Source organism: Ruegeria sp. CG11 (assembly GCF_056537245.1).
This window is the reverse complement of record NZ_JBQFRE010000011.1, coordinates 53,891-110,661: the sequence shown is the minus strand read 5'-3', so window position 1 is coordinate 110,661 and position 56,771 is coordinate 53,891. Positions and strand designations below refer to the sequence as shown.

The 56,771-nt window shown below is 59.6% G+C and carries 54 protein-coding genes, 1 other RNA gene and 1 riboswitch; of the genes, 35 read left to right on the top strand and 20 right to left on the bottom strand.

Annotated elements, in window-relative coordinates; translation table 11 throughout:
• Both ACR0KW_RS18545 and pdxR read right to left on the bottom strand, forming a co-directional pair.
• Positions 1–157 (bottom strand): thiamine pyrophosphate-binding protein (locus ACR0KW_RS18545; protein WP_480806301.1); only part of this gene is annotated, 157 nt, incomplete at its 3' end.
• Between the two features lie 124 nt (positions 158–281).
• Positions 282–1,742, bottom strand: a complete 1,461-nt coding sequence (pdxR, locus tag ACR0KW_RS18540) for a MocR-like pyridoxine biosynthesis transcription factor PdxR (protein ID WP_480806297.1) — start codon at positions 1,740–1,742, stop codon at positions 282–284.
• 135 nt (positions 1,743–1,877) lie between these two features.
• Between pdxR and ACR0KW_RS18535 the strand changes: the two genes are divergently transcribed.
• On the top strand, positions 1,878–2,186 hold the full coding sequence (locus ACR0KW_RS18535; protein WP_170328866.1) for an ArsR/SmtB family transcription factor: 309 nt from the start codon (positions 1,878–1,880) through the stop codon (positions 2,184–2,186).
• Positions 2,179–3,210 (top strand): permease, encoded by a 1,032-nt coding sequence (locus ACR0KW_RS18530; protein ID WP_480806296.1) that lies wholly within the window; start codon positions 2,179–2,181, stop codon positions 3,208–3,210. The genes ACR0KW_RS18535 and ACR0KW_RS18530 overlap by 8 nt, the downstream gene beginning before the upstream one ends.
• Positions 3,211–3,248: 38 nt before the next feature.
• Here ACR0KW_RS18530 and ACR0KW_RS18525 read toward each other — a convergent pair whose 3' ends face one another.
• On the bottom strand, positions 3,249–3,641 hold the full coding sequence (locus tag ACR0KW_RS18525; RefSeq protein WP_480806295.1) for a hypothetical protein: 393 nt from the start codon (positions 3,639–3,641) through the stop codon (positions 3,249–3,251).
• 51 nt (positions 3,642–3,692) lie between these two features.
• Positions 3,693–4,454, bottom strand: coding sequence for a DUF1013 domain-containing protein (locus ACR0KW_RS18520; protein ID WP_170328860.1), 762 nt, complete (start codon positions 4,452–4,454; stop codon positions 3,693–3,695).
• 130 nt (positions 4,455–4,584) lie between these two features.
• Here ACR0KW_RS18520 and ACR0KW_RS18515 point away from each other — a divergent pair, with 130 nt between their 5' ends.
• Positions 4,585–5,226: a ribonuclease T2 family protein gene (locus tag ACR0KW_RS18515; RefSeq protein WP_480806294.1), complete on the top strand. Its 642-nt coding sequence runs from the start codon at positions 4,585–4,587 to the stop codon at positions 5,224–5,226.
• On the opposite strand, the gene ACR0KW_RS18510 is transcribed toward ACR0KW_RS18515, so the two are convergent.
• The 5 genes from ACR0KW_RS18510 to ACR0KW_RS18490 form a co-directional block, all read right to left on the bottom strand.
• On the bottom strand, positions 5,223–5,711 hold the full coding sequence (locus ACR0KW_RS18510; protein ID WP_480806293.1) for a hypothetical protein: 489 nt from the start codon (positions 5,709–5,711) through the stop codon (positions 5,223–5,225). The two genes, ACR0KW_RS18515 and ACR0KW_RS18510, sit on opposite strands and share 4 nt — an antisense overlap.
• 89 nt (positions 5,712–5,800) lie before the next feature.
• Entirely contained in the window at positions 5,801–6,349 is a 549-nt protein-coding gene (locus tag ACR0KW_RS18505; protein ID WP_480806292.1) for a hypothetical protein, read from the bottom strand.
• Between the two features lie 261 nt (positions 6,350–6,610).
• Positions 6,611–7,204 (bottom strand): recombination mediator RecR, encoded by a 594-nt coding sequence (gene recR / locus ACR0KW_RS18500; protein WP_421596848.1) that lies wholly within the window; start codon positions 7,202–7,204, stop codon positions 6,611–6,613.
• A gap of 64 nt (positions 7,205–7,268) precedes the next feature.
• Entirely contained in the window at positions 7,269–7,613 is a 345-nt protein-coding gene (locus ACR0KW_RS18495) for a YbaB/EbfC family nucleoid-associated protein (RefSeq protein ID WP_480806291.1), read from the bottom strand.
• A 155-nt stretch (positions 7,614–7,768) separates the two neighbouring features.
• Positions 7,769–9,520 carry a DNA polymerase III subunit gamma/tau gene (locus tag ACR0KW_RS18490; protein ID WP_480806300.1) on the bottom strand — a complete coding sequence of 584 codons (1,752 nt, stop codon included), beginning with the start codon at positions 9,518–9,520 and terminating at the stop codon, positions 7,769–7,771.
• Positions 9,521–9,651: 131 nt separating this feature from the next.
• On the opposite strand from ACR0KW_RS18490, the gene ACR0KW_RS18485 reads away from it, so the two are divergent.
• Positions 9,652–10,155, top strand: a complete 504-nt coding sequence (locus tag ACR0KW_RS18485) for a protein-tyrosine phosphatase family protein (protein WP_480806290.1) — start codon at positions 9,652–9,654, stop codon at positions 10,153–10,155.
• Between the two features lies 1 nt (position 10,156).
• Here ACR0KW_RS18485 and ACR0KW_RS18480 read toward each other — a convergent pair whose 3' ends face one another.
• Positions 10,157–10,564, bottom strand: a complete 408-nt coding sequence (locus tag ACR0KW_RS18480) for a hypothetical protein (RefSeq protein WP_480806289.1) — start codon at positions 10,562–10,564, stop codon at positions 10,157–10,159.
• Positions 10,561–10,689 carry a hypothetical protein gene (locus ACR0KW_RS18475; RefSeq protein ID WP_302479303.1) on the bottom strand — a complete coding sequence of 43 codons (129 nt, stop codon included), beginning with the start codon at positions 10,687–10,689 and terminating at the stop codon, positions 10,561–10,563. The genes ACR0KW_RS18480 and ACR0KW_RS18475 overlap by 4 nt, the downstream gene beginning before the upstream one ends.
• Positions 10,647–10,867: riboswitch (cobalamin riboswitch) on the bottom strand. Its footprint overlaps the gene before it by 43 nt.
• 142 nt (positions 10,868–11,009) lie before the next feature.
• On the opposite strand from ACR0KW_RS18475, the gene ACR0KW_RS18470 reads away from it, so the two are divergent.
• Positions 11,010–11,867 (top strand): alpha/beta hydrolase family protein, encoded by an 858-nt coding sequence (locus tag ACR0KW_RS18470; RefSeq protein WP_480806288.1) that lies wholly within the window; start codon positions 11,010–11,012, stop codon positions 11,865–11,867.
• 39 nt (positions 11,868–11,906) lie between these two features.
• Here the strand turns inward: ACR0KW_RS18470 and ffs are convergent.
• Both ffs and ACR0KW_RS18460 read right to left on the bottom strand, forming a co-directional pair.
• Positions 11,907–12,005, bottom strand: an RNA gene (ffs, locus tag ACR0KW_RS18465) — signal recognition particle sRNA small type.
• A 39-nt stretch (positions 12,006–12,044) separates the two neighbouring features.
• Positions 12,045–13,925, bottom strand: a complete 1,881-nt coding sequence (locus ACR0KW_RS18460; RefSeq protein ID WP_480806287.1) for a bifunctional 2',3'-cyclic-nucleotide 2'-phosphodiesterase/3'-nucleotidase — start codon at positions 13,923–13,925, stop codon at positions 12,045–12,047.
• A 175-nt stretch (positions 13,926–14,100) separates the two neighbouring features.
• Between ACR0KW_RS18460 and nudC the strand changes: the two genes are divergently transcribed.
• Genes nudC through ACR0KW_RS18445 form a run of 3 tightly spaced genes read left to right on the top strand, consistent with a single transcriptional unit; the run spans position 14,101 to position 16,086 of the window.
• Positions 14,101–15,081 (top strand): NAD(+) diphosphatase, encoded by a 981-nt coding sequence (gene nudC, locus ACR0KW_RS18455; RefSeq protein ID WP_480806286.1) that lies wholly within the window; start codon positions 14,101–14,103, stop codon positions 15,079–15,081.
• A 40-nt stretch (positions 15,082–15,121) separates the two neighbouring features.
• A complete protein-coding gene (locus tag ACR0KW_RS18450; protein ID WP_480806285.1) occupies positions 15,122–15,589 on the top strand; it encodes an SRPBCC family protein in 468 nt (155 codons plus the stop codon).
• Positions 15,590–15,621: 32 nt separating this feature from the next.
• Positions 15,622–16,086, top strand: a complete 465-nt coding sequence (locus tag ACR0KW_RS18445) for an N-acetyltransferase family protein (RefSeq protein WP_480806284.1) — start codon at positions 15,622–15,624, stop codon at positions 16,084–16,086.
• 12 nt (positions 16,087–16,098) lie between these two features.
• On the opposite strand, the gene ACR0KW_RS18440 is transcribed toward ACR0KW_RS18445, so the two are convergent.
• Positions 16,099–16,932, bottom strand: coding sequence for a prephenate dehydratase (locus tag ACR0KW_RS18440; protein ID WP_480806283.1), 834 nt, complete (start codon positions 16,930–16,932; stop codon positions 16,099–16,101).
• A 119-nt stretch (positions 16,933–17,051) separates the two neighbouring features.
• On the opposite strand from ACR0KW_RS18440, the gene ACR0KW_RS18435 reads away from it, so the two are divergent.
• The 5 genes from ACR0KW_RS18435 to ACR0KW_RS18415 all read left to right on the top strand — a co-directional run bounded on the left by ACR0KW_RS18435 (position 17,052) and on the right by ACR0KW_RS18415 (position 23,416).
• Positions 17,052–17,561 (top strand): c-type cytochrome, encoded by a 510-nt coding sequence (locus tag ACR0KW_RS18435; protein WP_170328882.1) that lies wholly within the window; start codon positions 17,052–17,054, stop codon positions 17,559–17,561.
• A 165-nt stretch (positions 17,562–17,726) separates the two neighbouring features.
• Positions 17,727–19,640, top strand: coding sequence for an extracellular solute-binding protein (locus ACR0KW_RS18430; protein WP_480806282.1), 1,914 nt, complete (start codon positions 17,727–17,729; stop codon positions 19,638–19,640).
• Positions 19,641–19,649: 9 nt separating this feature from the next.
• A complete protein-coding gene (locus ACR0KW_RS18425; RefSeq protein WP_170328834.1) occupies positions 19,650–20,735 on the top strand; it encodes a microcin C ABC transporter permease YejB in 1,086 nt (361 codons plus the stop codon).
• On the top strand, positions 20,736–21,842 hold the full coding sequence (locus tag ACR0KW_RS18420) for an ABC transporter permease (RefSeq protein WP_480560920.1): 1,107 nt from the start codon (positions 20,736–20,738) through the stop codon (positions 21,840–21,842).
• Complete coding sequence (locus ACR0KW_RS18415) at positions 21,839–23,416, top strand: ABC transporter ATP-binding protein (RefSeq protein ID WP_480806281.1); 1,578 nt, start codon at positions 21,839–21,841, stop codon at positions 23,414–23,416. The genes ACR0KW_RS18420 and ACR0KW_RS18415 overlap by 4 nt, the downstream gene beginning before the upstream one ends.
• Positions 23,417–23,436: 20 nt before the next feature.
• On the opposite strand, the gene ACR0KW_RS18410 is transcribed toward ACR0KW_RS18415, so the two are convergent.
• Positions 23,437–25,365 (bottom strand): elongation factor G, encoded by a 1,929-nt coding sequence (locus ACR0KW_RS18410; RefSeq protein ID WP_480806280.1) that lies wholly within the window; start codon positions 25,363–25,365, stop codon positions 23,437–23,439.
• Between the two features lie 176 nt (positions 25,366–25,541).
• Positions 25,542–26,897: an oxygen-independent coproporphyrinogen III oxidase gene (gene hemN / locus ACR0KW_RS18405; protein WP_480806299.1), complete on the bottom strand. Its 1,356-nt coding sequence runs from the start codon at positions 26,895–26,897 to the stop codon at positions 25,542–25,544.
• A gap of 61 nt (positions 26,898–26,958) precedes the next feature.
• On the opposite strand from hemN, the gene fnrL reads away from it, so the two are divergent.
• Both fnrL and ACR0KW_RS18395 read left to right on the top strand, forming a co-directional pair.
• Complete coding sequence (gene fnrL, locus ACR0KW_RS18400) at positions 26,959–27,702, top strand: transcriptional regulator FnrL (protein WP_480806279.1); 744 nt, start codon at positions 26,959–26,961, stop codon at positions 27,700–27,702.
• 74 nt (positions 27,703–27,776) lie between these two features.
• On the top strand, positions 27,777–28,028 hold the full coding sequence (locus ACR0KW_RS18395) for a GlsB/YeaQ/YmgE family stress response membrane protein (protein ID WP_480806278.1): 252 nt from the start codon (positions 27,777–27,779) through the stop codon (positions 28,026–28,028).
• Positions 28,029–28,069: 41 nt separating this feature from the next.
• Here the strand turns inward: ACR0KW_RS18395 and ACR0KW_RS18390 are convergent, their stop codons facing one another.
• Positions 28,070–28,909, bottom strand: a complete 840-nt coding sequence (locus ACR0KW_RS18390; RefSeq protein WP_170328818.1) for a universal stress protein — start codon at positions 28,907–28,909, stop codon at positions 28,070–28,072.
• 194 nt (positions 28,910–29,103) lie between these two features.
• On the opposite strand from ACR0KW_RS18390, the gene ccoN reads away from it, so the two are divergent.
• The 11 genes from ccoN (at position 29,104) to nusG (ending at position 39,094) form a co-directional block, all read left to right on the top strand.
• Positions 29,104–30,711 carry a cytochrome-c oxidase, cbb3-type subunit I gene (gene ccoN / locus ACR0KW_RS18385; RefSeq protein WP_170328816.1) on the top strand — a complete coding sequence of 536 codons (1,608 nt, stop codon included), beginning with the start codon at positions 29,104–29,106 and terminating at the stop codon, positions 30,709–30,711.
• Positions 30,712–30,725: 14 nt separating this feature from the next.
• Complete coding sequence (ccoO, locus tag ACR0KW_RS18380; RefSeq protein ID WP_170328814.1) at positions 30,726–31,454, top strand: cytochrome-c oxidase, cbb3-type subunit II; 729 nt, start codon at positions 30,726–30,728, stop codon at positions 31,452–31,454.
• A gap of 10 nt (positions 31,455–31,464) precedes the next feature.
• Positions 31,465–31,650, top strand: coding sequence for a cbb3-type cytochrome c oxidase subunit 3 (locus ACR0KW_RS18375; protein WP_170328812.1), 186 nt, complete (start codon positions 31,465–31,467; stop codon positions 31,648–31,650).
• On the top strand, positions 31,647–32,510 hold the full coding sequence (gene ccoP / locus ACR0KW_RS18370; RefSeq protein WP_480806277.1) for a cytochrome-c oxidase, cbb3-type subunit III: 864 nt from the start codon (positions 31,647–31,649) through the stop codon (positions 32,508–32,510). The genes ACR0KW_RS18375 and ccoP overlap by 4 nt, the downstream gene beginning before the upstream one ends.
• A 375-nt stretch (positions 32,511–32,885) precedes the next feature.
• A complete protein-coding gene (locus ACR0KW_RS18365; RefSeq protein WP_480806276.1) occupies positions 32,886–33,761 on the top strand; it encodes a LysR family transcriptional regulator in 876 nt (291 codons plus the stop codon).
• Between the two features lie 101 nt (positions 33,762–33,862).
• Positions 33,863–35,290 (top strand): cytochrome c oxidase accessory protein CcoG, encoded by a 1,428-nt coding sequence (ccoG, locus tag ACR0KW_RS18360; RefSeq protein WP_480806275.1) that lies wholly within the window; start codon positions 33,863–33,865, stop codon positions 35,288–35,290.
• A gap of 1 nt (position 35,291) precedes the next feature.
• Positions 35,292–35,750 carry a FixH family protein gene (locus ACR0KW_RS18355; protein ID WP_480806274.1) on the top strand — a complete coding sequence of 153 codons (459 nt, stop codon included), beginning with the start codon at positions 35,292–35,294 and terminating at the stop codon, positions 35,748–35,750.
• A gap of 4 nt (positions 35,751–35,754) precedes the next feature.
• Positions 35,755–37,932: a heavy metal translocating P-type ATPase gene (locus ACR0KW_RS18350; RefSeq protein WP_480806273.1), complete on the top strand. Its 2,178-nt coding sequence runs from the start codon at positions 35,755–35,757 to the stop codon at positions 37,930–37,932.
• A gap of 5 nt (positions 37,933–37,937) precedes the next feature.
• On the top strand, positions 37,938–38,096 hold the full coding sequence (gene ccoS / locus ACR0KW_RS18345) for a cbb3-type cytochrome oxidase assembly protein CcoS (protein ID WP_170328799.1): 159 nt from the start codon (positions 37,938–37,940) through the stop codon (positions 38,094–38,096).
• Positions 38,097–38,164: 68 nt separating this feature from the next.
• Positions 38,165–38,362, top strand: coding sequence for a preprotein translocase subunit SecE (secE, locus tag ACR0KW_RS18340; RefSeq protein WP_480806272.1), 198 nt, complete (start codon positions 38,165–38,167; stop codon positions 38,360–38,362).
• Positions 38,363–38,560: 198 nt separating this feature from the next.
• Entirely contained in the window at positions 38,561–39,094 is a 534-nt protein-coding gene (gene nusG, locus ACR0KW_RS18335; RefSeq protein ID WP_170328796.1) for a transcription termination/antitermination protein NusG, read from the top strand.
• An 89-nt stretch (positions 39,095–39,183) separates the two neighbouring features.
• Here nusG and ACR0KW_RS18330 read toward each other — a convergent pair whose 3' ends face one another.
• Positions 39,184–40,449 (bottom strand): peptidoglycan-binding domain-containing protein, encoded by a 1,266-nt coding sequence (locus tag ACR0KW_RS18330; RefSeq protein ID WP_480806271.1) that lies wholly within the window; start codon positions 40,447–40,449, stop codon positions 39,184–39,186.
• Between the two features lie 381 nt (positions 40,450–40,830).
• On the opposite strand from ACR0KW_RS18330, the gene rplK reads away from it, so the two are divergent.
• A complete protein-coding gene (gene rplK / locus ACR0KW_RS18325; RefSeq protein WP_010440985.1) occupies positions 40,831–41,280 on the top strand; it encodes a 50S ribosomal protein L11 in 450 nt (149 codons plus the stop codon).
• A 1-nt stretch (position 41,281) separates the two neighbouring features.
• A complete protein-coding gene (gene rplA / locus ACR0KW_RS18320; protein WP_475211555.1) occupies positions 41,282–41,980 on the top strand; it encodes a 50S ribosomal protein L1 in 699 nt (232 codons plus the stop codon).
• An 89-nt stretch (positions 41,981–42,069) separates the two neighbouring features.
• Here rplA and ACR0KW_RS18315 read toward each other — a convergent pair whose 3' ends face one another.
• Positions 42,070–43,035, bottom strand: a complete 966-nt coding sequence (locus ACR0KW_RS18315; RefSeq protein ID WP_480806270.1) for an aminoglycoside phosphotransferase family protein — start codon at positions 43,033–43,035, stop codon at positions 42,070–42,072.
• A 401-nt stretch (positions 43,036–43,436) separates the two neighbouring features.
• On the opposite strand from ACR0KW_RS18315, the gene rplJ reads away from it, so the two are divergent.
• The 6 genes from rplJ (at position 43,437) to ACR0KW_RS18285 (ending at position 55,199) form a co-directional block, all read left to right on the top strand.
• Positions 43,437–43,955, top strand: coding sequence for a 50S ribosomal protein L10 (rplJ, locus tag ACR0KW_RS18310; protein WP_170335589.1), 519 nt, complete (start codon positions 43,437–43,439; stop codon positions 43,953–43,955).
• Positions 43,956–44,034: 79 nt separating this feature from the next.
• Positions 44,035–44,409, top strand: coding sequence for a 50S ribosomal protein L7/L12 (gene rplL, locus ACR0KW_RS18305; protein WP_037314964.1), 375 nt, complete (start codon positions 44,035–44,037; stop codon positions 44,407–44,409).
• Positions 44,410–44,659: 250 nt separating this feature from the next.
• Positions 44,660–48,796, top strand: a complete 4,137-nt coding sequence (gene rpoB / locus ACR0KW_RS18300) for a DNA-directed RNA polymerase subunit beta (protein ID WP_480806269.1) — start codon at positions 44,660–44,662, stop codon at positions 48,794–48,796.
• A gap of 51 nt (positions 48,797–48,847) precedes the next feature.
• On the top strand, positions 48,848–53,089 hold the full coding sequence (rpoC, locus tag ACR0KW_RS18295) for a DNA-directed RNA polymerase subunit beta' (protein ID WP_480806268.1): 4,242 nt from the start codon (positions 48,848–48,850) through the stop codon (positions 53,087–53,089).
• Between the two features lie 358 nt (positions 53,090–53,447).
• On the top strand, positions 53,448–54,035 hold the full coding sequence (locus ACR0KW_RS18290; RefSeq protein ID WP_480806267.1) for a hypothetical protein: 588 nt from the start codon (positions 53,448–53,450) through the stop codon (positions 54,033–54,035).
• Positions 54,036–54,329: 294 nt separating this feature from the next.
• Positions 54,330–55,199, top strand: a complete 870-nt coding sequence (locus ACR0KW_RS18285; RefSeq protein WP_480806266.1) for a DMT family transporter — start codon at positions 54,330–54,332, stop codon at positions 55,197–55,199.
• On the opposite strand, the gene ACR0KW_RS18280 is transcribed toward ACR0KW_RS18285, so the two are convergent.
• Complete coding sequence (locus tag ACR0KW_RS18280; protein WP_480806265.1) at positions 55,184–55,990, bottom strand: putative rhamnosyl transferase; 807 nt, start codon at positions 55,988–55,990, stop codon at positions 55,184–55,186. The genes ACR0KW_RS18285 and ACR0KW_RS18280 overlap by 16 nt on opposite strands.
• A gap of 397 nt (positions 55,991–56,387) precedes the next feature.
• Between ACR0KW_RS18280 and rpsL the strand changes: the two genes are divergently transcribed.
• The gene (gene rpsL / locus ACR0KW_RS18275) at positions 56,388–56,759 is read left to right on the top strand and encodes a 30S ribosomal protein S12 (RefSeq protein WP_005621086.1); all 372 of its coding nucleotides are present in this window, start codon (positions 56,388–56,390) and stop codon (positions 56,757–56,759) included.
• Positions 56,760–56,771: the final 12 nt, after the last annotated feature.

The window sequence follows — 56,771 nt, the reverse complement described above, 5'->3', positions numbered from 1 at the left end:
CGCCCGAGCCTTCATGCGCGCAATCCCAGAAGGTGATGCCGGCTTTCCCAAAAATATCCGAGATCGGCATCATCGCCGAACCGATGATGCCGAAAGCATGTTCAATACCGTGAAGCTGCAGAACCTTAACAAAGGCCTCTTCCGTGGTCATTTTCATCTGAGTGTTCTCCGCGCATAGGTGGGTGGAACCGGGCTCAGCCCAGCCTTTGAATACGGTTTAGGCGCAAGGGACCGGGCGGCGTTAGGGCCAGAATATGCGGCGGAATAGGTCCAGAGGCGCGTCAGACGGCGCGAATAGCATCAGCGATCAGTTTCACACCCGGCGCGATGCGGTCCTGCCGGATCGATGAATAGCCGAGACGATAGAAATTCTGCGGCCGATCCGGCCCCGAAAAGAATGGCGCGCCGGGCTCGATGTGGACGCTCTGGTCCTGCAACGTGCGGGCCAGTCGGGTTGTGTCGACATGTTCGGGGGCCGACATCCACAAAGAAGACCCGCCCAGAATGCCGCGCCCGGCCACGGTCAGCCCGTGTTCCTCGACAGCTTTGTCCAGCGCTTCGCGCCGCTGTGCCAGAACCTTGGACATGCGCCTGATCTGCGCGTCGTAATGGCCCAGCGACAGGAAATAGGCCGCCGTGCGCTGAATATGACCCGGCGGATGACGCAGCACCAGCGACCGCAGCGCTCGTGCTTCGCGGATGAACGGCTCGGACCCGACCATGTAGCCAAGCCGCAACCCCGGAAACAGAGATTTCGAGAAGCTGCCCACATAGATCACCCGCCCATCCCGGTCCATCGACTTCAGCGCCGGGGAGGGTGCGCCCAGAAAGGCCATTTCAAATTCATAGTCGTCCTCGACCACCATCGCGTCCAGTTCCCGCGCGCGCTCCAGCAGTTTGGTTCGGCGATCCACCGGCATGGTCGAGGTTGTGGGGCTTTGGTGGCTGGGTGTGGTGAAGATGACGTCGGTCTCGTCGGGCAGCGCATCTGGTGGCAAGCCGTCGCGATCAACCGGCAGCGGGGTGATGTCGCAATCCCAATGCTCCAACAGGCTGCGCAGAGCGTAATAGCAGGGGTCCTCGATCACCGCCGTCCGGTTGTGGGTCAGCAAGATGCGCGAGGCCAGCCACAGCGCGTTCTGCGCACCCATGGTGATCAGAATCTCTTCGGGCCGCGCGGCGATACCGCGGCGGGGCAGGGTGTGGCGGGCGATGAACTCGACCAGCAACGGATCGTCCTGATCGACGTAGTCGGCGGTCAGGGAATCGAAATCCTTGTGGCCTAACGCCCGCACGGCGCACAGGCGCCAGTTGGCGTGGTCGAACAGGGTTCGGTCGGCCTGCCCATAGATGAACGGATAGCGATAGTCGCGCCAGTCGGCCGGTTTCGACAACACATCACGCCCCGAAAATCGCCGAGCCAGTGCCGCGTCCCAATCCACGATCTCGGTGCCGCGCTGAACGGGCGTGTATTTCGGCGGCACCGGCGCGTTTTGCGAGACATAATAACCTGACCGACCTTTGGCGGTGAGGTAGTCATTGGCCAGCAGCTCGGTATAGGCCAGCGTCACCGTGATCCGGCTGACGCCCAGATGCGCGGCCAGTTTGCGGGACGAGGGCAGCTTTTCCCCGACATGGAACCTGCCGGATAGAATGCCTTCGGCAATCATCTGCTGGATTTGCGCCTGCAGCGTACCTTGCCCGTTCAGCTCAAGAAAGAATGTGTCGACCGATATTACCATAGGGTCTTATAGATTGGACTTATGGGGTGAGCAATCTGGACTTAAGCATTTCTCGAGATTTCGTGATGCGGGTGGTTGACTGGAGATCGTCATTAAACTAAATAACCAGAAATCTAGTTTAATGGAGTAAGCGAGATGTGGGAAACCGCTGCAGCAGGATTTTCGGCCATGGGGTCCGAGGCCCGGCTGAAGGTTCTGAAGACTTTGGTTCGGGCCGGGCAGGCCGGTCTGACGGTTGGCGAAATACAGGAGCGGACCGGGATCGCGCCATCGACCCTGGCACATCACCTGCGGTTTCTGGCCGCCGGCGGTGTGGTCGAGCAAGAGAAAGTCGGGCGCAGCACGATCAACCGCGCCTGCTATGACGAATTGAGAAATCTGGCGCAGTTCATCCTTGCTGAATGTTGCGCCGACGAAGTGGGAAAGGCTGCGAACGATGGCTGATCTGACACAAAACCCCAAGGTCCCGGCCAAGGCCGCCCTTGATCTGATCAAGACCCCATGGGCGTTGGTCGTGGCGATCCTGGCGGCTGTCGCCGTTCTGGACCCCGGCAACTGGGTTGAGGTCGTCACCTTTGCCGGCAAGGCGCTGGCCCATACCGGTCAATATATCCTGTTCGCTGTTCTGCTGCTGTCTTATCTCAAGGCGACCGGGGCCGAGGTGATGGTCGCGCGGGCGTTTGAAGGCCGCGAGACGCGGATGATCTTCCTTGCCGCGGTGTTCGGTGGGTTGGCTCCGTTCTGTTCCTGTGAAGTCATTCCGTTCATCGCCGGTTTGCTGGCACTGGGCGCGCCTCTGTCGGCAGTAATGGCCTTCTGGCTCAGCTCGCCGCTGATTGATCCGCCGACTTTGCTGATTACGGCAGGTGCATTGGGGTGGCCGTTTGCCATCGGTAAAGCCGTCGCAGCCGTCGCGTTGGGTCTGTTCGGAGGGTTCGTCGTGCGTGGCCTGATGCGTTCGGGGGCATTCGCGCAGCCTCTGCGTGAATACAAACCGGCCGGGTGCTGCGGGTGTGGTCCGAAACAGGATGACAAACCGGTCTGGCGGTTCTGGCAAGAACCCGAGCGCCGTCAGCGGTTTCGCTCTGAGTTCGTTCACAACGGGTTGTTCCTGCTGAAATGGCTGGCACTGGCCTATGTGCTCGAGGCGCTGCTGGTCAGCTATGTACCTGCGGACCTGATCGCCCGCGTGGTTGGCGGTGAAGGCATCGTGCCCATCGTGATCGCTGCGCTTGTTGGGATGCCTGCCTATCTGAACTCCTACGTTGCACCGCCTTTGTTGGCGGGGCTGACGGAACAGGGGATGAGCGCGGGGGCGGCGATGTCGTTCATGGTCGCAGGTGCGGTCAGCTCGATCCCGGCGATGGCGGCAGTCTGGTCGCTGGTCAAGCCACGTGTCTTTGCAACCTATCTGGGGCTGGGGATCACAGGCGCGATCATCGCGGGGATCATCTTTCAGATGATCTGAAGGAAAAACCGCCCGGTGTTGCCACCGGGCGGTTTTGCTTATTGGTTGGCCTCGCACAGGCTCGGCAGTTTGAACCTGTATCGGGGTTCGCCACTTTCCACGTAGACACGTTTTTCCACGCAGGCTGTTGTGCCGACAGTACGGGCAATATGCTCTTTGGGTTCGTTTATGGAGGTGGCCGAGCCATCGGGTAGCCGGACCGAGGCAACGACGCCGTATTTCAGATCCCCATTCACAGGGGTTGCCGTCAGAACTGAAACGGTCAGATACGAGTCATGTTCGTGCGTGCCATCGTCATTGAACACCAGCAGCGCAGTGGCGACCGTGATGATGCCGACGATACCCACCACAAGCAGGCCCCAGGTTTTCAGGAAAGCATAGATCGACACGGCGCGGTGCGGGCCGAAGAGATTGGACAGAATGGTCAGCATGGTTTGCCTGCAAAAAAGCCCCGGTCTGATTGAACCGGGGCTGTCTGTGCGTTACGGGCGCAGATCGTCTTCGTCTTCATCCTCGGCCCCGCCTTTGGGCAGGTTGAAGAAGCTGTCGGCGTCGATGATCGGCTCGTCGTCTTTCTCGGCTTCCGGTTCGTCGGACAGCGAGAAAGTCTCGAGCCCTTCGATGGCGGTCGGGATCTTCGGCGCGGCGTCCATTTCCAGCGATTGCTCGGTGGAAACCAGCTTGCGGCGTTCATCATCGCTCATGACACCACCTTCGGCGGCTTTCTTGGCGGCGGCTTTCTGAACAATCGCATCCAGTTCTGACTGTTTGCACAGACCCAGCGCGACCGGATCGATCGGCTGCATGTTGGCGATGTTCCAGTGGGTACGCTCGCGGATCGACTGGATGGTGGGTTTGGTGGTGCCAACCAGCTTGGCGATCTGACCATCGCTGAGCTCGGGGTGGAACTTGACCAGCCACAGGATCGAGTTCGGACGGTCCTGGCGTTTGGACAGCGGGGTATAGCGCGGGCCACGGCGTTTTTCTTCACCAGCGGCCGCGGCGTTGAACTTGAGCTTCAGCTTGTGCAGCGGGTTGTTCTGCGCCGAGTCGATCTCTTCCTGAGTCAGCTGGTTGTTGGCGATGGGATCGAACCCTTTGACGCCAGCGGCCACATCGCCATCGGCGATGCCTTGCACCTCAAGCTCGTGCATACCTACGAAATCCGCGATCTGCTTGAAGCTGATCGTGGTGTTGTCCACCAGCCATACGGCTGTTGCCTTGGCCATAAGCGGTTTTGCCATCAGCCCGTCTCCTATAAATACATCTGTCCCGTCGCCGGAATTCGGCGGCCCCTTGGTCTTGGGGCAGGTTTCCGTTGTCGGGGAACTTGGCCCGTATATAGTCGCGCCAAGGCAAGAAGGGAAGAGGCGAATGCGCCAGGGCATTTTAGGGCTGGTTTTGTGGGTGTTCAGCGCGATGGCGGCACTGGCCGATGGCGAAAAGGCGGGGGAGTTCGACTATTACGTCCTGTCGCTCAGCTGGTCACCGAACTGGTGCGCCCGTGAAGGCGATGCACGCGGGTCGGACCAATGCGATGCGCGGCATGACCACGGTTGGGTTCTGCACGGGCTTTGGCCGCAATACCATCAGGGCTGGCCTGCCTATTGCCGCACCCCCGAGGCACCACCGTCGCGCGCCATGACCCGCGACATGGCTGATATTCAGGGCTCACCGGGCCTCGCATGGCACCAGTGGAAGAAACACGGCACCTGTTCCGGCCTCAGCGCGCCTGACTATTTTGCACTGTCACGGCGGGCTTTTGAGGGCGTTCGGCGGCCGCCTGTGTTCCGCAAGTTGGACTCGACGGTCAAACTGCCCGCTTCGGTGGTGGAAGAGGCCTTTTTGAAAGCCAATCCGGCGCTGGAGCGGGACATGATCACCATCACCTGCAAACAAGGCTATATCGAAGAGGTCCGCCTCTGTTTGTCCCGCGATCTTGAACCGGTGCCCTGTGGCCGCGACGTGATCCGCGACTGTACGGCCAAGGATGCGCTGTTCGATCCGATTCGTTAAAGCTCTCGGTTCTGGCATTCGCGGGCGTATTCCAACGCCTTGGCGGTGCCATTGAGATCAATGGCCATCACCACTTCGCCCGCCGTGTTGTAAACGGTCATCGTCTTGTTCTGAGCAATGGCGTTGACGAAGTTCCGGTCGGTGAAGAAGACTGTCGCCCCCGGAACGCGGCCTTGATTGAAGCCGATGGCGGTGGCGTCAAAGCTTTTGCCGTCCAACTCGAAGCGGATCGGATAGCTTTCGCCTTGTTTAATGTCGCCCCACGCCTTGTTGTAGACGGCGAAATACCCGCGATTGTCCAGCGCGTCATAACCGATGCGCACCACCGAGAGGTCCTGATACACCGTCTGGATCAGGCACCCGTTGCCGAGCGCCGGGTCCATCATGATGTTCCAGCCCTCGACAAAGCCCTTGTCGATGAGTTCCTGAGACAGGGCAGCGGTTGCGGTGAAGGCGGCGAAGGTGAGGGCGAGGAGGCGGGTCATGGTCATTTCCTGAAAATAGTAATCTGTAATTCCGGTTGGCTTTCACCTAGCTTCCAGAGTTGGCAAAAAACAATTTCGCAGATTTTAACTTAGGTTCTAGCTGATAGCTGCAGTTTTTTACCTTCTTCTACCCACGTATACGCCATTGAAAAGATGGAGGCAGTAAGGGCAGTGTTGAAGATTCCTAGAAACCCAGCCACCGTATGGTAAGTGGCATTTGAAAATGTGATCCCTGTGAATGTTTCTGGAACAGTTGAGTCAAGGCCATTTTGAGTCATCGTAAAGGCAACGCCCACAAAAACCAAAGTAAAAACCGTGGGGCCAGTAATTAGCCTCCAAAGAATAAACCAGAAGCTTCGCCGCGCTCGCTTCAATGCAGGGCGAACACCCGTGGAAGCCTGGATCGCTGCAGCTGGTATCATTGTTCCGATTGCGGCGAGTAACAGGCCAAACAACGGAAGTGAAACGAGCATGGCAAACCCCAGTGCCGCGTCTCCAGGAAGCGCCTCAGCTGGCAGTTTGGCTTTGACGATGAAAAAGGCGATTCCCATCGCCAAAAGCAAGATAAAAATCGGAAGAGTAAATGCGACCCAGAAGCTCCAATTCGGAGAAGGAGTTTGGCTCGATGTTTTAAACACCGAAGTAGTGGCTCCGGTGAGCAGTGTGTAATGAAATGCGAACGCTAAGTAGCCATATACCATTAGTGTTGGCACAAGAGATCGACCGACACTTCCTTGCCCCCAAATATCCAACAAAAACAAGATTACTGACGCAAACAATACTGGCAGCCAGTACATACGAAAGACGTGGAATGCTAGTTTGTACAAAGATAGTGCCTTAGTTCTTGGTGGTATTAAATCAGGGCGGGGCTAATTGAAAAAAAATAAATTAGTAAAGGCTTACAACTCCTTACGCGCCTGCAACGCCGCCGTAATCGTCCCGTCATCCAGATAATCCAGCTCACCGCCGATCGGCACGCCCTGCGCAAGTGAGGTCAGGCGGACTTGCCCCTCCAGTTGATCGGCGATGTAATGGGCAGTGGTCTGGCCATCGACGGTGGCGTTCAGGGCAAGGATGACTTCGGTGATCCCCTCGGCCATCACTCGGTCTTTCAGACGGGGAATGCGCAGTTCGTCCGGGCCGACGCCGTCCAGTGCGGACAACGTGCCGCCCAGAACGTGATAGCGGCCTTTGAAAACCCCGGCGCGCTCCATCGCCCAGAGGTCGGCGACGTCCTCGACCACGCACAGCTCTCCGGTCGCGCGGGCCTCGCTGTCGCAGATGTCGCAGATATCGGTGGTGCCGACGTTGCCGCAGTTCAGGCATTCGCGGGCGGTTACGGCCACCTGCTGCATGGCGTCCGATAGCGGCGTCAGCAGCAGGGCGCGTTTGCGGATCAGGTGCAGTACCGCGCGGCGGGCCGAGCGGGGGCCGAGGCCCGGCAGCTTGGCCATCAGGTCAATCAGGTTGTCGATATCGCTGTTCGAACTCACCGCGGATGCTCCTGCAAAAGGGCCGGGCTGGGGTGCCCGGCCGGTATTCCGTCAGGAGTGTGTATCAGAACGGCAGTTTGATGTCTGCGGGCAGACCCATGCTTTCGGTCAGTTTTGCCATCTCGGCCTGCGAGCGTTCGGTCGCTTTGGTCTGCGCGTCCTTGATGGCGGCCAGGATCAGGTCCTCGACCACTTCCTTGTCATCGCCATTAAAGATCGACGGGTCGATGTCCAGACCTTTGAGTTCCCCTTTGGCGGTGGCGGTTGCCTTGACCAGACCTGCGCCGGATTCGCCCACAACCATCAGGTTGTTCAGCGCTTCCTGCATTTCGGTCATCTTGGTCTGCAAATCCTGCGCGGATTTCATCATCTTGGCCATATCACCCAGACCGCCGAGTCCTTTGAGCATTGTATTTCTCCTGTGTATCGGTTTGCCGCCTAAATACGGATGCCATCGGCGCGGCACAAGGGGCGAGCGTGCTCCCGCCCGTCGTCAAGGTCTTTGGCAAGACCTTTCCTCCGGTTGGGCCCGGCAGCGCGGGAGAATTCCGGGGATGGTCTACGTTAGTCTTCCTCGAAGGGGTCCCATTCGTCTTCGACCTCGGGCAAGGCTTCGGTTTCGACCTTGGCGGCGCGTTCTTCCGGTGTCTCGATCCGTTTGATGCGCGCTTTGGGAAACTGCATCAGGACGGCCTGAACCAAAGGGTGCTGCTCGGCCTGTGCTTTCAATGCCAGATCGGCTGCGTCGCGAACCTCGGCGATGGTTGCAGCATCCCCGTCGGCAACGATTGACACCGCCCAGCGGTTTCCGGTCCACCGCTGTAATGCCGAGCCGATCCGGGCGGCCAGATCGGTAGGGGCGTTGTCTGTAGGTGTGAACTCGATCCGGCCGGGTTGGTAGGACACGAGGCGGACGCCGTTTTCGACCTCGACCAGTAATTTCACGTCGCGGTTCGTCCGGATCAGTTCGACGACATGGTCAAAGCTGGGATAGCGCGCAAGGGCTGACTGAGTGTCCTGCGCCAGCGCGGCGGTGGGTGCGCCAGCTGGCCCACGCGCAGTCGGGGTATACGTTGCGGGAGCAGGCTGAGCAGGCGCATGGGACGGTATGGCCATGCCGCCGCCGGGGCCGCCGTTAGGTGGGGGCGGCGGTGTATCTTGCAGCCGTTTGATCAGTTCCTCTGGGCTGGGCAGGTCGGCCACATGTGTCAGGCGGATCACCGCCATTTCGGCGGCCATCATGGCGTTTGGTGCGGCTGAGACCTCTTCCAGCGCTTTCAGCAGCATTTGCCACATCCGGGTCAGCACCCGCATTGGCAGGGCTTCGGCCATTTGCACACCACGGGCACGTTCATCCGGTGAAACTGTCGGGTCCTCGGCTGCATCCGGCGTGATTTTAACAACCGACACCCAGTGAGTGATTTCAGCCAGATCGCGCAGCACTGCCAGCGGGTCGGCGCCCTCGGCATATTGTGCGCTCAGTTCGGTCAGGGCGCCCGCCGCGTCGCCGCGCAGGATCATGTCCATCAGGTCCAGCACCCGCCCGCGATCGGCCAGGCCCAGCATTGCGCGCACTTGGTCGGCGCTGGTTTCCCCGGCCCCGTGCGAGATTGCCTGGTCCAGCAGAGAAGTTGCATCCCGCGCCGACCCCTCGGCCGCGCGGGTGATCAGCGCCAGCGCGTCATCCGCGATCTGGGCGTTCTCGGCCGCTGCGATCTTGCTGAGCAGGCCGATCATGTCCTCAGGTTCAATCCGGCGCAGGTCGAACCGCTGACAGCGGGACAACACCGTTACCGGGACTTTGCGAATCTCGGTTGTGGCGAAGATGAACTTCACATGTTCGGGCGGTTCCTCAAGCGTCTTGAGTAGCGCGTTGAACGCACTGGTCGAGAGCATGTGGACCTCGTCGATGATGTAGATCTTGTAGCGGGCAGAGGCAGCGCGATATCGGACGCTGTCGATGATCTCGCGAATATCGTTTACGCCGGTGCGGCTGGCGGCGTCCATCTCCATGACGTCGACGTGGCGGCCCTCCATGATGGCCACGCAATGTTCGCACTGGCCGCAGGGTTCGGTGGTCGGCTTGCCCTCGCCATCTGGACCGATGCAGTTCATGCCTTTGGCGATGATCCGCGCCGTAGTGGTTTTGCCGGTGCCGCGAATGCCGGTCATGATGAAGGCCTGCGCGATCCGGTCGGCCTCGAACGCATTTTTCAGCGTGCGCACCATGGCGTCCTGGCCAACGAGGTCAGCAAAGGTTTCCGGGCGGTATTTGCGGGCAAGAACCTGATAGGCGGGGCTGGGCGTGTCGTTCATGTCTGCTCTGTCGGATTCGGGTTCCGATCCAGCGTAGAGACCCCCGCCGCCCGCGTCCACATCCCGCTTGGCGAATTTCCGTTTGCGTCGCAGTTTATGTACCATAGACGCGTAGGTAGGAGGGCTATCGCTTGAGACTGTTTGCAATTCATCCCGTGCAGGTGGGGAACGGTACGGTTGCCCTCTCGCCGCTGCCGGGGCGTGCGGGCAATTACCTGCAAGATCTTGGCGTCGTTCGAGACTGGCAGCCCGATCTGGTGATTTCCATGACCACTGAAGGTGAGATGCTGCAGGAGGGTGCCGCCGGATTCGGCGACGATCTGCGCGCCGCGGCAATCGGCTGGGCGCATCTGCCGGTCATGGATTTTGGTGCGCCGCCGCCTGAGGTGCAGGCCGCATGGCCCGAGGTCAGCGCGGTGGCGGCACAGGTTCTGGCCCGCGGAGGGCGGGTGTTGGTACATTGCCGGGGCGGTTGCGGGCGGTCCGGGATGATTGCCCTGCGCCTTATGGTCGAACACGGCGAACGCCCCGAGGCAGCGCTGAAACGCCTGCGCGCCGTGCGGCCCTGCGCCGTTGAGACCGACGGCCAGTTGGAGTGGGCCGCACAGGCGTCCGGCACCCGGCCATACAACTAGTTCATAGCGCCGCGTGCCGTTCCGGCTGCGCAACGGGGCTTTGCGCAATCACCGAGGCTTCGAGCATCGCGCAGGGCGGTGTCGGCAGTAGCTTGGCCGGGCGGGTCGTGAATTCAAGGCCGAACATCATATCCGCATAATCGTCCAGCGTTTCGATCGCGGTATCGACATCGGTTCCGCAAAACACGCGAATCTGATCCGCCTGCGCGCGAAACCGTGCAAAACAGCCCTGCGCGCAATGGGTCAGTTCGCTGCTGCCCTCAACTTCGAAATCCGGGGTGGTCGCAGGTGCGGCGGCCTCCATCGCCTGCACGACTGCGCGGGCCATCTGTGCCAGAGCAGGGCAGGTTTTGCCGGTTTTCTGGCAAACGGTTGCGGTGAATTGATGTGTCTTCGTCTTCCAGATCATGGTGCGCCCTCCGCGCGCAGGACGGGGGCGTAGAACAGGTGTGACAGCGTGCTGACGACCTGCCCGGACACCCCGCCCGAGTTTCGGTTTTGCTTCGATGGCAGGTCTCCTGACTTGCGGGTCATCGCTTTGCCGACCTTCCCAGCCTTGCGGCCAGTGGTGTTTCGGCATTGCTCACCGCTTACAGTTGCGGGGGCAGTCGCGGCCTTGGTTCGTTCCGGCATAACCGGGCAGAACCGCACCGTGTTCCCTTTTCATCCCGCCCCGGGACCGGGGACGAGAACCATCACCGCATCGCTAGCTGGTGCGGGCGGCCCGAGTCAAGCGGGCAATTTGCGCGGCCAAGTGGACGTGTGGTCATGTTCGGGCGCTGTTGACTTGTGGCGAGAATCACGGCGGACTGGAGGAAGTGAACTGATCGGTTCAAAAACCCGGAGGCCGCCCCATGCTGGACGCTGCACAGACTGTATCGACCGAGGATTTCCGGTTTCCGTCAGGCGCTGGAACCCTGTCCGCACGCCTGTATCTGCCGACGGTGGCTCCTAGAGTGGTCGTGGTCATTCACGGCGCAACTGGCGTGCCGCGGGATTACTATCAGCATTTTGCCCGCTGGCTGGCTGAGGTACAGGGGATGGTCTGTCTGACCTATGACTACAGCGATTTTGGTCATTCTTTGCGCGGGCCGTTGCGGGCATCGCGGGTCAAGATGGCCGACTGGGCTTTGATCGACATGCCCGCCGCGCGGGCCGAGATGCGGCGCAGGTTTCCCGATGCGCAGCAGTGGAGCATCGGTCATTCCGTCGGCGGGATGCTTGGGCCAATACAACCTGACATCGATCAGATCGACCGTATGATCTGCGTCTGTTCCGGGCCCGTGACGGTGTCGGATCACCCCTGGCCCTATCGGGCGCTGGCTTTGCTGTTCTGGTACGGCCATGCGCCCTTGGCGGTAAAAGCCTTGGGGTATCTTCCGGGCAAGGCGCTGGGGTTCGGGGCAGATCTGCCTGCATCGGTCTATTGGCAGTGGCGACGGTGGTGTACTGCGCCGCGCAACTATCTGCCCGAGATCGGGGTCACTCTGCCTGAAGCGCGCTGGGCGCAGTCAGAGACGCCTGTGGATCTGTTCACCTTCGAGGATGACGATCTTGTGCCACCAGCGGCAGTCTGGCGGCTGGCTGATTTGTATGGGTCGCTCGCGCGGCGTCATCTGTTGTCACCCGGTGAATTCGGCCTGCCCGGCGTTGGCCATATCGGTGCCTTCGCGCGCCGCAACGCTGCCGTTTGGCCGCGACTGATTGCATGACACTGCCGCTTCCGGCGTTCTGTATTCGCTATGAGGAAGAAGTGAGAGGTTGGACATCGACCCAAGCGGGGCTCGTTGTGGCTGCTTCCTTCCGGACCTGACCAGGTTGGCGAGGCGCTCGCCCGCGCCAACCTCTCGACGCTCGATATAGGCAACAGGCGCGGAAAAGACAACCCGTCAGAGCGTCAAACGGATCAGCAAAAAGCCCTCATCGTCTTCTCCAACCAGCTCGGGGGCGTATTCCTCAAGCTCGGCAATGTGATCGCGGGCTTTCGGGCCGGTCCTGAGCAAGGTCGTCGCAGCGGGTATTGGCGCAAACCGAAAAGCTCGGGGCGCGTGTTCCAGCGGATCACGCGGCAGGGCACCCGAGAAGTAATCCTGCAGGATGTGTTGGACCGGTCGCGCGGGCATCGGGATCGGCTCGGCTTGTTCTACAAAGGGGAAATGGCCGCCCCCGTTGGCGCGGTAATTGTTAAGCGCGACGACAAAGCGCTGGTCGTTGGCTACAGGGCGCCCCTCGAATCGGATGTCGTGAATACGGCGATGCGCCGGGTCGATCAGATGACCGGAGGCAGCAAAGCGCGGCGGGTGCGAGAGATCGATTTTATAGCTCAACCCCAGCAGAACGTCGAAATTGTGCCCGGCTCGGCTGGGATCGACCAGATCGGATTCACAGCCCGGTTCGATCTGATTGAACACGCCCGCCGACATTTCCAGCCAGTCGCCAATCTGCGCGCCATTGACGACAACGGCCTGCAACTCGTTGGGAAAGACATACAGGTCGTTAATGTGGCGCAGGAAAACCTGCCCCGGCGGTACATCGGTATAAAACCGAGGTCCGGCGCGCCCGCCGAATTTAGAAGGTGTCACTGCGGACAGAACAGGCAGCTTTGCAAATGGTGTCCCCTGCAAATGCGGGCGCAGGGCCGCTGCCTGCGCCGCTGCGGCCAATGCAAGCCCCCTGTCCGGGGCGCAAAAGCTGAAATAGCTGTGCAAATGCCGGTCGGTTCGGCCCACCGGCTGCGCCGTGTGACGACGTGTTTCCTTATGTCCCTCGTCGAAAAGGCGCAGCAAATTCGGGTTTTCTGCAACCGGATGGCCCACGCCGTCAGTGCCGACCGGGCAAACTGAGCGCAATTCGGTACTGTGGTCCTGAATTGCCCACGTCCCGTCATCTGCCCTGTGCAGTGTCAGGTCAATCAGCCCCAGATTCGATCCTGCGGGGCCTGGCATGACCACCGGCTTCCCGTGCACCCGGCCTCGGGCGGCATCGACACGGTCCAGCCCCTCATGCGCTGGACCGGGGAGTGTCAGGTGGGAATGCCCGGCGATAACGGCATTAATGCCGTCAATGGCGGCCAGCGGGATAACAGCGTTTTCCATATCGGGTTCCGCAATGGGCGATCCCAACCCCGTATGCGCCAGCGTAATGATCAGATCACAGCCCTTCGCCTGCAAGTCCCGCACCTTGTTGCGGGCGCAGGTCAGAATATCGCCCATGACGACCCGGTCCTGTAGCCGGTGCGCCTCCCACTTTGCAGTCTGCGGGGGGAGAACCGAAATCACACCGATCTTCAGCGCAACCTGCTGGCCCTGGTACAGGGCCATGCGCGTCAGGATCGCATCACTTTGCCACGGGGGATCTGCGTCCTGACGGTGAGCGTTGCTGCACACCACCGGACAGGGGGCGTCAGTCAGAATACGGTCCAGAACACTCAGCCCAAAGCCGAAATCATGGTTGCCCAGCCCAATGGCGTCGTAGCCCAGATCTCCAAAGGCCTGCATCAGGATATGCGGTGTATTGGCCGGTTCCGCAGCCCAGTCCCCGATCGGAGTTCCCTGCAGCGAATCTCCGTTGTCGAACAGCAGAACCAGCGCGCCAGCCGTCACCGCTTCGGCCCGCGCGGCCCGGATCAGGCTGGCGGTCCGCGTGAACCCGATTGAGGGCTCTGGGGCGTCCGAGTAATAATCGAAGCCACTCAGGTTCATATGCAGATCGGAGGTTGCCAAAATCCGTATTTTTATTTCGGAACAGGGCGGATGAGCGGAACGTGTCAAGTTTCTACTTCTGGCAGTTGGTTGTTAAGCATATTCCCTAAAAAGTATAGTACATGCAATTTGCAAGGCGTGCCTGCGATCTTTTGACGACGTCTGGCTTCCGGGTGTTTGGAATTGCCATTGCAACGCTGCTGCTGCCGTGGCAGCCCTGTGCCGAAGATCCAAAGGAACACTCATGAAGCATGCGGAACTTGTGACGTTTGGCGGTTCAGGCCTGGAGCGTGCGGCGCATATCCGGGGGGATGCGGACCAGCTTGCGCGGATGCGCGCCCATCCGCAGGCGTCCTGCCTGCTGCTGTGGCGGGGAAAGCCACTGGTTGAGGGCGAGGCGCTGGATCGGCTGGGTCTGATCCCCGTGACGCACGAGTTGGTGCAGACCGGACCGGGCGGCAGAGTGGAGGAACCTGTGTTTCTGGGTCTCTCGGACGGGTCGCCGGTTTTTGCCCTCGATATCTCGAACTGGTCCCCCGAGGGGCTGGACATGTCCCAGTTGGGGGCGTTTGTCGATCGGACCGAACAGCAGCATCCGGACCTGCCCCGTGGCCATGTCTTTGCCGAGCTGCGCCGGATCATGACCCGCCTGTCGGCCCGCGATGCGGAGCTGGCCGCGGCGGCCAAGGCGGTGATTGGATGGCATGAAACTCATCGGTTCTGCGCCCGCTGCGGTGCCGCCAGCGAAATATCACAAGCCGGATGGCAGCGCAGTTGCCCGTCCTGCGGCGGGCAACACTTTCCGCGCACCGACCCGGTGGTCATCATGTTGATCACGCACGGGGATTCGGTGCTGATGGGGCGGTCTCCGGGGTGGCCCGAGGGGATGTATTCTCTGCTGGCCGGTTTCGTTGAGCCCGGCGAAACGCTCGAGGCCGCGGTCCGGCGCGAGGTGATGGAAGAGGCGGGTGTGCCTGTCGGGGCAGTCAGCTATCTGTCCAGCCAGCCCTGGCCGTTTCCGGCCTCATTGATGTTTGGCTGTGCAGGTGAGGCGCTGTCGCGCGAGATCACCATCGATCCGGTGGAAATCGAGGACGCGATGTGGGTCAGCAAGCCCGAGATGATGCAGGCCTTCGCCGGCGAGCATCCGCAGCTGCTGCCAGCCCGCAAGGGGGCCATTGCGCATTTCCTGCTGCAAAACTGGCTTGCGGATACGCTGGACTGACAGATACAGAGTCTACAGCCAAGAGAACCACGAAACCGTCATGCAATTTACAGCGCGCGAAGATATCGAAGCCCCGATCAATGCGGTGTTCGAAATGGTTGCTGATTTTGAGCGCTTCGAACGTATGGCAATGCGCCGCGGGATCGAAGTGCGGCGTCTGTCGGGCCATATGGGCGTGTTGCCTGGTACTCAGTGGGAAACCGAGTTCAAGCTGCGCGGCAAGCCCCGGCAAGTCGCGATTGAAATGGCAGAATGCGATCCGCCATCCCTTTTGCGGTTCGATGCGGTCAGCAAGGGCATGAACGGGGTGACGATCATTGAATTCCTGGCCCTGTCGCAGCGCCGCACCCGGCTAAGCGTCGACATGTCGCTTGCCGCCAGATCCTTACCCGCGCGGCTGTTGCTGCAATCGCTGCGGCTGGGTCAGGCGCGGTTCCGGCGGCAGTTTCAGTTTCGGCTCAGCGAATTCGCCCGAGAGATGGAAGAGCGCCATTTGCACGGCGGCTGAAAAGGGCAAGGAACAAAGGGCGGTGGTTCGGGATGAATAATCTGGTTTTTCGAAAGGCCGTTTTGGACGATGCCGAAGGCCTGTCGAAGTTGCTGGAAGAGCTGACAGCCGCCGGAAAACGATCTCGGCCAAGCAATGCTGACTTTGTCAGGGCGAACTACATTGCCGATCCATGTGGAATTCAGTGCACCGTGGCCGTGCTGGATGGACGCTTGCTTGGGCTTCAGTCGCTGAAAAGGGCGATTAAGGGAAATGCCTACGACGTGCCCGAAGGTTGGGGCATCATAGGAACGCATATTCGCCCCACAGCAGCGCGTTTGGGGATCGGGCGCGCCATCTTTCAGGAATCGCTGTCGGCGGCACGGGCGGCTGGAATCAAGTATATCGATGCGACCATCGGGGCCGAGAACGCTGAGGGACTAGGCTATTATCAAGCGATGGGATTTGTCGACTACCGGCAGTCTGCGGGCAGTGTTTCCAAGAAATACACCTTGTAACGACCCGGGTGATCAGCCGCGCGGGTGGGCTGCGGGATAAACGCCCAGCACTTCGACATTGGTTGTGAAGTGCTCCAGCTCATCCATGGCCAGTTGTACATTGTGGTCGTCAGGGTGACCGACGATATCGGCATAGAACTGCGTTGCAGTGAACGATCCATCGACCATGTAGCTTTCCAGCTTGGTCATGTTGATCCCGTTTGTGGCAAAGCCGCCCATCGCCTTGTACAGCGCCGCCGGAATGTTGCGCACTTGAAAGACGAAGCTGGTGATCATACCATAGGGTCCGCGCCGGGACAGGTCCGCCTGCCGGGACATGACAAGAAAGCGGGTGGTGTTGTTGTCCTGATCCTCGATATGGCGCGCCAGTACGTTCAACCCATAGATTTCGCCGGCCAGTTCGCTGGCCAGCGCTGCCGAGTGCAGATCGCCCTGCTCTGACACCTCACGCGCGGCGCGCGCGTTGTCGGGGCTGACCCGACCGCGGATGTTGTGTTCGTTCAGGAACCCGGCGCATTGCGGCAGCAGGACCAGATGCGAATGCGCCTCGGTGATATCGGCCAAAGTCGCCCCGGGCACGGCCAGCAGGTTGATATGCACGCGCACGAAAGCCTCGTCGATGATATGCAGCCCGCTGTGCGGCAGCAGCCGGTGAATATCGGCCACCCGGCCATAGGTCGTGTTTTCGACCGGTAGCATCGCCAGATCGGCCTCGCCCGAGCGAACCGATTCGATCACGTCCTCGAATGTGCGGCAGGGCAGGGCCTCCATATCGGGGCGCGCATTGCGGCAGGCCTCGTGGCTATAGGCACCGGGTTCCCCCTGAAATGCGATACGATTGGTCATTTGATCGATTCCGTGCAACAAGTTCTAGAATTGGGCGTTTAGTCGCGGTGTCTATACCTTGCCTCTTGCGAGGGGAAGCCTTAGACACCCCGCAGACAGCTGAAATGGACTCGCGATCAATGTTCGACACGATGACAGTTACCAAGGCCGCCGCAGGCCTGTTTGGCACCTTCTTGGTGCTGCTTCTGGCCAAATGGGGCGCTGAGGCACTGTACCATGCCGATGGGCATGGTGAGACGGCCTCTTACATTATCGAAACCGAAAGCTCTGGTGAAAGCGCAGACGGTGAAGAAGTGGTCTTCGAAGACATGCTGGCCGCCGCCGATCCGGACAAGGGCGCGCGCGTCTTCCGTAAATGCACCGCCTGTCACAAGCTGGAAGATGGCGCGAATGGTACCGGCCCGTATCTGTACGGCATTGTGGACCGTCCGGTCGCTTCGGCCAAAGGCTTCACAGGCTACTCGGCATCAATGCAGGCCCATGGCGGCAACTGGACACCCGAAGCGCTGGATGCCTTCCTGACCCGCCCCAGCGCCTATATCTCGGGCACTTCCATGAGCTTTGCCGGTTTGAAAAAGCCGCAGGAGCGCGCCGATCTGATTGCTTATCTGCAGACCATCGGCAACTGATCCCGTGATCAACCGCACTGAATTTCAAAGCCGCTGCCCCGTGCAGCGGCTTTATTTTTGCCTAACAACATCTTCACAAAGCGTTCACGCATTCTAAACTTGAACCTGACAGTGCTGGTCATTTAGCTGGCATGCAAAAGATTATAGGCAGAGGCCAAGCAGGGGATGAGCAATATGAGATCCGGCAAAACTACCGTACAGGCGCGCGCATTGGATTTCAGGGGCTGGGCATATACGTCAATGCTGGGGCTGTTTCTGGTCCTGCTGGCAGCGACGCAGCTGTTTGCCGAAGAAAAGATCATCAAAAGCCACGGTTTTTCGGAATTTGGCGATCTGAAATACCCCGAAGGCTTTGCTCATTTCGACTATGTGAACCCGAACGCGCCGCGGGGTGGAGAGCTGTCCTATGCCGCGCAGGGTACGTTCGACAGTTTCAACCCGTTCACGCGGCAGGGTCGCGCCGGAGCACGGTCGGCGGATCAGTACGAATCCCTGTTGTATCCGTCTTATGATGAGCCCGCGTCCTACTACGGCCTTCTTGCGGAAAGTCTGGAGTACCCGGAAAGTCAGGATTGGGTGATCTTCAACATGCGCCCCGAGGCGCGGTTTTCCGATGGCACGCCCGTGACCGCCGAAGATGTCGTCTTCTCCCATAACCTGCTGCTGGACCAGGGGTTGAAGTCCTACGCGGATGCGGTTCGCAAGCGCATTCCACGCGCCGAGGCATTGGATGAACACCGGGTCAAATTCTATTTCGCGCCGGATATCCCACGTCGGGCGTTGATTTCGCAGGTGGGCGGTACGCCGGTATTTTCCAAAGCTTGGTTCGAAGCGGACCCGGAAAACCGCCGCCTGGACAAATCCCGTCTGGTACCGGGCATTGGTTCGGCTCCGTATCTTCTGGACAGTTACGACATCAACCGGCGTATCGTTTACAAGCGCAACCCCGACTATTGGGGCGATGATGTGAACGTAAACATAGGCCGCAACAATTACGACAGCATCCGTATCGAGTATTTCAGTGACTCGATTGCCGCGATGGAGGGGTTCAAGGCCGGCACGTTCACACTGCGGCAGGAGAACAACTCGAAAAGCTGGGCGACCGCTTACGACTTTCCCGCGATCGCAAATGGCTCTGTGGTTCGGGCCGAACTTGAGGATGGTAACGTGCCGACGGCCTCGGGCTTTGTCATGAACCTCGACCGTCCGCAGTTTCAGGACCCCCGTGTGCGCGAGGCGGTTCAGCTTGCCTATAACTTCGAATGGACCAATGAAAGCCTGCAATACGGCCTGTTTCAGCAGCGCAGCTCGTTCTGGGAAGGCACGCATCTGGAAGCCACCGGCCTGCCCGAGGGGCGCGAGCTTGAGGTGTTGCAGGCCCTTGGTGACGCAGTGGACCCGGCGGTTCTGACCGAAGAACCGGTCACAGCGCATGAATCCCGCCCGGCGCGTCAGAATGACCGGCGCAACCTACGCGCGGCGATGAAACTGTTGGACGAAGCCGGTTGGCTGGTCGGCGACGACGGCATCCGCCGCAACGCGAATGGCGAGGTGCTGTCGATTGAATTCCTGTCGGATCAGCCGACCCTGGACCGGATCATCCAGCCTTTCGTTGACAACCTGCGCGCCATGGGCGTGGATGCGAAATACAACCGCGTCGACAACGCCCAGTTCACTCTGCGCCGCAGGGACCGGGATTTTGACATGATCGTTGGCGGATATCCCACGTCACTGCAGCCTTCGACCGGCCTGTATCAGCAATTCGGGACCGAGGCGGCCTCGTATTCCGTATTCAACCCATCGGGTGCGCATGGCCCAGATATTGAGCCACTGATCGACAACATCGTTGCCGCCACGGAAAGCGAGGAGCTTTTCGCCAATGTCCGCGCGCTGGACCGCGTGTTGCGCGCCAAGCGGATCATGGTTCCGACATGGTATCTGGGCAAATACTGGGTCGCGTATTGGGATATGTACGAATACCCGGAAAACCTGCCGCCCTATGACTTGGGCATTCAGGACCTGTGGTGGATCAATGCCGAGAAAGAAGCCGAGTTGAAGTCCTCGGGCGCGTTGAGGTAATCCGCCCCCATGGGAGCATATATTCTAAGACGCCTGTTGCTGGTCATCCCAACCCTGCTTGGGATCATGATCGTCAACTTTACACTGGTTCAGTTCGTCCCCGGCGGCCCGATTGAACAGATCATCGCCCAGATGGAAGGCGGTGGCGACGTGTTCGAAGGCATCGCCGGTGGCGGCAGCGATATCGAGCAACAGACCGGTGGCGCGAATGACCGCTATGTTGGTGCGCGTGGCCTGCCACCGGAATTCATTGAAGAGCTTGAGAAAGAGTTCGGGTTCGACAAACCGCCGCTTGAGCGGTTCCTCGACATGATGGGCAATTACCTGACGCTGGATTTCGGTGAGAGCTATTTCCGCTCGATCAGTGTGATTGATCTGGTGCTGGAAAAGATGCCGGTCTCAATTTCGCTGGGCCTGTGGTCGACATTGATTGCTTATCTGGTGTCGATTCCGCTGGGTATACGCAAGGCCGTCAAGGACGGGTCGCGCTTCGATACCTGGACCAGCGGTATGATTATCGTGGCCTATGCCATCCCCGGTTTCCTGTTCGCGATCCTGTTGCTGGTGTTGTTCGCAGGTGGCTCCTACTGGCAGATCTTCCCGCTGCGGGGGCTGACCTCGGACAATTGGGACAGTCTCAGCCTGTTTGGCAAGATCGCCGACTATTTCTGGCACATTACCCTGCCGGTGATTGCCCTGACGATTTCCGCCTTTGCGACGCTGACCCTGCTGACCAAGAACTCGTTTCTGGATGAGATCAAAAAGCAATACGTCATGACCGCCCGCGCCAAGGGCCTGAGTGAGGGTAAGGTGCTGTATGGGCATGTCTTCCGCAACGCCATGCTGATTGTGATTGCGGGCTTTCCGGCTGTGTTCATCGGGGTGTTCTTCAGCGGCTCGATCATCATCGAAACCATCTTCTCGCTGGACGGTCTGGGCCGTCTGGGGTTTGAGGCCGCCGTGGCGCGGGATTACCCGGTGATTTTCGGGACGCTGTTTATCTTCGGCCTGATGAGCCTTGTCGTCGGTATCATCAGCGACCTGATGTATGTGCTGGTCGACCCGCGCATCGATTTCGAAAAGCGGGAGGGGTAAATGGCACTGTCCCCACTCAACCAGCGCCGCTGGCGCAACTTCCGCCGCAATGGGCGGGCGTTCTGGTCGCTGATCATCTTCTCGGTGCTGTTCGGCCTTTCGTTGTTTGCCGAGTTCATCGCCAATGACAAACCAATTCTGGTGAAATACCGGGGTGAATTCTACACGCCGATTTTCAACTTCTACCCGGAAACCGAGTTCGGCGGCGATTTCCAGACCGAAGCGATCTATCGCGACCCCGAGGTGCAATGCCTGATCGACAGCGGCGGGATCGAAGACTGTTTCGACGACCCCGAAGGCATCATTGATGAGATCAAGGCCGGGACTTATCAGGCTGACGGGTTTGAACGCGGCTGGGCCATCTGGCCGCTGATCCCATATTCCTTCAACACCAGCGTGGATCGACCGGGGGCCGCACCTTTGCCGCCCAACGGGCAGAACCTGTTGGGCACGGATGACACCAAACGCGATGTGCTGGCGCGGGTTATCTACGGTTTCCGCCTGTCGATATTGTTCACGCTGATGGTCACCGGTGCCGCCAGTATCGTCGGTATCTTCGCTGGGGCCATTCAGGGCTTTTTCGGAGGCTGGCTGGACCTCGTGTTCCAGCGCATCATCGAAATCTGGTCCGCCACGCCGTCGCTTTACGTGATCATCATCATGTTCGCCATTCTGGGACGAAGTTTCTGGCTGCTTGTGGCGTTGATGATCCTGTTCAGCTGGACCGGATTGGTCGGCGTTGTACGGGCCGAGTTCCTGCGGGCGCGGAACCTTGAATATGTGCGGGCCGCGCGCGCGCTGGGCGTGGGCAACATGACCATCATGTTCCGCCACATGCTGCCCAACGCGATGGTGGCCACGCTGACTTTCATGCCGTTCATCGTTACAGGCACCATCGCGGGTCTGGCCTCATTGGATTTTCTGGGCTTCGGCCTGCCATCCTCGGCCCCGTCGCTGGGCGAACTGACCTTGCAGGCGAAACAAAACCTGCAGGCGCCGTGGCTGGCCTTCACCGCGTTTTTCACTTTTGCCATCATGCTGTCACTGCTGGTCTTCATCTTTGAGGGCGTGCGCGACGCGTTTGATCCCAGAAAGACCTTCTCATGAGCCTGTTGGATGTGAACAACCTCAAGGTCTCGTTCCAGCAGGACGGGCAGGTGAGCGCCGCGGTCAAGGGGGTGTCCTTCACCGTGGATCGGGGCGAAACCGTGGCTTTGGTGGGCGAGTCCGGTTCGGGCAAGTCCGTCACCGCCCTGTCCACCGTATCGTTGCTGGGCGACAGCGCCATTGTCGAGGGCTCGGTCAAATACGATGGCGATGAGATGATCGGCGCCTCGCAGGATAAGCTGATGGATGTGCGCGGCAACGACATCAGCTTTATCTTTCAGGAGCCGATGACCTCGCTGAACCCGCTGCACACGATCCAGAAGCAGATGGCCGAGTCGTTGGCTCTGCACCAGGGACTGAAGGGTGATGCGGCGCGGGAACGTATTGTCGAGTTGCTGACCAAGGTGGGCATCCGCGATCCGCGCGAGCGGCTGGACAGCTACCCGCACCAGCTGTCGGGCGGGCAGCGGCAGCGTGTGATGATCGCCATGGCGCTGGCCAACAAACCGGACATTCTGATCGCGGACGAACCGACGACTGCACTGGACGTGACCATTCAAGCGCAGATTCTCGAACTGCTGGCCGAGCTGCAGAAATCTGAAAACATGGGGATGCTGTTCATCACCCACGATCTTGGGATCGTGCGGCGCATCGCTGACCGGGTTTGCGTGATGAAGGATGGTGAGATCGTCGAAACCGGCGTGACCTCCGAGATTTTCGACAACCCGCAGCACCCCTATACGCGCAAACTGCTGGGGGCCGAGCCCTCGGGCCATCCGGACCCGGTCGCGCCCGACGCCGAAGAGGTCGCCCGGACGAACAACCTGAAGGTCTGGTTCCCGATCCAGCGCGGATTTCTGAAGCGGACCGTGGGTTATGTGAAGGCCGTCAACGACGCCACGTTGAACGTCCGTGCGGGTGAAACCTTGGGGATTGTCGGCGAAAGCGGCTCGGGCAAGACCACGCTGGCTTTGGCGATCATGCGGTTGATCGCGTCCGAGGGCGGGATCACCTACCGTGATCAGGATGTGCGCCGCTGGTCCACGCGACAGCTACGGCGGCTGCGCAAGGACATGCAGATCGTGTTTCAGGACCCGTTCGGCAGCCTCAGCCCGCGGATGACCTGCCAGCAGATCATTGCCGAGGGGTTGGCTATCCACAAGGTCGACCCCCACCGCGCGCCGCGCGAACTGGTGGCTGAGGTGATGACCGAAGTGGGCCTCGACCCGGCGGCGATGGACCGTTACCCGCATGAATTCTCAGGCGGGCAGCGCCAGCGGATCGCGATTGCACGCGCCATGGTGCTGCGGCCCAAACTGCTGGTGCTGGACGAACCGACCAGCGCGCTGGACATGACGGTACAGGTACAGATTGTCGACCTGCTGCGTGACCTGCAGCGGAAATACGGGCTGGCCTATCTGTTCATCAGCCATGATCTGAAGGTCGTGCGTGCCATGTCGCACAAGGTGATCGTCATGCGGAACGGTGACGTTGTTGAAATGGGCACGGCCGAGGATCTGTTCGAGAACGCCCAGACAGACTATACCCGCGAACTGATCGCGGCGGCGGGCTGAATACAGCCCGCCACGGTTTATCAGGCGCTGGCCGTTTCGCGTGATGCCGATTTCGGCACCGGCCCACGCAACTCTTCATAGTGATCGAAGCTCAGCTTGACCCAGCCGGTGCCGCGTGTGGCGCTGGCAAGGGTGCGGTGCAACTCATCCTCGGCCACGGCGGGAAGCTGGGCGTTGAAAATCTCCCATCCCGAGGCGTTGGGGTTGCCTTCAAAGCCCAGTACCTGACCCTGCAGAGAACTGATGGTCGGAACCAGATCGCCCACGAAATCCGAGGGCAGGTGGATCTCGGCATTCAGGATTGGTTGCAGGACCACGGGTTTGGCCTGCGGCAGGGCTTCGCGCACGGCGTTCTTACCAGCGGTGCGGAAGGCATAGTCCGAGCTGTCGACATTGTGATGCTTGCCATCGCTCAGCGTGACCTTCACATCGACCACCGGGAAGCCCTCGGGGCCTTGCGCCAGAGCATCCTTTGCGCCGTGCTCGACCGACGGGATATAGTTCTTGGGCACTGCGCCCCCCTTGACGATTTCCTCGAACTGGAAACCCGCTCCACGCGGCATTGGCGCGACCGAGATCACCACATCCGCAAACTGCCCTGCGCCACCGGATTGCTTGCGGTGACGGTGGCGATGTTCGACGGGTGCGCGGATGGTCTCTCGATAGGCGGTTTCAACCTGCTCGGTTGCGATCTCGATGCCGAAATCCTCGGCCAGCTTGGCGGTGACGCGCCGCATGTGCTGCGGCCCTTGCGAGCCCAGAACCGCGTGGCCGCTCAATTCATCCTGCTCCAGATGCAGGCCGGGGTCGATCTCGACCAGACGGGACAGCGCGTTCGACAGACGTACATCGTCGCGTTCATGCGCGGGGGACACGATTTGGCGGAAGGCGATGGGATGAGATGAAGCCCATTCCGGCAGCGGTGTCGCCTCGGTGCTGTCATAGAGGTTGCCGGGGTTCAGATGGTCGGATTTCACCGCCAGCCCGATCTGTCCGGCTGGCAGATCCGCGATCTGTGTCTTGGCATCCAGCGTGGTCAGATTGCCGACGGTTTCGCCGCCCAGATTCTCATGCGCTTTCACGCCATCACCCAAACCGCGCAAAACGACGATCTTGCCGATATGCTTCTTCACATCCGCAAATCCGGCAATGGCGCGGGCATTCTCAGCCGCCTCGTCACGATCCGCCGCAATGCTGAACTCGGGTGCCTCATGCCGCAGCGCCTTCATCAGGCGGGTCAGGCCGTTGCCATGGCTGGCCGCACCCAGACAGGCCGGGATCAGCTGGTGGTTCTGCAGCACCTGCGCGGCCAGATCATAGACCTCGTCGCTGGGCGGTTGCTTATCCTCGATCAGTTGTTCCAGCAGGTGGTCGTCGAAATCCGACAGGGTTTCCAGCAACTCGGTGCGGGCCTCCTGTTCGCGGTCTTCGACCGATTGTGGCAGTTCGATCAGGGCCGAGGGCTGCCCCTCCTGATACTTCCATGCCCGTTCCGAGATCAGATCGACCGCGCCGATGATCGTGTCGCCTTCACGGATCGGCACCTGCCGCAGGGCGATGTGGTGGGAGCAATAGGTCTGAAGCGCCGCGATGATGTCACGGATGCGGCCATTGGGATTGTCCATACGGTTGATGAACAGGAAACAGGGAATGCCTGCCTCTTCGACAAGCCGCAGGTAGGGGGCGCACAGGACCGCCGCGTTCGGGTCGGGCGGAACGACGACCACAGCGGCATCCGAGATGGCCATGGCCGGGCCGACATAGGCCAGATTGTCGCCGCCGCCATCCACGTCGATCGCGCACCAGGGCTCGTCCAAGTAAGAAAAACCGTGCAAATGCACGGTTCCGGATACGTCGAATGTTGTGGGCCGGTCGTCGAGGCGGCTGATGGCCTCGACCAGAGTGGTTTTGCCCGATTGGCTGGGGCCGAGGACGGTGAAAACGCGCATAGGTGCTGTCCCTCTTTCAAATTGCAGATCGACTGCACGAAAAAGGTAGCCTCACGCGGATGCGTCGGCGCAATTGTCTGTTACTCGGCCTGCCTCAGGTGCGGGCGAGACGTTCGCCCGCCCTGCAAGTGTGTGAAAAACCGACCCGTCGCGTCAAGTCCTGACCTCTTGTCGGGTCAGATTGCTGAGCTGTGGCCGGCTTTGCTTAGATCATAGGCGTCGAAACTGCCGGCGATCATGCGGGTCAGTGGGCGCGCCTCGGGCGGGATGAACAACCCGTCCTTGGTGACGCGCAGCAACCCGTCAAAGGCGTTGTCGGCCTCGTGATACATACGTTGCAGTTCGTCGGCGGTGATGTCGTGGTCGCGCAGAATCTCGGCGCTGTCGATCTGGAAATCGCACATCAGCGCTTCGATCAGTCGGGCGCGCAGGATGTCCTGCCCTTTGAACAGGTGCCCGCGCGAGGTCGAGAATCGCCCTTCGCGGATCGCCTTGGTATGGGCGGACGTCGCGGGCGCGTTCTGAGCATAGCCCTGCGGGAAGCGCGAGATCGAGCTAGCGCCAACGCCAATCAGAACCTCGGCCTGATCGTCGGTATAGCCCTGGAAGTTCCTCTTGAGCCGCCCGGCATTCAGCGCATGGGTCAGGCCGTCGTCCTGCGTTGCAAAGTGGTCGATGCCGATTTCTGCGTAGTTGTCCCACATGAACAGACGGCGGGCGGTATCGAACAGGTCCAGCCGCTCTTCGGGGGTGGGCAGAGCGTCCGAGGGAATCAGCTGTTGCCGCTTGGCCATCCAGGGTACGTGCGCATAGCCGTAGAGTGCCACCCGGTCCGGGCTGAGCGACAGCAGTTTCTGCACGCTTTCCGTCATCCGGGTCTTGGTCTGATGCGGCAGGCCATACAGGATGTCGGCGTTCAGGCTGTTGATCCCTCGCGCGCGGATCATGTCCACGGCTGCGCGGGTGGTATCATAGCTCTGGATACGCCCGATGGTCTTTTGAATCTCGTCGTCGAAATCCTGCACCCCGATTGAGGCGCGGTTCATACCAGCCTCAGCCAGTGCATCCAGACGGCCTTCGTCGATCTCGTTCGGGTCGATCTCAACGGAAAACTCGGCATTCGGTCCCAGCGGTACCACGTCCAGAATCCGGGCCGCCAGATCGCGCATCAGATCCGGGTTCAGCAGGGTCGGCGTGCCGCCCCCCCAGTGCAGGCGCGACAGGGTGATCCCGTCGGGCAGACGCTCGGCCAGCAGGTCCAGCTCGGCCTTCAGCACGTCGACATAGGCGATGACCGGATTGTCCGTCTGCGTGCCCTGCGTCCGGCAGGCACAGAACCAGCACAGCCTGCGGCAGAAGGGGACATGGATATACAGCGATACGGAACTTCCGGACTTGAGGCCGGAAATCCAGTCGCTATAAAGACTTGACCCCACGTCATTGCTGAAGTGGGGAGCGGTGGGGTAGCTTGTATAACGCGGTACTTTCGCGTCAAAAAGTCCAAGCTTTGCCAATTGTGGTTTCACTATCATGGCGATACGTTTAAGGGACGACCCGGCCATATGCTTTGACCGAGATCAAGTGGAAACGCGCATGACACCGATATTCAAGATCGACCATACGAACTGTGGAGACTGCCCTATCCGGCATCGCGCAGTGTGCGCGCATTGTGACGCGAACGAGCTGGAAGAGCTTGAAGGTATTAAATATTATCGCAGTTTCGAAGCAGGTCAGACGATCATCTGGTCCGGAGATCAGATGAACTTTGTCGGCTCTGTCGTGTCCGGTATCGCATCACTGACACAGACGATGGAGGACGGGCGCACGCAAATGGTTGGCCTTTTGCTGCCCAGTGACTTTGTCGGTCGGCCGGGGCGTGATTCTGCGCCCTATGACGTGCAGGCGACAACCGATCTGGTCATGTGCTGCTTTCGCAAAAAGCCGTTCGAAGACCTGATGAACTCTACACCGCATATCGCGCATCGTCTGCTGCAGATGACGCTGGACGAGCTGGATGCAGCGCGCGAGTGGATGCTGGTGCTGGGGCGCAAAACCGCACGTGAGAAGATTGCCAGCCTGCTGTCGATCATTGCCCGCCGCGACGCCTCGATCCACAAGAAGGGCAATTCCGGCCCGATTGTGTTCGACCTGCCCCTGACCCGCGAGGCGATGGCGGACTACCTTGGCCTGACGCTGGAAACGGTCAGCCGTCAGATCTCGGCCCTGAAAAAGGAACAGGTCATTCTGCTGGAAGGCAAGCGCCACGTCACGATCCCGGATATGGGGCGTCTCATGGAAGAGGCGGGTGACGACTCGGACGGCGGGTTTCTGGTCTGACGCGCTTGCGGCGTGACTGAGGTCGCGCGCCGTGTTTAACTTGGCCCGCAGGAAGCAATCCTCGGGAGAAAATCATGGAATTCAGTAGCATTCTGGCGATGCTGTTCATCGGCGCTGTCGCCGGATGGCTGGCGGGCAAGATCATGGAAGGCCGCGGCTTTGGCCTGATCGGCAATGTCATTGTCGGCGTCGTGGGTGCGTTTCTGGCGGGTACGATCTTTCCCGCGCTGGGTTTCGCTGTCGGAGGCGGTATATTCTCCTCCATCTTCTTCGCCACGGTCGGCGCAGTGATCCTGCTGTTCCTGATCGGACTGGTGAAACGATAGAAAAGCCGCCCCGAGGGGCGGCTTTTGCAATCATTGTTGCCTTAGTGGGCCAGAAACACCGGAACAGAAGCTTGTTCCAGCATGTTTCGGGTCGCACCACCCAGAATGGCTTCGCGGAACCGCGAATGGCCATAGGCCCCCATCACGATCATGTCCGCTTCGGTATCTGCGGCGTGCCGGTTCAGGATGTCCGACACACGGGTCATGGTCTTGCTCAATACGTCAATCTCGCATTTGACGCCGTGGCGGGCCAGCATTTGCGACAGCAGTCCGCCGGGGTCCGACCGGTCAGGCCCGTGGCGCGGCGGGTCGATGACGACGATGCGTACCAGGTCGGCCGCGATCAGGAAGGGCAGGGCGCGGCGAATGGCGCGCATGGCCTCGACGCTTTCGTTCCAGCCGATCAGGATCGTGCCTGGCCGTGCGAATGGTGCGGAGTTCTGCGGCGTGATCAGAACCGGCGCGTGACCCTCGAACATCGCGGCTTCGACGATGGGTTCGGCCTCGGCGCCGCGATCCTCTCCATAGGGTTGCGGTAGGATGACCAGATCGGAGAACCGCGCGCGATGGGCGACATGGCGGCCGATGTCCGAGATCTGCGCCACTCCGCTTTCGGCAGACCAGCGGGTGTCGGTCTTGCCCAGATAGGTTTTGGCGTAGGTCAGGATTTCTTCGGCTTCGGCGTTGGCGCGGTTCAGCGTTTCCTGAAGAATCAGGGCGTTGGCACCGGCATAATAATACCCGGTCTGGCTGCGGTCGACGCCAAGACAGAGCGCCTCGATATGCGCATCCTGCGCTGATGCCAGCGCAGCCATTTGGGCCAGAGCCGGATCGCTCTGGCTTGTGTCCGTCATGACGGTGAGAAGTGATTTGTAAGCCATTTTGACCTCATGCCTGCAGAGCGCCTTGCTGCGGCCTGATGACCCAGCTGCAATATTACGATTGTCACAGAAAACAGGCTATTGTCTTGACACAGATCAAAGCAGTTCTGGCCTCTGTCCGACAAAACAGCAGCCAGTCAAATAAGCCCTGTGACACATAAAGAATCGCGCGGGGCATGGCAAAGGGACGCAATATGTCAAATTACATCAAGCTGATCGTGCTTGGTCTGATCGCGATATTCGCGGCGATCGGAACCAATTATGCACGCGATTTGGCGTATCAGGTGCACGCAATTCTGGTGATGGTGATCGCCGTTGGTTTGTTCATCTGGACGCTTAGAAATACCGATGAGCCAGATATTCTCGTGGATCGCTCGGGCGAATACATGGACGGCGTCATCCGTTACGGCGTGATCGCAACCGCCCTTTGGGGCGTGGTCGGGTTCCTGGCGGGAACCTTTATTGCGTTCCAGCTGGCCTTTCCGGCGCTGAACTTCGAATGGGCGCAGGGTTATCTGAACTTTGGCCGCTTGCGCCCGCTGCACACCTCGGCGGTGATTTTTGCATTTGGTGGCAACGCGCTGATCGCGACCTCGTTCTATGTCGTGCAGCGTACCAGCGCCGCACGTTTGTGGGGCGGCAACCTGGCGTGGTTCGTGTTCTGGGGCTACCAGCTGTTCATCGTGTTGGCCGCGACCGGCTACGTGCTGGGCGGAACCCAATCCAAAGAATACGCCGAGCCCGAATGGTATGTTGACCTGTGGCTGACCATTGTTTGGGTCGCCTATCTGGCCGTTTACCTGGGTACAGTCATCAAACGGAAAGAACCCCACATCTACGTGGCCAACTGGTTCTATCTGGCCTTCATCGTCACCGTTGCGATGCTGCACCTGGTCAACAACATGACCATCCCGGTCAGCGTCTGGGGTTCGAAATCGGTTATCGTCTGGTCGGGCGTACAGGACGCCATGATCCAGTGGTGGTACGGCCACAACGCTGTGGGCTTCTTCCTGACCGCGGGCTTCCTGGGCATGATGTACTATTTCATCCCGAAACAGGCCGACCGTCCGGTGTTCTCGTACAAGCTGTCGATCATCCACTTCTGGGCGCTGATCTTCCTGTACATCTGGGCCGGTCCGCACCACCTGCACTATACCGCGTTGCCTGACTGGGCCTCGACACTGGGCATGGTGTTCTCGGTGATCCTGTGGATGCCGTCCTGGGGTGGTATGATCAACGGTCTGATGACCCTGTCGGGCGCTTGGGACAAGCTGCGCACAGACCCGGTGATCCGTATGATGGTGATCTCGGTCGGCTTCTACGGCATGTCCACCTTTGAAGGCCCGATGATGTCGATCCGCGCTGTGAACTCGCTCAGCCACTACACCGACTGGACCATTGGTCACGTGCACTCGGGCGCGCTGGGTTGGAACGGCATGATCACCTTTGGTGCTCTGTACTTCCTGGTACCTGTCCTGTGGAAGCGTGAGCGTCTGTACTCGCTGCAGATGGTCAGCTGGCACTTCTGGCTCGCCACCATCGGCATCGTGCTCTACGCTGCGTCGATGTGGGTGACCGGTATCATGGAAGGCCTGATGTGGCGTGAAGTGGATGCCAACGGTTTCCTGGTGAACTCGTTCGCTGACACCGTGGCGGCCAAGTTCCCGATGTATGTGGTGCGTGCTCTGGGTGGCGTCCTGTTCGTCGCTGGCGCTGTGATCATGTGCTACAACCTGTGGATGACTGTGCGGAAGGCACCGGCCAAAGAGGCCAGCCTGACCGTCGCGGTCCCGGCTGAATAAGGAGGGCCGGAGCAATGGCAATTCTCGACAAACATAAGATCCTCGAGACCAACGCGACCCTCCTGCTGATCTTCAGCTTTCTGGTCGTGACTATCGGTGGCCTGGTTCAGATCACCCCGCTGTTCTACCTTGAGAACACAATCGAGAAGGTGGAGGGCATGCGCCCTTACACCCCTCTCGAAATGGCGGGCCGTGAGATTTACATCCGCGAAGGCTGCTATGTCTGCCACAGCCAGATGATCCGCCCGATGCGGGACGAGGTCGAACGCTATGGCCACTACTCGCTGGCGGCTGAGTCGATGTATGACCACCCGTTCCAGTGGGGCTCCAAGCGTACCGGGCCTGACCTGGCACGTGTGGGCGGCCGGTACTCGGACCAGTGGCATGTGGACCACCTGCGTGATCCGCAGTCGGTTGTGCCGGAATCGGTGATGCCGAAATACGGCTTCCTCGAGCACCGCAAAATCGATGGCAAGTATATCGGCGACATCATGGCGGCGAACGCTCTGGTGGGCACGCCCTATACCGAAGAGATGCTGGCCAACGCGCAGGCGGACTTCCGTGCGCAGGCTGATCCGGACAGCGACTATGACGGGCTGCTGGAGCGCTATGGCGACAAGGTCAGCGTGCGCAACTTCGACGGTCAGCCCGAACTGACCGAAGCGGACGCGCTGGTTGCTTACTTGCAGATGCTGGGAACGCTGGTCGATTTCTCGACCTTCACCCCGGACGCGAGCCGCTAAGGAGGGTGTGATGGAAGAATATACACTCCTGAGGCAATTCGCGGATAGCTGGATGCTGCTGCTGTTGTTTGCCTTCTTTGTGGGTATCGTGATCTGGGTTTTCCGCCCCGGTGCCAGCAAGGAATACAAGGACACCGCCAACATCCCGTTCCGGCATCAAGACAAACCCGCCACATCCGAGGAGGCGCGGCAATGAGCAAACCATCTGAAAAACTGCCGGGCGATCCAAACACAACCGGACATACCTGGGACGGCATCGAAGAATTCGACAACCCGATGCCCCGCTGGTGGCTGTGGACTTTCTACGTCACCATCATCTGGGGTGTGATCTACACGATCATGTATCCCGCGTGGCCATTGGTTCATTCTGCGACAGCCGGTGTTCTGGGCTGGTCCACGCGTGAGGACGTGCAGCAGGAAATGGTGAGTTTCGAAGAGGCCAACGCGCCTTGGAACGCCAAGCTGGTTGAAACACCGCTGGAGCAAATCTCGGCTGATGCAGAGCTGCAGCAATATGCAGTGAATGCGGGCGGTGCTGTGTTCCGCACCTGGTGTGCGCAGTGTCACGGCTCGGGTGCGCAGGGTGCCACCGGCTTCCCGAACCTGTTGGATGACGCCTGGCTGTGGGGCGGTACGCTCGAAGATATCGAGTACACAATTGCCCACGGTATCCGGAACGAGGAAAGCGACGATGCGCGCTATTCCGAGATGCCGGCCTTTGGCGAAATTCTCGAAGGTGAAGAGATCACTCAGGTGGTTCAGTACGTCATGTCGCTGACCAATGCGCAGACCGACGATACGGCGGCGCAGGCGGGCAAGGTTGTTTTTGAAGACAACTGTGCGGCCTGTCACGGCGAAGACGGCAAAGGCGATGTCTTCCAGGGCGCGCCGAACCTGACCGATGCCATCTGGCTCTATGGCGGTAGCGAAGAGGCTCTGACCGAAACGGTGACCTACAGCCGCTTTGGTGTGATGCCCGCTTGGGAAAACCGCCTGACCGACGCGCAAATCCGCGCCGTCACCGCCTATGTCCACCAGCTTGGTGGTGGCCAGTAAGGTTTAAGGAATACCTTCGGACGGCTCGCCGCCCGAAGGTTGAGGCACCGGCTGTTCCATCTGTTCGCGCGTTTCCTGAACAGCCGGTGCTACATATCCAGACTAGTAGTCCAAAATGTACCGGTCCAGTGCACCTTTTACTTGGAGCACGAACCTGTGACGCGCAAGCTTTTCTTCCACCAGTGATCATCAGAAAGCCACTTTGGCTTTGGCGGTTCGTCACGCGAGTCGGTTTGGGTGGCGACCATGAAAGTTCTGGCAAGAATAGACAGCATCTGATCTCTCCTGAATGTGGGTCCAACTGAATTCAAGATTGATCTGCGGGCGCGGAAATGCGACTCAATTGATATGTGAAAGTGTAAGGTGGGCTTACATATGGATTGGTTGAAAATGCCGCCGCTTGCGTCGTTGAAGGCCTTCAATGCTTTTGCGGAAACCGGAAATGTGGTGCAGGCGGGTACAATGCTGAATGTCAGCCACGCTGCCATCAGCCAGCAATTGCGTGCGTTGGAGAGGTACCTGGGCGCCGCGTTGCTGGACCGAAGCGGAAAGTCCATGACCCTGACCCCCGAAGGCGAGAAACTGGCTCGTGCCCTGCATCTTGGATTTGGGGCCATCGGTGATGCGGTGGCCGACCTGATGCACCTGGCCGAGGACCGTCCGGTTCACATTTCGCTGACCGCGTCTTTTGCGGCCTCGTGGCTGATGCCGCGCCTGCCTGCCTTTCAACTCGACCATCCCGATATCCCTCTGGTGCTGGATCCCTCGCCGGATCTGGTCAGCCTGCGCCCGGGTGGAGTGGATGTGGCGATCCGGTACGGCGACGGGAATTGGCCTGGCCTGGAATCGGAACTATTGCTGCAAAGCCCGATCGTGATCGTCGCTGCGCCCTCCCTGCTGCAGGGCAGGACGTCGATGACACCTGACGAACTGAGCCAGCTGCCCTGGCTTGAAGAGCTTGGAACCACCGAGGCGACCTCGTGGCTCGCCCAACATGGTGTTGAACGTGGCCCTCGTGCCGGGCGCATCATGTTGCCGGGCAATCTGGTGCTTGAAGGGCTGCGGGCCGGGCAGGGGGTGACCGTCACGGCGCGGCATTTCGTTGAACCGGACATAAAGGCGGGCCGCCTTGTCGAACTGTTTTGCGAACCGGGCGAACGGGGCTATCATATTGTAACCGGCGATGCACCGCTGCGGCCTGCCGTCAAGGTTTTTGTGGCTTGGCTCAGGCGGCAATCTGGTCGCATGTGACAAAAGGTGTCTGTGCGATGCGCTTTTGACCCATGTCAAAGTGGGACCCGTTGTGATTTGGGACAAGACGCCTAAAAAACAGCCACATCTGGAGCCAGCTCGTGAGCGATTCCGACCCCGCCCCCAGCCTTTATGCTGCTAGGGAGCCCATTTTTCCCCGGCGCGTGTCCGGTCCTTTTCGAAACCTGAAATGGATCATCCTCGCGGTCACATTGGGGATTTACTATCTAACGCCTTGGATCAGGTGGGATCGCGGCCCCAGCTTGCCGGATCAGGCGGTACTGCTGGATCTGGCGAACCGGCGGTTCTATTTCTTCTGGATCGAAATCTGGCCGCATGAATTCTACTTTGTCGCGGGCCTGCTGATCATGGCGGGTCTCGGGCTGTTCCTGTTCACCTCGGCGTTGGGGCGCGTGTGGTGCGGCTATGCCTGCCCGCAAACCGTTTGGACCGACCTTTACATTCTGGTAGAACGCTGGATCGAGGGGGACAGAAACGCCCGTCTGCGTTTGCACCGGCAGGAAAAACTGGACTTTCGCAAGGCGCGGCTGCGTCTGACAAAGTGGACCGTGTGGCTGTTGATCGGCGTGGCTACTGGCGGCGCCTGGGTGTTTTACTTTGCCGATGCGCCGACGCTGTTGCGCGATCTGGTCACCGGCAACGCCCATCCGATTGCTTACACCACCATTTTGATTCTGACCGGCACGACGTTTCTGTTCGGTGGCTTCGCCCGCGAGCAGATTTGTATCTATGCCTGCCCGTGGCCGCGTATTCAGGCTGCGATGATGGACGAGGACACTCTGGTCGTTGGCTACCGCGAATGGCGCGGTGAGCCGCGCGGTAAGGGCAAGCGGACTGCGGATTCCGAATTGGGCGATTGCATCGACTGCATGGCCTGCGTGAATGTCTGCCCGGTTGGCATCGACATCCGCGACGGTCAGCAGCTGGAATGCATCACCTGCGCCCTGTGCATCGACGCTTGCGATGACATGATGGCCAAGATCGGCAAGCCGCGCGGCCTGATCGATTACATGGCGCTCAGCGATGAGACCCGCGAACGCGCAGGCGATCCGCCCAAGAATGTCTGGAAACACATCCTGCGGCCGCGGACGATCATGTATACGGCGATGTGGTCTCTGGTCGGCTTTGGCCTGCTGTTCGCGCTGTTCATCCGCTCGGATATCGATCTGACCGTGGCACCGGTGCGCAACCCGACCTTCGTGACCCTGTCCGACGGTACCATCCGCAACACCTATGACGTGCGCCTGCGCAACAAACATGGTAAGGACCGGCCGTTCGAGCTGACGCTGGCCGGTGATCCGGCGCTGCAGCTGCAAATCGAAGGGATCGAGGGCAGCACTGTTAATGTCACCGCGGATACGGCACAATTGACCCGCGTTTACATCGTTTCGGCGAAAGGCACCGGACCTGCGGCTGCGGCGTCCACTCCGGTACGTATCTGGGTCGAAGATGTGGAAAGTGGTGAGCGCGCCTATAAGGACACCACGTTCAACGGACGAGGGAACTAAGATGGCCGAGCGTCAGTTTACCGGAAAGCACGCCCTGGCGGTGTTCGTCGCCGCCTTTGGTGTGATCATCGCCGTCAACCTCGTGTTGGCCTATAGTGCGGTGAAAACCTTTCCGGGGCTCGAGGTCAAAAACTCGTATGTCGCCAGTCAGGAGTTCAACGAGCGTCTGCAGGAACAGCAGGCGCTGGGTTGGAACATCCGCGCCGAGGTGTCGGGCGGCCTGCTGATCCTGCACATTACCGACAAGACCGGCACCCCGGTCGAAGTGACGGAATTGCAGGCGGTGGTTGGCCGTGCCACCCATGTGAAAGAGGACTTTTCGCCCGATTTCACCTTTGACGGGCAGGCCTACGCAACCCCGGCGACCTTGGGCAAAGGCAACTGGAACATCCGTCTGGTGGCCAAGGACAGCTCGGGCGCCGAGTTCGCGCAGCGCGTGCCGCTGTATGTGAAGGGGTGATCGGATGACGGCGCAGCTTACATCCGGCACGGCGGCCTGTCCGGGATGCATTGCCAGCCCTGCGGAACCGGCGCGTCCGATTCCGCAGGATGTGCAGATCGCGCTGTCGCTGCCGGGCATTCATTGCTCGGCCTGTATCGCCACGGTCGAGCGTGAGCTGAACGCCCATCCCGGCGTGGAAGATGCGCGGGTAAACCTGACCCTGAAACGCGCGATGGTCAAAGCGGCACCCGATCTACGCGCCGCCGACCTGATCCCGGTGCTGGAGAACGCGGGTTTCGAAGCGCATGAGCTGGACCCCGGCGCCCTGTCGGCCACGCAGGCGGACAAGGCGGGCCGCGATCTGTTGATGCGTCTGGCGGTGGCCGGGTTTGCCTCGATGAACGTGATGCTGTTGTCGGTCTCGGTCTGGTCTGGGGCCTCGGACGCCACGCGCGACATGTTCCACTGGATTTCGGCGGCGATTGCGCTGCCTGCGATTGCCTTTTCCGCGCAACCCTTCTTTACCAATGCCTGGAGCGCGCTGCGTGTAAAACGCCTGAACATGGACGTGCCGATTGTGCTGGCCATTGTGCTGGCGCTGGTGACGTCGCTGTGGGAAACCGCGCTCAGCGGTGAGCACGCTTACTTCGACGCGGCGCTGACGCTGACCTTCTTCCTGCTGGCGGGCCGGTATCTGGATTACCGTACCCGCGCCGCCGCCCGGTCTGCGGCCGAGGAACTGACGGCGCTTGAAGTGCCCCGTGCCATCAAGCTGGTCGATGGGGCCGAAGAAGAGGTCGCCGTGGCCACGCTGGCCGTCGGTGACCTGATCCTTGTCCGGCCAGGTGGCCGTATGCCGGTGGATGGCGCAATCGTCTCGGGTCAATCCGAATTGGATCGCTCTCTGCTGACCGGGGAAACCCTGCCTGTCTTTGCCGAAGCTGGCCTGACCGTCAGCGCCGGTGAGGTCAATCTGACCGGCCCCCTGACCATCCGCGCGACGGCGGTGGGCGAAGATACTTCGCTGCATCGTATGGCCGATCTGGTCGCCATCGCTGAATCCGGGCGGTCGCGCTATACCTCGCTGGCGGACAAGGCGGCCAAGCTTTATGCGCCCGGTGTGCACATCCTGTCGGCGCTCAGCTTTCTGGGCTGGTATATCTATTCCGGCGATATCCGCACCGCGTTGAACATCGCTGCCGCCGTTCTGATCATCACTTGCCCCTGTGCGTTGGGTCTGGCCGTGCCTGCGGTGACCACGGCGGCCTCGGGGCGGCTGTTCCGCAAGGGGATGTTGATCAAGCACGCCACTGCGCTGGAGCGTCTGGCCGAGGTCGATACAGTCGTCTTCGACAAGACCGGTACACTGACCTCGGGTACGCCCGAACTGACCAATCTGGGCGATCATTCCCGCGCGGACCTCGAGATCGCGCTGGCATTGGCCGAGGCGTCCTCGCATCCGTTGTCGGTGGCTCTGACCAAGGCGGCGCGGGACGCCGGGATCAAGCCGGCCTCCCTCAAAGACGTCACCGAGGTGCCGGGTTATGGCACCGAAGGCAACTGGCGCGGCCAGCGCGTGCGTCTGGGTCGCGCCGCATGGACTGGTGCGGAAGAGGGCAACCAGACGGCGGCTTGGCTGTCGGTTGGCGGGCAAGCCCCCGCAACCTTCCTGTTCACGGACAGCCTGCGCCCCGGCGCGGCTGAGGCGGTTCAGGCCCTTCGCGACGCAGGCAAGGACGTCATCCTGATTTCCGGCGACACGCAGGGCGCGGTTCAGGCGCTGGCTGCAAAACTGGGGATCGACAATTGGGTTGCACAGGCCCTGCCGCAGGATAAGGCGGCGCGCGTGCAGGAGTTGAGCGATCAGGGCCGTCACGTTTTGATGGTCGGCGATGGCCTGAATGACACAGCAGCGCTGGCTGCGGCGCATGTGTCGATCTCTCCGGCCTCGGCGCTGGATGCGGCGCGGGTGGCGTCGGATATCGTGCTGCTGGGCAATGATCTTGCCCCGATCGCGGATGCCTGCGATACGGCGGTGAAGGCGACCAAACGGATTCGTGAAAACTTCCGTATCGCAACCGTGTATAATATCATCGCGGTTCCGCTGGCCGTCGTTGGCCTTGCCACACCGCTGATCGCGGCGCTGGCGATGTCGACGTCGTCGATCACCGTGTCGCTGAACGCCCTGCGACTGAGGTAACCGATATGGAAGTTCTGGCCTATCTTATCCCAATTTCCCTGCTTCTGGGCGGGGTTGGCCTTGTGGCGTTCATCTACACCGTGCGCTCGAACCAGTATGACGATCCCGAAGGCGATGCACGCCGCATCCTCAGCGATGAATGGGACGACAAGCCCAGACCCTGACGGCCCTTGAAATTGCCGCAATGCCCGGTTATGTCCGGCCCATCCGCTAGCAGAGAGAACCAAGCCAAATGGCAACTATGAATCCGATCCAGTTCATTCAGCAAGTCCGTGCCGAAGTCGCAAAGGTCGTCTGGCCGACCCGGCGCGAAGTTCTGCTGACCACGGTCATGGTGTTCATCATGGCGGCGCTGACGGCCGTGTTCTTTGCGCTGGTCGATCTGGGCATTCGCGGCGGGCTTCAGGCGATCCTGGGCGCGTTCAGCTAAACCGGCTCGGGCGGGCGGAAACGCCACTGCCCTCTTGCACCGCGCGCGATGTCAGAGTAGGTGACGCGGTACTATTCGGAATGGGCGTGCGGCGATTCGGGCTGCGCGCCGCTTTTTATTCCGGGTGATGCGATAGAATTTCAATGACGGTGCTGCGGCAACCCGTGTGCACCGAAGACAAACAAGGACGACAGGTTCATGGCGAAACGGTGGTACTCGGTCAGCGTTCTTTCGAATTTCGAAAAGAAGATCGCAGAGCAGATCCGCACGTCGGTGGCCGAACAGGGCCTTGAGGACGATATCGACGAGGTTCTGGTGCCCACCGAAGAGGTGATCGAAGTGCGCCGGGGCAAGAAGGTCACGACCGAACGCCGCTTCATGCCCGGTTATGTGCTGGTGCATATGGAGATGTCGGATCAGGGTTATCACCTTGTGAACTCGATCAACCGCGTCACCGGTTTTCTGGGCCCCCAAGGCCGCCCGATGCCGATGCGCGACGCCGAGGTGAACCAGATCCTCAACCGCGTTCAGGAAGGTGAAGAAGCGCCCAAGCTGATGATCACCTTCGAGGTGGGCGAAAAGGTCAAGGTCAACGACGGCCCGTTCGAGGATTTCGACGGCATGGTCGAAGGCGTGGACGACGAGAACCAGAAGCTGAAGGTCTCGGTTTCGATCTTTGGTCGCGAAACCCCGGTCGAGCTGGATTTCACGCAGGTCACCAAGCAAAGCTAAACTGGCCTAAAACGAAATTTGAACGCCGCGATGCAATATGCACCGCGGCGCTTTTTTTGGTTGATGGGGAACTTGTTCAGCGCCCCGGTTTACTGCGCCTGAACCATAGCCGCTCGCAAGAGTTGCGGACGGTCGGACTGAGACGGCAAGAAGACCGCTTCCGACCCGGCGTCCAATGCGGAAAGGCTCGCATCATACCACTGCATTGCAAGATCACGGCGTTGAGGTACTCCGAAACCTTCGCGCAGATGGTGCCCGATCAGCTCTCCGTAGGCAGGCTCGCCCATTGCTACCAACATCAGGGCAGAGCCGATCGCAGCGTCCATGTTGTCCTGACGGTAGCCGATTGCCAGACAGACCTTACTGGTCGCGGACAGATCTTCGGGGCTGTGTCCGGAATCCAACGCAAGCTTACGCATCTGGGTTTCCGCATCTACTTTTGAGCTTAGAGACAGCGCAACAACCTGCGGCGCCAGCATTTCACCATACGAGTCGCACTGAGCGGCCACCTGATCTGGTGTCAGCCCCTGAATGTCTTGCATCAAATCCTCACCGCGTCCCATTGCGTAGCTGCGGGCGAGGCAGAACTGTTCGCTAAGCGCAAAATCAGGGTCGGACATGTTTGTCAGAGTTGTGTAGCCGCCATTGGTTGACGTTTGGAGCATAACCGCGCTGCAGCGATTGGCGAGCGAAGGGCCTCCGGTGCCGCCGGAAAACAGGCTCGGCAGGCTTGCAGACGTGGTCTCCGCCGCGTCTGGCTGGGGTTCGGTCGCCTCAGGCGTAACAACCGGCGTGGGCGCTACCTGGGCCTGAGGAGCAGCCGCTACCGGAGCCAGAGGTACTGGTGTCACCGGAGCCTGAGGCGCAGCCGCCAAAGCAGACCCGCCATGGAGTTGTTGACGGTAGGCCATAAGCAGCGGCTGGCCCGAAAGCTGGGTTGTAGCCTGTCCGCCGCTGGTCGCCCAGTAGTAAGCCTGCATCAGGAAATCACGCTGATACGGTTGGAAGTCATAGCCATTCACAGGGTAACCCATTGAGACTTGATAGCGTTCGATCGCTCCACGGGTGCCGCGGCCGACCTGTCCGTCAACCCTTCCGGCATTGTAGCCGAAATAGTTGAGCGCTGTCTGAGTCTGCGCACCTTGTGTGGTCGACGGTATACCCGACCGGTAGGTTCGCGTCGTTGTCGTCGTCCGAGCCTTTTTCTTCTGTTGGTCCTTGCCAATTGCGTAACCGACGACCCCACCGACGACAGCGCCGCCCAAGAAGTCGCCTGCATCGGCCCGTGCATTCTGAGGAGAGGTCGCAGCAAAGGAAACCGCGATGCCAAGCGCTACTACAAAACGAATGATCATAATTAGCCTCCATTGAAAAACCAATTTTCAGGAGTATAGCACGGCAGATAGTATCAATGTGATATTAAGGGAAAGTCTTGCCCGTAGAGTAGGCTAATGCGGTCTTTTTACTGTGCTATTAAGTTCTTAGTGGAGTGCGGTATCACATCTGTAGCGGTCCACCTTCATTGGGCAATTGAAGGCCTGCAGGAGTATCGATTCGATTGCTCCGAATGGAGTGGCCTCTGGGCTTGCCAACCCCCGGATTCCTCTGTAAAGGCCGCCTCTATCGTCTTCGGGCGAGATTCTCTTGTGGGAGGTTGCAGGGATCGCGATCCCGGATCGGACCACGCAACATAAACCGGGTGGGACGCGTTTCACCTACGTTGAAAGGAAAACCAAATGGCCAAGAAGCTTGCTGGTACAATGAAACTGCAGGTTCCTGCAGGTCAGGCGAACCCGTCGCCGCCAGTTGGTCCGGCGCTGGGTCAGCGCGGCATCAACATCATGGAATTCTGCAAGGCGTTCAACGCCAAGACCGCAGACATGGAGCCCGGCGCTCCGTGCCCGACCGTGATCACCTACTATCAGGACAAGTCCTTCACCATGGACATCAAGACGCCGCCCGCGTCTTACTACCTGAAAAAAGCAGCTGGTCTGAAGCCGGTTGGTAAGCGTAACCGTCCTCGTGGCGCGGAAAACCCCGGTCGTGAGACCGTGGCAACCGTGACCTCGAAGCAGGTTCGCGAAATCGCCGAAGCCAAAATGAAAGATCTGAACGCCAACGACGTCGAAGGCGCAATGCAGATCATCCTGGGCTCGGCCCGCTCCATGGGCATCGAGGTGAAATAAGATGGCAAAACTCGGTAAACGTACCCGCGCTGCGCGCGAAGCTGTCGCCGGCAAGGAAAACCTGTCGGTCGAAGAAGCAGTTGCCCTGGTCAAAGCCAACGCAACCTCGAAGTTCGACGAGACCATCGAAATCGCGATGAACCTGGGCGTTGACACCCGTCACGCAGACCAGATGGTTCGTGGCGTTGTCGGTCTGCCGAACGGCACCGGTAAAGCAATGCGCGTTGCAGTTTTTGCTCGTGGCCCCAAGGCTGACGAAGCGAAAGAAGCAGGCGCAGATATCGTTGGCGCAGAGGACCTGATGGAAACCATTCAGGGCGGCACCATCGAATTCGATCGCTGCATTGCCACCCCGGACATGATGCCGATCGTCGGCCGTCTGGGTAAGGTTCTGGGCCCCCGCAACCTGATGCCGAACCCCAAGGTCGGCACCGTGACCATGGACGTGAAAGCGGCCGTGGAAGCAGCCAAGGGCGGTGAAGTTCAGTTCAAGGCGGAAAAAGGCGGCGTTGTGCACGCTGGCGTTGGCAAAGCGTCGTTCGACGAAGCCAAGCTGGCCGAAAACGTCCGTGCTTTCGTCTCGGCTGTTGCCAAGGCCAAGCCGTCGGGCGCCAAAGGCACCTACATGAAGAAAATCGCACTGAGCTCGACCATGGGTCCAGGCGTGACTCTGGACGTGGCTGCTGCGGCGGGCGAATAAGCCTTAACGCAAAGTTGCAAAGATCTGGTCCCGGGTGGTGCGAACTGCCCGGGATTTTCTTTTTGGCCATGCAGGCGAATTGGGTGGTTTCAGCGTTGTTGAAACGCGATCTGCAGCCGATCACCCAGACGCCGCCGCCTGTCTTCCTCGTAGGGGCTGCAGCTGTGATCGACGTGCCATGACGCCAGCCAGTCTTTCAGCAGGCGTCCGCGGATGCAGAAATCCAGTATCCCCATGTGGATCGGATGCCGATAGCGGCGAAAGAACATGTCCTTATTCAGTTTCAGGATGCCGCTGCGGTCCACATCGGATGGGTCCGCGTCGCGGAAGATATCAGACTTGAGAAAATCGACGATATCGTAAACGGCGAGCTTCTTGCGAACCTCGGTGAAATCCAGCCCGATCATCTCGCCTTTGCCGACGATCAGGTTCTGCCCGTGAAAGTCGCCATGCGAAAATACCCGCGTATCCGGGATGCCCTTCAAATGTAGCGCGGCGTTTTCCAGGTTTTCTGCCATCTGGCCGCCCGCCGTCCGGATGTGCGGCGGCACAAACGGCAGCAGCTCGTTGATGGTGTCGGTCATCCAGCGTGGGCGGAATTCATACTCGGTGGCGGGTTGAAAGCCATGCAGGTCGTGCAGCCACGCCCCGGCGCGGCGGTAGATTCGGGCGACCTGACCGTCGTCGTCGCTGTTGTGGATCACGTCGACGGCTGTGGGCCGGTCAATGAACTCGGAAATGAAGAACATGCCCCCCGGCGAAATGTAATAGGGGCGCACCACACGCGATGTCTCCTGCCCGCTAAAATACTGTGCCAGCTGGGTCAGAATGTCGAACTCTGTCTGCAACCGGCCGGACTCGGGCGATGCGGTGTCGATCTTCATCGCATAGTTCTGCGCTGGCCCCTGAACATGCAGAACAAGGCGGGTGTCGGGAAAGCCGTGCGATCGGTATACGCAGTCGAACTGCAACGGCCCATGCAATCCGGCATGGCGCGAGAATTCCGCGACAAACTCAGTTGCGCGCCTTTGTTCATCTGCTGTGAGGGTTGGCATAGGGGGCAAAAGCTGGACGCGAAACAAGGGGTTTTGTTGACAGGACCCTAGGGTGCAGGCCATGTCAATCGCTGACATGGGACGATGCGCAGCGGCACGGCCCGCCAAACCGCCTGAACGGGCAATTTACCCCTTGGAAACTTCGGCCATCTGCCCTAAAGAGAGCTGCGGAGTAAAGCGTGCGATTCGTCGTGCGCTTTATTTCGTTTCGTCCAAGACGGTGGGTGGGTCCATTCGGCCCCTTAATTCCCTGCCTGAGACGGGTAAGACCAAAGAATTCTGAGGGTCACGATCCTCGGGCGAATTTTGGCCAATCCCGTAACAACGGACCTGAACGCCGGGGCGCAAGCCGCGGCAAATATGAGCCGGGGTGAGATATCGCCCCTAACTTGGAGAGAACTGTGGATAGAGCCCAGAAAGAGAAAGTGGTCGAGGAACTCGGCCAAATCTTCGAAAGCTCTGGCGTCGTAGTGGTTGCTCACTACGCCGGTCTGACAGTTGCCGAGATGCAGGACCTTCGCGCACGTGCTCGTGACGCGGGTGGTGCCGTGCGTGTTGCCAAGAACAGGCTCGCCAAAATCGCCCTTGAGGGTAAGCCGTGTGAAAGCATGGCCGACCTGCTGACAGGGATGACCGTTCTGACCTATTCCGAGGACCCCGTGGCTGCAGCCAAGGTGGCCGAGGACTTCGCCAAGGATAACAAGAATTTTGAAATTCTTGGTGGTGCAATGGGTGAGAACGCTCTGGACCGCAAAGGCGTTGAAACAGTTTCGAAAATGCCGTCTCGCGAGGAGCTTATTGCTTCGATCGTGGGCTGCATTGGCGCACCTGCTTCGAACATCGCCGGCGCGATTGGCGCACCTGCAAGCAACATCGCAAGCATCCTTTCCACCATCGAAGAGAAGGCGGAAGCTGCGTAAGCGGTTGGCACTGAATGATCTGCGTGGGGCATTTGCCCTGACGTTGGAACACACACTGTAAACGGAAAGAGCTGATAAAATGGCTGATCTGAAAGCACTCGCAGAAAGCATCGTGGGTCTGACCCTGCTGGAAGCACAAGAACTGAAAACCATCCTCAAAGACGAGTACGGCATCGAGCCCGCAGCTGGCGGCGCCGTAGTCATGGCAGCTGGCGGCGACGCCGGTGGCGCAGCCGAGGAAGAGAAAACCGAATTCGACGTCGTTCTGAAGAACGCCGGCGCTTCGAAAATCAACGTGATCAAAGAAGTTCGCGGCATCACCGGTCTGGGCCTGAAAGAAGCCAAGGAACTGGTCGAAGCCGGCGGCAAGATCAAAGAAGGCGTGTCGAAAGACGAAGCCGAAGAAGTCAAAGGCAAGTTGGAAGCAGCTGGCGCCGAAGTCGAGCTGGCCTAAGCCGATCGACAGGTGCATCGCTGATGCGCCGCAGAATTTGGCTGGGTCCGGAGAAATCCGGGTCCAGCCGAACCTGTCTTAGAAAGGGCCTCATGCAAGGGGGCGTTTTCTAAGACGCGGTTCGCGGATCGGGAGGCTGCCTTCGGGACGGTGGCCATGAATTGATCCGGACGTGTCGTCTCGAATGTGCAAGGCGCCGGGGCCCGACGGTGTCTTTGCCCGCTGAGAACATCGAAAGGTGACATCTGACATGGCTCAAACGTTCCTTGGCCAGAAACGTCTTCGTAAATATTACGGCAAAATCCGCGAAGTTTTGGAGATGCCGAACCTCATTGAGGTCCAGAAATCTTCTTATGATCTTTTCCTGCGCTCCGGCGATGCAGAGCAGCCCACTGACGGCGAAGGCATCAAAGGTGTGTTCCAGTCGGTTTTCCCGATCAAGGATTTCAACGAAACCTCCGTTCTGGAGTTTGTGAAATACGATCTGGAAAAACCCAAATATGACGTCGAAGAGTGCATGCAGCGCGACATGACCTACAGCGCGCCGCTGAAGGTCACTCTGCGTCTGATCGTGTTTGATGTCGATGAGGACACCGGCGCCAAATCGGTCAAAGACATCAAAGAGCAGGACGTGTTCATGGGCGACATGCCCCTGATGACGCCGAACGGTACGTTCATCGTGAACGGCACCGAGCGTGTGATCGTGTCCCAGATGCACCGCTCGCCCGGTGTGTTCTTCGACCACGACAAAGGCAAGACCCATTCCTCGGGCAAACTGCTGTTTGCCTGCCGCATCATCCCGTATCGCGGCAGCTGGCTGGACTTTGAGTTCGACGCCAAGGACATCGTGTTCGCCCGTATCGACCGTCGCCGCAAACTGCCTGTGACCACCCTGCTGTATGCGCTGGGTCTGGATCAGGAAGCGATCATGGACGCGTATTACAACACCGTGTCCTACAAGCTGGACAAGAAGAAGGGCTGGGTCACTCCGTTCTTCCCCGAGCGTGTCCGCGGCACCCGTCCGACCTATGATCTGATCGACGCGAAATCCGGTGAAGTGATTGCCGAAGCCGGCAAGAAAGTCACCCCGCGCGCGGTCAAGAAGCTGATCGAAGAAGGCGTCGTTACTGACCTGCTGGTTCCGTTCGATCACATCGTTGGCAAGTACGTCGCCAAGGACATCATCAACGAAGAAAACGGCGCGATCTATGTCGAAGCCGGTGATGAGCTGACCCTGGAATACGACAAGGACGGCGACCTGATCGGTGGCACCGTCAAGGAACTGATCGATGCCGGTATCACCGACATCCCGGTTCTGGACATCGACAACGTCAACGTTGGCCCCTACATGCGCAACACCATGGCTCAGGACAAGAACCTGAACCGTGAAAGCGCGCTGATGGACATCTACCGCGTCATGCGTCCGGGTGAGCCGCCCACCGTCGAAGCTGCGTCGGCTCTGTTCGACACCCTGTTCTTCGACAGCGAGCGTTATGACCTGTCCGCCGTTGGCCGCGTGAAGATGAACATGCGCCTGGCTCTGGACGCGCCGGATACCCTGCGCACCCTGCGCCGCGAAGACATCGTGGCCTGCATCAAGGCGCTGGTGGAACTGCGTGACGGCAAAGGCGACGTGGACGATATCGACCACCTCGGCAATCGTCGTGTCCGTTCGGTCGGCGAACTGATGGAAAACCAGTACCGCGTCGGTCTGCTGCGCATGGAGCGCGCGATCAAAGAGCGTATGTCGTCGGTCGAGATCGACACCGTCATGCCGCAAGACCTGATCAACGCGAAACCGGCTGCGGCTGCGGTTCGTGAATTCTTCGGCTCGTCGCAGCTGTCGCAGTTTATGGACCAGACCAACCCGCTGTCGGAAGTCACCCACAAACGCCGCCTCTCGGCGCTTGGCCCGGGTGGTCTGACTCGTGAGCGTGCGGGCTTTGAAGTTCGCGACGTACACCCGACCCACTATGGCCGGATGTGCCCGATTGAAACGCCGGAAGGTCCGAACATCGGTCTGATCAACTCGTTGGCTACCTTTGCCCGCGTGAACAAGTATGGCTTCATCGAAACACCGTACCGTGTCGTTAAAGACGCCGAGGTGACCGATGAGGTTCACTACATGTCCGCGACCGAGGAAATGCGCCATACTGTGGCGCAGGCGAACGCGACGCTGGATGCTGATGGCAAGTTCATCAACGATCTGGTTTCGACCCGTCAGGCCGGTGACTACACCCTCGCCCCGCGCGAGAATGTGGACCTGATCGACGTGTCGCCGAAACAGCTGGTTTCGGTTGCTGCATCGCTGATCCCGTTCCTTGAAAATGACGACGCCAACCGCGCTCTAATGGGCTCGAACATGCAACGTCAGGCGGTTCCGCTGCTGCGGGCCGAGGCACCGCTGGTCGGTACCGGGATCGAGGAAAAGGTTGCAATCGACTCGGGTGCTGCGATTCAGGCGAAACGCGCCGGTATCATCGACCAGGTCGATGCCCAGCGTATCGTTATCCGCGCCACCGAAGATCTGGAACTGGGCGACGCTGGCGTTGACATTTATCGTCTGCGCAAGTTCCAGCGTTCGAACCAGAACACCTGCATCAACCAGCGTCCGCTGATCAAGGTGGGTGACACCGTCCAGAAGGGCGAAGTCATTGCCGACGGTCCGTCGACCGACATGGGCGAACTGGCTCTGGGTAAGAACGTGGTCGTCGCGTTCATGCCTTGGAACGGTTACAACTACGAAGACTCGATCCTGATCTCGGAACGTATCGCACGTGATGACGTCTTTACTTCGGTTCACATCGAGGAATTCGAAGTCGCCGCCCGTGATACCAAGCTGGGCCCGGAAGAGATCACCCGCGACATCCCGAATGTCGGTGAAGAAGCGCTGCGCAACCTCGACGAGGCGGGCATCGTTTACATCGGTGCGGATGTTGAGCCTGGCGATATTCTGGTCGGCAAGATCACTCCGAAGGGCGAAAGCCCGATGACCCCGGAAGAAAAGCTGCTGCGCGCCATCTTTGGTGAAAAAGCATCTGACGTGCGCGACACCTCGCTGCGCGTGAAACCGGGCGATTACGGTACGGTCGTTGAGGTCCGCGTCTTCAACCGTCACGGCGTCGAGAAAGACGAACGTGCACTGCAGATCGAGCGCGAGGAAGTCGAACGTCTGGCCCGTGACCGGGACGACGAGTTGGCGATCCTTGACCGCAACATCTATGCGCGCCTGCAAGGCCTGATCCTGGGTAAAACCGCTGTCAAAGGTCCGAAAGGCGTCAAGGCAGGGTCGGTGATCACCGAGGAGCTGCTGGAAACCCTGACCCGTGGTCAGTGGTGGCAGCTGGCGCTGGAAGGCGAGCAGGACGCACAGATCGTTGAGGCTCTGAACGAGCAATACGAAGTGCAAAAACGTGCTCTGGACGCCCGTTTCGAGGACAAGGTCGAGAAAGTCCGCCGTGGCGACGACCTGCCGCCGGGTGTGATGAAGATGGTCAAAGTCTTCATCGCCGTGAAGCGCAAGCTGCAGCCGGGCGACAAGATGGCCGGTCGTCACGGGAACAAGGGTGTGATCTCCAAGGTTGTTCCGATGGAAGACATGCCGTTCCTGGCCGATGGTACTCCGGTTGACTTCTGTCTGAACCCGCTGGGTGTGCCTTCGCGTATGAACGTCGGTCAGATCCTTGAAACCCACATGGGTTGGGCCGCGCGCGGTCTGGGTCTGAACATAGACGACGCTCTGGGTGAATACCGCCGCTCCGGCGACCTGACCCCGGTGCGCGAAGCGATGAAGCTGGCCTATGGCGAAGATGTCTACGAAGAAGGCATCACCGGTCTGGACGAGGATGGCCTGATCGAGGCTGCGGGCAACGTGACCCGCGGTGTTCCGATCGCCACCCCGGTCTTCGACGGTGCCAAAGAGGCTGACGTCAACGACGCGCTGGTGCGTGCGGGCTTCTCGGAAAGCGGTCAGTCGGTTCTGTTCGATGGTCGCACCGGTGAGCAATTTGCACGTCCGGTGACCGTGGGCATCAAGTATCTGCTGAAACTGCACCACCTTGTGGACGATAAAATCCACGCGCGTTCGACCGGGCCGTACAGCCTGGTTACCCAGCAGCCGCTGGGTGGTAAGGCGCAGTTCGGTGGTCAGCGCTTTGGTGAGATGGAGGTCTGGGCTCTGGAAGCTTACGGCGCCGCCTACACCCTGCAGGAGATGCTCACCGTGAAATCGGATGACGTCGCCGGCCGGACCAAGGTCTATGAGTCGATCGTCAAGGGCGAGGATAACTTTGAAGCGGGCGTACCGGAATCGTTCAACGTTCTGGTTAAAGAAGTCCGTGGCCTCGGCCTGAATATGGAACTCCTGGATGCGGAGGTTGAGGAGTAAGGGCTCGGCCCTTCCTCCCGTCCCCCCTTCCGCAAAATTTGAGGTATCAAAATGAACCAGGAAATCACCAACAACCCGTTCAACCCGCTGACGCCCCCGAAGGTTTTCGACGAGATCAAGGTCTCGCTGGCGTCGCCTGAACGGATCCTGTCTTGGTCCTATGGTGAGATCAAGAAACCCGAAACCATCAACTACCGGACGTTCAAGCCCGAGCGTGACGGTCTGTTCTGCGCGCGTATCTTTGGCCCGATCAAAGATTACGAATGTTTGTGCGGCAAATATAAGCGGATGAAGTATCGCGGCGTTGTCTGCGAGAAATGCGGTGTGGAAGTCACCCTGCAGAAAGTCCGCCGTGAGCGTATGGGCCACATCGAACTGGCCGCGCCTGTTGCGCATATCTGGTTCCTGAAATCGCTGCCGTCCCGCATCGGTCTGATGCTGGACATGACGCTGCGCGATCTGGAACGCGTTCTGTACTTTGAAAACTATGTCGTCATCGAGCCCGGTCTGACTGACCTGACCTATGGCCAGATGCTGACCGAAGAAGAGTACATGGACGCGCAGGATGCCTATGGCATGGACGCGTTCACTGCGAACATCGGTGCCGAAGCCATCCGTGAGATGCTGGCCCAGATCGATCTGGAAGCCGAAGCCGAGCAGCTGCGCGCTGATCTGGCCGAAGCAACCGGCGAGTTGAAGCCCAAGAAGATCATCAAGCGCCTGAAGGTTGTTGAATCCTTCCTCGAGTCGGGCAACCGGCCCGAATGGATGGTGATGACCGTGATCCCGGTCATTCCGCCGGAACTGCGTCCGCTGGTTCCGCTGGATGGTGGCCGTTTCGCGACCTCGGATCTGAACGATCTGTATCGCCGGGTCATCAACCGGAACAACCGTCTGAAGCGTCTGATCGAGCTGCGCGCACCTGACATCATCGTCCGCAACGAAAAGCGGATGCTGCAGGAATCCGTGGATGCTCTGTTTGACAACGGCCGTCGTGGCCGCGTGATCACCGGCGCCAACAAGCGCCCGCTGAAATCGCTGTCGGACATGCTGAAAGGTAAGCAGGGTCGCTTCCGTCAGAACCTTCTGGGTAAGCGCGTCGACTTCTCGGGCCGTTCGGTCATTGTGACCGGTCCGGAACTCAAACTGCATCAGTGTGGTCTGCCCAAGAAGATGGCGCTGGAGCTGTTCAAGCCGTTCATCTATTCGCGCCTTGAAGCGAAGGGTCTGTCTTCGACCGTTAAGCAAGCGAAGAAGCTGGTCGAGAAAGAGCGCCCCGAAGTTTGGGATATCCTCGACGAGGTGATCCGCGAACACCCTGTCATGCTGAACCGTGCGCCGACGCTGCACCGTCTTGGCATTCAGGCGTTCGAGCCGGTTCTGATCGAAGGTAAAGCCATCCAGCTGCACCCGCTGGTCTGTTCGGCCTTTAACGCCGACTTCGACGGTGACCAGATGGCCGTTCACGTCCCGCTGAGCCTTGAGGCCCAGCTGGAAGCCCGTGTTCTGATGATGTCGACGAACAACGTTCTGTCGCCTGCAAACGGCGCACCGATCATCGTTCCGTCGCAGGATATGATCCTAGGTCTCTACTATGTGACCCTGGAGCGCGAAGGCATGCCGGGCGAAGGCAAGGTCTTTGGTTCGATCGAAGAAGTTCAGCACGCGCTGGACGCCGGTGAAGTGCACCTGCACACCAAGATCACCGCGCGGATCACGCAGATCGACGACGAAGGCAACGAAGTTCAGAAGCGTTATGAAACCACGCCGGGCCGACTGCGTCTGGGTGCGTTGCTGCCGATGAACAACAAAGCGCCGTTCGAGCTGGTCAACCGCCTGCTGCGGAAGAAAGAAGTGCAGCAGGTGATCGACACCGTCTACCGTTACTGCGGTCAGAAAGAGTCGGTTATCTTTTGTGACCAGATCATGTCGATGGGCTTCAAAGAAGCGTTCAAGGCGGGCATCTCGTTCGGTAAGGACGACATGGTCATCCCGAACGACAAGTGGGGCATCGTTGATGACACCCGCGGTCAGGTTAAGGACTTTGAACAGCAGTACATGGACGGCCTGATCACTCAGGGCGAAAAGTACAACAAAGTTGTCGATGCCTGGTCGAAGTGTAACGACCGCGTGACCGAAGCGATGATGAGCACGATCTCGTCGTCGGATCGGGCAGCGGACGGATCCGAGCAGGAACCGAACTCGGTCTACATGATGGCCCACTCGGGTGCGCGTGGCTCGGTCACTCAAATGAAACAGCTGGGCGGAATGCGCGGCCTGATGGCCAAGCCGAACGGTGACATCATCGAGACGCCGATCATCTCGAACTTTAAAGAAGGCCTGACCGTTCTCGAGTACTTCAACTCGACCCACGGTGCCCGTAAGGGTCTGTCGGATACCGCTCTGAAGACGGCGAACTCGGGTTACCTGACCCGTCGTCTGGTGGACGTGGCGCAGGACTGCATCGTTCGTGAGATCGATTGTGGCACCGAGCGTGCGATCACTGCCGAAGCAGCCGTGAACGACGGTGAGGTTGTCGCCTCGCTGGCCGAACGTGTGCTGGGTCGTGTGGCAGCTGACGATGTTCTGCGTCCGGGCACCGATGAGGTGATCGTGGCTGCGGGTCAGCTGATCGACGAACGTATGGCCGACACCATCGACGAAGCTGGTGTTCAGTCCATGCGCATCCGCTCGCCTCTGACCTGTGAGTCCGAGGAAGGCGTCTGCGCAACCTGCTACGGTCGTGACCTTGCACGCGGTACCATGGTGAACACAGGTGAAGCTGTCGGCATCATCGCCGCTCAGTCGATCGGTGAACCCGGTACACAGCTGACCATGCGTACATTCCACATTGGTGGTGTTGCGCAAGGTGGTCAGCAGTCGTTCCAGGAAGCCAGCCAGGAAGGTGTCGTATCCTTCGAGAACCCGCAGATTCTGATCAATGCCGCAGGCGAAAGCTTGGTCATGGGCCGGAACATGAAGCTGGTGATCAAGGACGAGCATGGCGAAGAGCGTGCCAGCCACAAGCTGGGCTACGGCTCCAAGCTGTTTGTCAAGGACGGCACTAAGGTGGCCCGTGGCGACAAACTGTTTGAGTGGGACCCGTACACCCTGCCGATCATCGCCGAGAAAGCCGGTACCGCGAAATACGTTGACCTGGTTTCGGGCCTTGCCGTCCGCGACGAGACCGACGAAGCAACCGGTATGACCCAGAAGATCGTGATCGACTGGCGCGCCGCCCCCAAAGGCAGCGACCTCAAGCCCGAGATCATTCTGGTCGGTGATGATGGCGAGCCGGTCCGCAACGATGCGGGCAACCCGGTTCATTATCCGATGTCGGTAGATGCGATCCTGTCGGTTGAAGACGGTCAGCAGGTTGAAGCTGGTGACGTTGTTGCGCGTATCCCGCGTGAAGGTGCCAAGACCAAGGACATCACCGGTGGTCTGCCGCGTGTGGCCGAACTGTTCGAAGCCCGCCGTCCGAAAGATCACGCGATCATTGCAGAAGCCGATGGTTACGTGCGCTTTGGCCGCGACTACAAGAACAAGCGCCGCATCAGCATCGAACCGGCTGACGAGTCCATGGAGACCATCGAGTACATGGTGCCCAAGGGTAAGCACATCCCGGTCGCCGAAGGGGACTTCATCCAGAAGGGTGAATACCTGATGGACGGTAACCCGGCTCCGCATGACATCCTGTCCATCATGGGTGTCGAAGCGCTGGCGGATTACATGATCGACGAGGTGCAGGACGTTTATCGTCTGCAGGGCGTGAAGATCAACGACAAGCACATCGAGGTCATCGTGCGCCAGATGCTGCAGAAGTGGGAGGTCCTGGATTCAGGCGACACCACCCTGCTGAAAGGCGAGCATGTCGACAAGCAGGAGTTCGACGCGGCCAACGAGAAGACCATCGCCCGCGGTGGTCGTCCGGCACAGGGCGAGCCGATCCTCTTGGGGATCACCAAGGCCTCGCTGCAGACGCGTTCGTTCATCTCGGCGGCGTCGTTCCAGGAAACCACCCGCGTGCTGACCGAAGCCTCGGTTCAGGGCAAGAAGGACAAACTGGTTGGCCTGAAAGAGAACGTCATCGTCGGTCGCCTGATCCCTGCCGGTACCGGTGGCGCGACCCAGGCCGTGCGTCAGGTTGCCCAGTCGCGCGACAACGTCGTGATCGAAGCTCGTCGGGAAGAGGCCGAAGCCGCCGCTGCCCTGGCTGCGCCGATGATGGACGACGACATGGTCGGCGACGAACTGGACGTTCTGGTGGAAACACCGGAAAGCCGCGAGTAAGCGCCTTAGCATAAATTCAGGAAAGGCCCTGCGGAAACGCGGGGCCTTTTCTTTTGTGAAAAAGTACCAGCAGGGGAATTGTTGCGGAGGCTCTATCCAACTCCAATGGCGGCTTTGAGCCCTAATTGACCGATGCTGCACGTCGCACGAATGTCCAACCTCCACAACCCCAGCCAAAACGCGCCATAGTCAGGAACGAGTCTTGCCAAGGGATTTTTTTGCACAAGAGTTTTCGGTGATTTTGTCGTTCACATGACAGAATACAAAGACGACCATTTTTTGGACTAGTTACTATTTGCCGCGTTACTGTGTATGATTTCGACACATTAGAATTTGAGAATTGATAGTGGAGCGAACAATGGATTCATTCGACCTACGTAAGATTATTAGGGAATCATCAGGCGAAGGCATCGGCCAGATCGACACAAGTGTTGTATCGCTCAATGTTTCTATTGACGTTGGTTCAACATGGTACGCGCTAGAAGCTGATCCCGAAGTGGTCAAAAGTGCCTTTGAAGCAAACTTCTCAGATTTCTCGATGAAACGTGAGTTTTGCATGCATTCTCAAGTTGCTGGCACAACAATCGAACTTGTAATTACAGGGTTGGCAATCGGGGGAGGTATCGTAGCAACCGAATTTCTCAAAGGATTTGGGAAGAGTCTTTGGCAATCTATCGACGCCCTTCTTTTCAAAGAGAAGGAGACGTCGAAACCTCCAGGCCAAGTAGGTGATAAAGTTCGTCTAACCCTCGAGATCGACAACGAGAGGTTTCAGGCTTCGATCACAATTGGAACTGAATCGAACCAAGAAGCGCTGCTTCGTAGTTTTTTCGAAGATGCCGCGCTCGACTTGTATACAAAGGCCTCCGAAACGAAGGCAAAAAATGCACCTCTGTCGGAACGCCTAGCGGCTTACAAAGCGAGCAAGGAAGCCAAAAACGACTAGGTAAGCACCTTTGTTTTCCGCGCGGAATCGTAGCGTCGGCGAAAACGGCCTTCTTTGGTTGTCGTGCCCGACAGCCGTCGTTGACACAGTTTTAGTGTACGGCAACTAAGTCCGCAAAAGCCAACCTTCTTTGATGCTAGAGCAGCTCAGCCTCAAACGAATGGTGCAGTTGGGTTTAGGCCGTGCGCTGGTTGTTTTTTCCCTCTGATGGCGTCCAACGGGAAGGGCTGTTGACAAGGCTGCCGAGCACTTTGTCTATGGTTTGAACTGTCGTTAGTTTTGGATGCCGCCACTATGACCCCAAACGTGAAAGGTGCGCTGCTGATGATGGGTAGCATGGCCGCCTTTACGATCAATGACGCGTTGATCAAGGCCGCCGGGGCCCAGGTGCCGCTGTTCCAGATGGTGGCGATGCGCGGGGTTCTGGCGACGGTGCTGGTGTATCTGCTGGCGCGCAATCTTGGTGCGCTGCATCTGAACTTTCCGCGCCACGACAAATGGCTGGTGGCGGCTCGGTGTTTGGCTGAGCTGTCGGCTACGTTCTTCTTTCTGACCGCGCTGCTGCATATGCCGCTGGCCAATGTGACGGCGGTGTTGCAGGCCTTGCCGCTGACCGTGACCCTCGGCGCGGTGGTGTTCTTCGGTGAACAGATCGGCTGGCGACGGGTTCTGGCCATCGCGCTGGGGTTCCTCGGAATGCTGCTGATCGTGCGACCGGGCCCCGAGGGGTTCAGCATCTATGCCATCTATGCGCTGATTGCGGTAGTGTCGGTCACGATCCGCGATCTGATCACGCGGCGGATGTCGATCCATGTGCCCTCGTTGGCCGTTACTTTGGCGACCTCGTTCACCATTACTGTCGCGGCCGGATGCGCCTCTCTCGCGTCAGGCTGGCAGCCGGTTCCGACGGGGGCCGGGTTGATGGTGGCTTGCGCCGCGGTGTTCGTGCTGACCGGCTATTTGTGCAGCGTCATGGTCATGCGCGTCGGAGACGTCGGATTTGTCGCGCCGTTCCGCTATTCCAGCCTGATCTGGGCGCTGGCCCTGGGTTGGCTGGTGTTTGGCGATTGGCCGGATTCGGTCACTCTGCTCGGGGCGGCATTGGTTGTGGGGGCCGGCTTGTTCACGCTGTTCCGCGAACGGCATTCTCACGCCGAAGAGTGAGCCTGCCGAACCAAGTCCTTTTCGATGGCAAAGCGGGCGATGAATTCACCTTCCTGCTCGGGCGTCAGCGGAGACAACTCTGTGGTGCTGTTGCGGGCATGGGGTGAATCGTTGAACTGATTCAGCGTACGTACCCACATCGGTGCGTCCGGATAGCTGATCACCGGCATGAAGTTCCCAATGCGGTGATGGGCGAAATTCATGATCGTCTGCTCGCATCCGCCGCGCACGTGCATGGCGAACCCAACGCCTAACAGAGGCCGAAACACCTGCGCGGCGCGAATGCCGTCCGGCCCGAAACGGGCAATAAAACCCTGATTATAATCGATGGCGACAGTTTTGTTGTTGGCCATCAACCCTTCGCCTTCGACCGTCGCGTCGCGCAGACGCTCGACGAAATCCACCGACACGGCATCGTCATCGTCGTGGCGGAATTGCAGGCAAGGCGCGCTGGGATTGTCGCGCGCGGCGTTCAGGATCTCTTTCATCACTTTGCGGTGTCGGGCGGGCGCACGGGCGATGATCCGGACCTGTTTCATGCCAGAGGTCAGATCGTGCAGGCGGTCAAAAGCGGGTTTCGGCAGGCAATCCCCGATCACAATCAGGAACTGGAAATCCTCATCGGTCTGTTCCTTGAGACAGGGCAGGGTGGTGGTTTCGAACAGCCGGAACCGCTCTTCCAGACGGGCTGGGTTATAAAGGTACCGCCGGCGTTCCTCGATCGTATCATGTTCGACCTGAAAGCCGCCGTGGGCGGGGTAGGAAAAGCGGCAAAGGCCTATGACTTGCATGAATCATCCGTGGTGCAGACCGTTGAGCAGACTATGCCTGCGCACCGAGGAACCCGCAACGGGCGGCCGTGCTGGAAATCCCCGCCGAGCCCTGATAAATCCCGGCGGAGCGGCCAGTTGATCCCCTAATTAGGCGTACTGTTGACACTCGGGCCGACTCCCCCTATTACGCGCGTCATCTCGGTGCCGGGGGCCGCCCCATAACCGATTCCAGTAATGAACTGGTCAAGGCCCGGACAATTTTGCAGTTCGCGCCCTCTGATAACCAACCGCGACGTTCACCTCGGAATGGGAACGCTCGCGGGTTTTGCGCTTGTGGACGCATAAGTGCAGCAAGTTTAACCGCACGCAACGCGCGTGCATGTCATGTGTGTTGCAAAACGGGGAAGAAACCGGAATGCCAACTATTCAACAGCTGATCCGCAAGCCGCGGCAGCCCAAAGTAAAACGCTCGAAGTCCATGCACCTGGAGCAGTGCCCGCAGAAACGCGGCGTCTGCACACGTGTTTACACTACCACGCCGAAGAAGCCGAACTCGGCTATGCGTAAGGTTGCCAAGGTGCGCCTGACCAACGGGTTCGAGGTCATCTCGTACATCCCCGGTGAAAGCCACAACCTGCAGGAACACTCGGTTGTTCTGATCCGTGGCGGCCGTGTAAAAGACCTTCCCGGTGTGCGTTACCACATCCTGCGCGGTGTTCTGGATACTCAGGGCGTCAAAGATCGTAAGCAACGTCGTTCGAAATACGGCGCGAAGCGTCCCAAGTAAGAAGGAGAGGCT

Bases quoted from the DNA above. Each gene is read 5' to 3' on its own strand.
- pdxR (WP_480806297.1), bottom strand. From the start codon at position 1,742: ATGGTAATATCGGTCGACACATTCTTTCTTGAGCTGAACGGGCAAGGT.
- ACR0KW_RS18535 (WP_170328866.1), top strand. From the start codon at position 1,878: ATGTGGGAAACCGCTGCAGCAGGATTTTCGGCCATGGGGTCCGAGGCC.
- ACR0KW_RS18530 (WP_480806296.1), top strand. From the start codon at position 2,179: ATGGCTGATCTGACACAAAACCCCAAGGTCCCGGCCAAGGCCGCCCTT.
- ACR0KW_RS18525 (WP_480806295.1), bottom strand. From the start codon at position 3,641: ATGCTGACCATTCTGTCCAATCTCTTCGGCCCGCACCGCGCCGTGTCG.
- ACR0KW_RS18520 (WP_170328860.1), bottom strand. From the start codon at position 4,454: ATGGCAAAACCGCTTATGGCCAAGGCAACAGCCGTATGGCTGGTGGAC.
- ACR0KW_RS18515 (WP_480806294.1), top strand. From the start codon at position 4,585: ATGCGCCAGGGCATTTTAGGGCTGGTTTTGTGGGTGTTCAGCGCGATG.
- ACR0KW_RS18510 (WP_480806293.1), bottom strand. From the start codon at position 5,711: ATGACCCGCCTCCTCGCCCTCACCTTCGCCGCCTTCACCGCAACCGCT.
- ACR0KW_RS18495 (WP_480806291.1), bottom strand. From the start codon at position 7,613: ATGCTCAAAGGACTCGGCGGTCTGGGTGATATGGCCAAGATGATGAAA.
- ACR0KW_RS18490 (WP_480806300.1), bottom strand. From the start codon at position 9,520: ATGAACGACACGCCCAGCCCCGCCTATCAGGTTCTTGCCCGCAAATAC.
- ACR0KW_RS18480 (WP_480806289.1), bottom strand. From the start codon at position 10,564: ATGATCTGGAAGACGAAGACACATCAATTCACCGCAACCGTTTGCCAG.
- ACR0KW_RS18475 (WP_302479303.1), bottom strand. From the start codon at position 10,689: ATGACCCGCAAGTCAGGAGACCTGCCATCGAAGCAAAACCGAAACTCG.
- ACR0KW_RS18470 (WP_480806288.1), top strand. From the start codon at position 11,010: ATGCTGGACGCTGCACAGACTGTATCGACCGAGGATTTCCGGTTTCCG.
- nudC (WP_480806286.1), top strand. From the start codon at position 14,101: ATGAAGCATGCGGAACTTGTGACGTTTGGCGGTTCAGGCCTGGAGCGT.
- ACR0KW_RS18450 (WP_480806285.1), top strand. From the start codon at position 15,122: ATGCAATTTACAGCGCGCGAAGATATCGAAGCCCCGATCAATGCGGTG.
- ACR0KW_RS18445 (WP_480806284.1), top strand. From the start codon at position 15,622: ATGAATAATCTGGTTTTTCGAAAGGCCGTTTTGGACGATGCCGAAGGC.
- ACR0KW_RS18440 (WP_480806283.1), bottom strand. From the start codon at position 16,932: ATGACCAATCGTATCGCATTTCAGGGGGAACCCGGTGCCTATAGCCAC.
- ACR0KW_RS18435 (WP_170328882.1), top strand. From the start codon at position 17,052: ATGTTCGACACGATGACAGTTACCAAGGCCGCCGCAGGCCTGTTTGGC.
- ACR0KW_RS18430 (WP_480806282.1), top strand. From the start codon at position 17,727: ATGAGCAATATGAGATCCGGCAAAACTACCGTACAGGCGCGCGCATTG.
- ACR0KW_RS18425 (WP_170328834.1), top strand. From the start codon at position 19,650: ATGGGAGCATATATTCTAAGACGCCTGTTGCTGGTCATCCCAACCCTG.
- ACR0KW_RS18420 (WP_480560920.1), top strand. From the start codon at position 20,736: ATGGCACTGTCCCCACTCAACCAGCGCCGCTGGCGCAACTTCCGCCGC.
- ACR0KW_RS18415 (WP_480806281.1), top strand. From the start codon at position 21,839: ATGAGCCTGTTGGATGTGAACAACCTCAAGGTCTCGTTCCAGCAGGAC.
- ACR0KW_RS18410 (WP_480806280.1), bottom strand. From the start codon at position 25,365: ATGCGCGTTTTCACCGTCCTCGGCCCCAGCCAATCGGGCAAAACCACT.
- hemN (WP_480806299.1), bottom strand. From the start codon at position 26,897: ATGATAGTGAAACCACAATTGGCAAAGCTTGGACTTTTTGACGCGAAA.
- fnrL (WP_480806279.1), top strand. From the start codon at position 26,959: ATGACACCGATATTCAAGATCGACCATACGAACTGTGGAGACTGCCCT.
- ACR0KW_RS18395 (WP_480806278.1), top strand. From the start codon at position 27,777: ATGGAATTCAGTAGCATTCTGGCGATGCTGTTCATCGGCGCTGTCGCC.
- ACR0KW_RS18390 (WP_170328818.1), bottom strand. From the start codon at position 28,909: ATGGCTTACAAATCACTTCTCACCGTCATGACGGACACAAGCCAGAGC.
- ccoN (WP_170328816.1), top strand. From the start codon at position 29,104: ATGTCAAATTACATCAAGCTGATCGTGCTTGGTCTGATCGCGATATTC.
- ccoO (WP_170328814.1), top strand. From the start codon at position 30,726: ATGGCAATTCTCGACAAACATAAGATCCTCGAGACCAACGCGACCCTC.
- ACR0KW_RS18375 (WP_170328812.1), top strand. From the start codon at position 31,465: ATGGAAGAATATACACTCCTGAGGCAATTCGCGGATAGCTGGATGCTG.
- ccoP (WP_480806277.1), top strand. From the start codon at position 31,647: ATGAGCAAACCATCTGAAAAACTGCCGGGCGATCCAAACACAACCGGA.
- ACR0KW_RS18365 (WP_480806276.1), top strand. From the start codon at position 32,886: ATGGATTGGTTGAAAATGCCGCCGCTTGCGTCGTTGAAGGCCTTCAAT.
- ACR0KW_RS18355 (WP_480806274.1), top strand. From the start codon at position 35,292: ATGGCCGAGCGTCAGTTTACCGGAAAGCACGCCCTGGCGGTGTTCGTC.
- ACR0KW_RS18350 (WP_480806273.1), top strand. From the start codon at position 35,755: ATGACGGCGCAGCTTACATCCGGCACGGCGGCCTGTCCGGGATGCATT.
- ccoS (WP_170328799.1), top strand. From the start codon at position 37,938: ATGGAAGTTCTGGCCTATCTTATCCCAATTTCCCTGCTTCTGGGCGGG.
- secE (WP_480806272.1), top strand. From the start codon at position 38,165: ATGGCAACTATGAATCCGATCCAGTTCATTCAGCAAGTCCGTGCCGAA.
- nusG (WP_170328796.1), top strand. From the start codon at position 38,561: ATGGCGAAACGGTGGTACTCGGTCAGCGTTCTTTCGAATTTCGAAAAG.
- ACR0KW_RS18330 (WP_480806271.1), bottom strand. From the start codon at position 40,449: ATGATCATTCGTTTTGTAGTAGCGCTTGGCATCGCGGTTTCCTTTGCT.
- rplK (WP_010440985.1), top strand. From the start codon at position 40,831: ATGGCCAAGAAGCTTGCTGGTACAATGAAACTGCAGGTTCCTGCAGGT.
- rplA (WP_475211555.1), top strand. From the start codon at position 41,282: ATGGCAAAACTCGGTAAACGTACCCGCGCTGCGCGCGAAGCTGTCGCC.
- ACR0KW_RS18315 (WP_480806270.1), bottom strand. From the start codon at position 43,035: ATGCCAACCCTCACAGCAGATGAACAAAGGCGCGCAACTGAGTTTGTC.
- rplL (WP_037314964.1), top strand. From the start codon at position 44,035: ATGGCTGATCTGAAAGCACTCGCAGAAAGCATCGTGGGTCTGACCCTG.
- rpoB (WP_480806269.1), top strand. From the start codon at position 44,660: ATGGCTCAAACGTTCCTTGGCCAGAAACGTCTTCGTAAATATTACGGC.
- rpoC (WP_480806268.1), top strand. From the start codon at position 48,848: ATGAACCAGGAAATCACCAACAACCCGTTCAACCCGCTGACGCCCCCG.
- ACR0KW_RS18290 (WP_480806267.1), top strand. From the start codon at position 53,448: ATGGATTCATTCGACCTACGTAAGATTATTAGGGAATCATCAGGCGAA.
- ACR0KW_RS18285 (WP_480806266.1), top strand. From the start codon at position 54,330: ATGACCCCAAACGTGAAAGGTGCGCTGCTGATGATGGGTAGCATGGCC.
- ACR0KW_RS18280 (WP_480806265.1), bottom strand. From the start codon at position 55,990: ATGCAAGTCATAGGCCTTTGCCGCTTTTCCTACCCCGCCCACGGCGGC.
- rpsL (WP_005621086.1), top strand. From the start codon at position 56,388: ATGCCAACTATTCAACAGCTGATCCGCAAGCCGCGGCAGCCCAAAGTA.